The sequence below is a fragment of the Paraburkholderia sp. CI2 genome (genome assembly GCF_014201055.1).
Lineage (GTDB): Bacteria > Pseudomonadota > Gammaproteobacteria > Burkholderiales > Burkholderiaceae > Paraburkholderia > Paraburkholderia tuberum.
This window is the reverse complement of the sequence record NZ_JACHDL010000041.1, coordinates 1-48,407: the sequence shown is the minus strand read 5'-3', so window position 1 is coordinate 48,407 and position 48,407 is coordinate 1. Positions and strand designations below refer to the sequence as shown.

The window sequence follows — 48,407 nt, the reverse complement described above, 5'->3', positions numbered from 1 at the left end:
CGTCCTCGCCGGGCTCGGGCTCAAATGCCGTTGGAAACGCGGCGGCCTGACACCGGTTTATTGTTGCCCAGGCTCACGAGCCAGTGGACAGCGCTCATCGTGAATATTTGTCAAAAAGTCTCAATCTCAAATTAAAGCGGTTGACCGTGACTGCTTTGAATGGTTAATTCGTCGGGTGTGTTCTGGAAAATCAGCAGAGGTGAAATGGAACAACAGAATCAGAAAAGTGCCATGGACGAGGAAGAGTGCCAAGTTTGCCGTATCACCTATTCAATCTACTCAAACTTCCCGCCAATGCCGTCTGCAATGGCGCTGAACGCCGAAACCGGCGAATGGTTTCCGTTCGATAGGTTGAAGTCGTATTCAAACGGTTACGACATGGCCGAAGCCCTCGGTTACGCATGGGCGTGCCATTGTCGCGGACGCTCACGGAATCGTTTCGATCAGCGGTTCACGCTAACCGATTCTGGAGGTAATGCACTCCCTAATACGTATTACACCGCCGAACTTCCATCGGGCGCACTTGTTCACGGCATTACCGATTTGCAGGGACGCACCAAGCGCTATCAGACACATGGTGCGCGATCCATTCACGTCTTTATTGGTCATAGGGAGGCGTAATGCCTGATGCACTGGGAGCAGCACTAACAGATACAAACCCGAATTCACTTGTAATTCTCCAGTCGGACAGGATCGGCAAGCCGTGGAATGTTTCCCAAGCTGGAGTTCAGTTCACTGCGCAGTGGGAGGCCTTACGGTCGCATTTGTACGATAAGGATGGAGGTGGCGGCGGCGGAAATGCCACGATCGGATACGGACATCTGGTCCATATCGGACCAATATCCGGTGCACCTTCCGAAGCGCTTTACGGAAATGGAATTACCGAACCGCAGGCGCTGAAACTGCTTCATCATGATCTACGCGAAGCCGAGCGAATTGTAAATAGCAGAATTTTTGTTCCGTTGTTTCAGTACGAGTACGATGCGGTTGTTGATTTCATCTTCAATCATAGAAGTGGAAATAACGAGTTTTTCGCGCTCGTTAATACCGGTCATTACGATCAAGTGCCGTCGAAATTTCTGCAATACACAGCGGCGCATGGCAAACACCCACTGGGGTTGGTCAGGCGCCGTCGTGCTGAGGGCCGACTGTTTGCTACGGGGAATTATGATGCGACTCACTAAGATAGCGGTTGCAGTGATCCTCTCATGCGGCACGTCGGCCGCCTTTGCAGACGCGACTTGCGAGGCATCCGCGAAAACACGCGATGACTATCTGGCGTGTACAAATGCAGACACGAAGGGCATGCTGAGTGACGCTGAAAAACTCTATCGAAATCTCCACGCCAACGCTAAGGGCGAAGCGCTCGCGGAACTCGCGAAAAATCACAAGCTGTGGGAAGAAAAATTGCAATCCGATTGCAAGTTATTTGGGATGGCATTCAACGACTGGAAAGGCGGTTATATGCCTGATACAGACTTCCAGGTGGCGGCCTGCAGGCAGGATGCAGCAAAACAGAGGCTCGAATTTTATGAATGGTTGTCTTGTCCGGACGATATGGAATCGTCGGAGCATCCGGAATGCTTAACGGTTAAAACGATTCTTGGACGCAAGAAATAAATCGAAATTGAGTTGAGTCCGATCTGTAACGAGAGGGAACTGCGCGTGGATGTGCGACAAGCTGTTGAACTGCGTACGCACGCTCGTTGAGGACCTGCCGCTTGCAGAAGGGAAAACCCGTTCATTTCCGGTGAAGGATCATCCGAATTTGATCGTCGTGGCTTCGCGTGCAGGGGATGGGCGATGAGTGATCCGATCAATAAGGATCTGCGATTGCTTTTCCAGTGCTGCCCACGGAAGCACGATTTTCTGGACGCTTAACCCCGACTATCTGAAAGCGACAGGCGCCAAAGCATACCGATGAGAATCACTACGATACTGGTGGCGGCTATGGCCGCCCTATCTGGCAGCGCACATGCGGCTCAGTCTTACGACAGCTACGAAGCCTTGTACGTTGCCCAAGCGGGGGCAGTGTTTGGCGACCCGATCAAACAAAACGGTGACCCGACCGATCAAAACGCCGGCGTGGTCTATTCCTACCCAGGCGAGCCAGGCACCTTTATGAAGCTGCAAGCCAAACTGGAACGGAAAACGCTAAACATTGAGCTCTGGAAGGATCGCCTGGCAGTCGACGGCAAATCCTATCGCTTTGCGCACGCTACGACATTCCCCGGAGAGCATGTGTCGGAAATCTTTCCGCAATCAGCCAACGTATTCATTGCAGCGCGAACCGATCCGCATCCGCCCTTACTCTGCGTGGAAGGGCACGGCAACGGTTCGGGCGAAGCCGGAAGTCGATACCGGCAGATCTCGCTGCTGGTCAACCCTCTAGCGCGCAAGCCGACGTTTCTTCATCTGCCGGGTTTACTTTCGTCATGTCGGGCCGTCGTGGCGACGAAGGAAGGGAAGCTTGCCTTTCCGAATAACAGTTACGTATTCGACGATGCACAGGCATCCCGCGTTGGCCTGTTAGTGTCGTACTACACGTTTAAGAATCAGCGATTTGTCCCGGTCCCGGCTTTAAAGCAACTCCGGCTCAAATTTACGCATCCAGAGATACCGTTTCAATTTTCCATTCAGGACGAGCACCAGGTATCGACGTTGCTATTCAACGAGATCAAATGATGATGAAGCACCCGAACGCGCGGGATTGATCCAATGTCAACGTTCTATCAGCGCCCTTTAGGCTTAAAACTCGCCGACCACTTCATCGCAGGCAACTCAACGAGCCGATAAAACACATAGGCGGCCGGCACCGCGACCAGCATATAGCCGAACGACGGCCAGATTGACATCTGCAGCGACGAACGAAACAGCCACGCCGACAGCAGTACGAAGATCGGCAGATGGATCAGATACAGCGAGAAGCTGAAGTCGCCGACGCGCGACAGCAGGCGCGACAGCGCGTGCGACCCTGCGCGAAGCAGCGCGAGCACGCCGCTCGCTTCGCGTTGCGGGTTTTTGCGCGCATCGAGTGTCTTGTACAGATAGCACGCGAAGCCGAGCGCCCATATCTGGAACGCGCCGTACTGGCCGAAGTGAAACGCGACGCAGCCTGCCGCGATCAAGGCCGCCGCGAGCACGTACAGCGATGCCGGCGCACGCGCCGCTCGCACGCTGCGCGCTTTGGCGTCGGCGATCCACGCACCGAGCATCCAGGAGAACCAGTACGACGTGAAGAACTGCAGATCGTGGCGCTCCAACCCGTACGCGGACGCAACGTTGATCGCGCCGACGAGCGCGAGCACGGCGTTCATGCCGATGCGTCTGCGCAGCGCGAACAGCAGCGGATAGATCGCATAGAACTGCACTTCGAGCGACAGCGTCCACAGCGCGCCGTTCGAGCCATACGTTTTACCCGCCATACCCTGCAGCGAAAACAGGTTGACCAGAAACGGATGCCAGCCGATGTCGCGAATCTTGTGACTGACGGGCGGCAATTGCAGGCTCAACGAATCGAGCGCGAAGGTCAGTACGAGCGCCGCGAGCAGCACTGGGTAGATGCGCGCGAAGCGCCGCAGCCAGAAGTTGCCTGCATCGAGCCGGTAAGCGGGATTGCTCGCGAGCCGCAGCGCGCCGCCGCGATGGATGCAGTAGCCGCTGATGACGAAGAACATCGGCACACCGGCCGAGCCCCATGCGATCGGAAACGTCAGATACGCGGCGAGACTACTGGGACTCAACGAATGTCCGACGCTCTGATGAAACGCCTGCATGCCGATCCACACGATCTGGCGGCAATGAAAGTAGGCGACCAGCAGCGCGGCGAAGCCTCGCATCGCGTCGATCGCGTGCTCCTTGCTTGCGCTATCGACACGCGCGTCGCTGCGCGCATGCGCCGTGGCCGGGTTTTTCTCCGGGCGCGGCAGCGGGGAGAGGGGCAGGGATGAGCCGGCGGCATCCAGTGCTGGGTCGCTCATAGGCGGTCCTTATCTGAAGCGGAAAAGAGAAAAAATTGACGCGGAACAGGCCTTCGAGCGGGCGTCTTGCGCACCCGCGACGCATCCATCCTAGAGCACCGCAATCCTGAAAAATGATTAAAAAATTCCATTTCGCATTGAATCCGACATCTATTTTGTGACGAATTGTAATTGCGCGTCGACGTATGGGGTATCGAATTATTTATCGCTTTTGTCGTGCTAATTTAAAGCAAGGATTTTCTGACCCCGAGGTGAAGTCATGAACCTGCATTTACTGGCCGGCGTGGCCGTCCTGCTGATCCTGGTGGCCGCCTCCGCCTACCGCGATGCCTTGCGCAACGAGCCGATCCGTAGCTACCGGATGAACCCAGGCAAGCTGCCACCGGTCGACGAACAGGAATGACGTGCTGCCGAAGCCGGTCATCGGGTCGCCAGGCGACCCGTGCCAGGGGTCGTCCGAAAGGTAAGACTTTCGGATTTGCTCGATCACCAACTGGCAATAGATACGTAATAATTTCCTCAATTTTTCACAATATCGCATTGCGATTAATGCGCGAATTATCCGAATTGAATCGGAGAAAAGCCGCCTCCGTGAACCTCGCAGTTTTTCTGCTAGTCTTGCGCCGGCATTGATTGGCCGCAAGGTCCGCGAACACACCAATTTCTAACCGATGTGGGAATGCCTACCATGCTGAAAGTCACCAAAGCCGTGTTTCCCGTAGCGGGCCTCGGGACACGATTCCTGCCGGCTACCAAAGCAAGTCCGAAGGAAATGCTGCCGATCGTCGACAAGCCGCTGATCCAGTACGCGGTCGAAGAAGCGATCGACGCCGGCATCACCGAGATGATCTTCGTGACGGGCCGCAGCAAGCGCGCGATCGAAGATCACTTCGATAAATCCTATGAGATCGAGTCCGAACTCGAAGCGCGCAACAAGCAGAAGCTGCTCGACCTCGTGCGCAGCATCAAGCCGGCCAACGTCGACTGCTTTTACGTGCGCCAGGCCGAAGCACTCGGTCTCGGCCATGCGGTGCTGTGCGCCGAAAAACTGGTGGGCGACAGCCCGTTCGCGGTGATTCTCGCCGACGACCTGCTGCATAGCGCGAAGCCCGTGATGAGCCAGCTCGTCGATACTTTCAACCACTATCACAGCTCGGTGATCGGCGTCGAAACGATCGCGCGCGAGGACAGCCGCTCGTACGGCGTCGTCGACGGCCGCGAGTGGGAAGACAACGTGATCAAGCTGTCGGGCATCGTCGAGAAGCCAGCGCCGGACGAGGCGCCGTCGAATCTCGGCGTGGTGGGCCGCTACGTGCTGATGCCGACGATCTTCAAGCATATCCGCGCGCTGAAGCCGGGCGCGGGCGGCGAGCTGCAACTGACCGACGCGGTGCAGTCGTTGCTGACCGAGGAGCAGGTGCTAGCGTATCGCTACTTCGGCACGCGCTTCGATTGCGGCAGCAAGCTCGGCTATCTGAAGGCGACCGTCGAATTCGCACTGCGCCATCCCGAGGTGAAGGTTGAATTCGAGGCATATCTGCAAGCCTATATGAAGAACGAAGCGTCAGGTGGCGAGGCGGCGCAATTGACGGCAGAAGCCGCGTGAAGTGACACGACCTGGAAGGAAAAACGGGCGCCGCATTGCACGGCGCCCGTCGTCGTTTCGGCCGGACGGCCTCAACCCTGCTTCTTCACCTCGAGCCGGAACTTGTGCAGCAACGGCTCGGTATATCCGCTCGGCTGCTGGCGCCCCTCGAAGACGAGCGCCTGCGCGGCCTTGAACGCGATCGTGTCGAAGCCCGGCGCCATCGGCTGGTAGAGCGGATCACCGGCGTTTTGCGCGTCCACCACCTTGGCCATGCGCTTGAACGTCTCCTCGACGAGCTCGCGCTTGATCACACCGTGATACAGCCAGTTGGCGATGTGCTGGCTCGAAATACGCAGCGTCGCGCGGTCTTCCATCAGGCCGACGTTGTGAATGTCCGGCACTTTCGAGCAGCCGACGCCCTGGTCGATCCAGCGCACCACATAGCCGAGAATGCCCTGCGCGTTGTTGTCGACCTCGGCGCGGATTTCGTCGTCGCTCCATTGCGCCTTTTCGACGACCGGAATCGTCAGCAGGCCGTCGAGCAGTTCGTCGCGCACCGTCGCATAGTCGGTGCGTTCGAGTTCCTGCTGGACCGCCTGCACGTCGACCTGGTGATAGTGCAGCGCGTGCAGCGTCGCCGCGGTCGGCGAGGGCACCCACGCGGTGTTCGCGCCGGCCTTCGGATGGCCGATCTTCTGCTCCAGCATTGCGTGCATCAGGTCGGGCATCGCCCACATGCCTTTGCCGATCTGCGAGCGGCCGCGCAAGCCGGCGCTCAAACCGACCAGCACGTTGCTGCGCTCGTACGACGTGATCCACTTGCTCGACTTCATGTCGCCCTTGCGCATCATCGGGCCCGCTTCCATCGCCGAGTGCATCTCGTCGCCGGTGCGATCGAGGAAGCCCGTGTTGATGAACGCGACGCGCGCCGACGCTTCGGCGATACAGGCGAGCAGATTCACGCTGGTGCGGCGCTCCTCGTCCATGATGCCCATCTTGATCGTGTTGCGCGGCAGCTTCAGCAGGTCTTCGACGCGCGCGAACAGTTCGCTCGCGAACGCGACTTCGGCCGGTCCGTGCATCTTCGGCTTCACGATATAGATCGAGCCGGCGCGCGAGTTCAGCTTGTTGTGGCGGTCGCGCAGCGCGCACAGCGTGGTGATCACCGCATCGAGAATGCCTTCCGGAATCTCGTGGCCGTCTTTCGTCAATATGGCCGGGTTCGTCATCAGATGGCCGACGTTGCGGATGAACAGCAGCGAGCGGCCATGCAGCTTGACCTGCGACTTGCCGTCGGCGCCGATGTATTCGCGATCGGCATTGAGCCGGCGCGTGAAGGTCTTGCCGTTCTTCGTGACCTGTTCGGTCAGGTCGCCGTTCATGAGGCCGAGCCAGTTGCGATAGAGCTGCACCTTGTCGTCGGCGTCGACGGCTGCGACCGAGTCTTCGCAATCGATGATCGTCGTGACGGCCGCTTCGACGACGACGTCCTTGACATGGGCCGCATCGGTCTTGCCGATCGAATCGTTCGCATCGATCTGGATCTCGACGTGCAGGCCGTTGTGCTTGAGCAGCACCGCCGACGGCGTGTTCGCGTCGCCCTGATAGCCGACGAACTGCGCAGGTGTCTCCAGCGCCGTGGTGCCGCTCTTCAGCGCGACGACCAGCCGGCCGTTCTCGACGCTATAGCACGTTGCGTCCGCGTGCGAGCCGTTCGCGAGCGGCGCAGCCTGATCGAGGAACTTGCGCGCGTACGCGATCACGGCTGCGCCGCGCACCGGGTTGAAGCCCTTCTGCTTTTCCGCGCCGTCCGTTTCGGGGATCGCGTCGGTGCCGTACAGCGCGTCGTACAGGCTACCCCAGCGCGCGTTTGCGGCGTTCAGCGCGTAGCGCTGGTTCGACAGCGGCACGACGAGCTGCGGGCCGGCCTGTCCGGAGATCTCGCTGTCCACGTGGTCGGTCGTGGCCTGGACGCTGGTCGGCACGGGCACGATGTAGCCGATGCCTTCGAGAAACGCACGATACGCGCGCAGATCCCGCACCGGGCCGGGATTGGCCCGATGCCAGTTGTCGAGTTCGCTTTGCAGGCGGTCGCGCTCGGCGAGCAACGCCCGATTTTTGGGCGCCAGCTCGTGCACGAGGGCGTCGAATCCCGACCAGAAGGCGGCGCTGTCGATTCCGGTGCCGGGCAGGGCTTCGGATTCAACGAACTGGTCGAGGTTGGCGGCGACCTGCAGTCCGCCGCGCGGATTCATCTGAGTCATCGACTGCTCCATCTGTTATGGGACCGACGAGGGGGCATCGGTCCGCGTTGTGTCTCGGGATTGCTTTGGCGCTCGGCGCTTTACACGCCGAGCGCCTGAATGCCGGCTTTCGCGATCTGCGCATCCTGCTCCGACTTGACGCCCGACACGCCGACCGCGCCGACCACGTGGCCGTCGACGATCACCGGCACCCCGCCTTCGAGCGTGCCCTGCAGCGGTGCGCTGAGGAACGCGGTGCGGCCGTTGTTGATCATGTCTTCATAGACCTTGGTTTCGCGCCGGCCGAGCGCCGCGGTGCGCGCTTTTTCGGTCGCGATATACGAGGTGGAGGGCGCCGCGCCGTCGAGACGCAGCACCGCGAGCGGATGGCCGCCGTCGTCCGCGACGACGATCGCGACAGGCCATTTGTTTTTCTCGGCTTCCGCACGGGCGGCATCGACAATGCGGGTCGTCTCGGCGACGGTCAACATGGGTTTGGTCAACATAATGAATTTCCTGTCTCGGTGATGGGAAGGTGGCTTCTACAGCTTCTTTCGGTAACCGGCGATGCGGCGCTTCAGGAGATCCTCGGGGCTCCGTTGCAAGCTTCTCGCGGCTCTCCGGCGCGCGGCTGATCCGACGATTTTACTTCCGCGCGACGCAGCGCGAAACGGCGGCCTCGCCAGGCGGCTCTGCCCGTGCGCTCGACAGTGCCGCCGCAACGCCACGCGCCGGGCGGTCCACAAGCGCGGCCTGGTTCAGAAATAACGAGGTAGACCAGCAGATGAGCTGGTTTTCGAAGCCTTCATTGCGGCCAGACAATGGTCGCGCCGCGAGCCGTAGCGGGGGCGACGGCTTCGGTTCATCGTTGGATGACAGCGGCCAAACGAACGAGGCCCGGTTCACGCTTTCACGAGTGATCCAGACCCGCGCATGGGCGACGCGAACACCGCTTAGCCGCCCACGAACCAGTCGAAACCAGTGGAAGGCAGCCGAAACTGGCTGATACGCCCGAAGAAACGTTCGATCTGCGTTCGACCTGTTCAGGTCGGTTTCCCGCACTCGCCGACAATGAGGCCAACCGGGGCAGCAGCATTGACTATGATCGCGCTGTCAGTCCGGACCACACGATGACGGCTCGGCGGTGCGACCCAGTCGGCGATCGGGGGGCGTTGATGAATGGCGATCGCGGAGAAATCCTTGCACCCAGTTTTCGGGGCGACGTCCGAGGTCGGGTGCGCGATGGCAAGGTGGGCGAAGCCCAAACATATTCCAGCGCATAGTGCAGGCAGCGTACGCATGGTGTGTCCTCCTTGTGCGAGAGAACCAGTAGAGTGCCAGTCAACTGTCTGTCAGCTTCGATCAGTGGGACATTGCAGCGATCAACCTTGCTCCGCGTCGGCAGTGGCGGATCGATCGTTGGCTCGTTGAAGGCACGACAGGCCTGGTACGCTTTCAATCTATGCAGTGGCGATTAAAGCAGGCTTAAAGGCTTTCCCCGTGTCGGCACGATGATGATCGCCCGTTCTCTCCACCATGCGGGGACGCCTTGTGGCAGGTGCCTGACCGTTCGCCCGACGCAACCCCCGACCCGCGCGAGTGGGTGATCGTCTATCGCACCGAGCGCGGGTTCTGCTGCATGTACCGGGGCGAGCCGGTCGAATTCGACGAGATGCTGGACGTGCAGATATGGTCGGAGGAAGAGGACGTGCGGCTCTGGTACTTCGGGCTTTGAACTGGTCCGCGCGTCGTGCGCTGCGCAATTGCAGGCCTTCGTCTGAATGAATTGGTGTCGAACTGCCCCGATTGACGTTTTATCGAAGAATACAGGATTCACTTGAATTTATGTCACGACATGCCTATCCTGGCGGCGAGTGGTGCGGAACACGGTACGGCGATATTGCTGGTTGTTGCATAGGGTCCGAGAGAACGTCCACTCGTCTTCAGGCGACAGAAGGCGATCCCCTCCGCCCAGCTTAACGGCTGGGCTTTTTTTTTAAATTGACCCATACGTGATGGTGAATCCGTTCGCCACTTTCTTTCGATTCCTTGACAGAAGAACGCTACAACATGCTCGGCGGCTGTCGTTCCGCTATGGGATTTTCTGGCTGGGCGCGGTGGCCACGGGTCTCGTCGCAGTTCTTTACGCGCACCTTATTGACGCAGGTCATGACATATTTCGTCGCATTACCGCCGTCCGCTGGCGGCTGCCTTTCCTGCTCACGCCGGCTATCGGCACGGCCAGCGTATGGATCACGAGGCGGTTCATTCCCGGCGCGAAAGGCAGCGGCATTCCTCAGGTCATCGCCACGCTGCATGATCGCGGCGGACTTGCGCCGCGGCTTTTGAGCATCAGGATCCTGATCGGCAAGATCGTGGTGTCTTTTCTGTCGATCGTCGGCGGCTTCACCATCGGCCGCGAAGGCCCGACCATCCACGTCGGCGCAGCGCTGATGTTTAATCTGCGGCACTTCTATCCAGCGCGCTTTTGGGCAATCCGCGGGTTCGATCTCGAACGCAGGCTCGCCCTCGCCGGTGCCGCCGCAGGCCTGTCGGCGGCGTTCATTTGCGGTAGCGTGAATGCAACGGTGGGCGATCGGATTGCTGAGGACTTGATGCCGCCGGATTCATCGGGTCCCTGGGCCGGGATCAGGTTGTCGAGCGGCTCGTGCGCGGCGGCCGTTGCGTGTCCCATGGCGCGATGGTATGCGGACCGCGCCGAGCCACCCTCGGGCTCTTCTTCGGCGAACCTGTCGAGCGAGGCGAACGGCGAAAGCCTGACGGCCGCCGAGGAGCACTTTAAGTCGCGCACTTCTTTCGGCGCAGGCAGTTTCGCGCTCAGCGCCTTGGGTTTCGCGGCTTCGCGCATCAATTGGTGATCTCGATCTCGGTAGGTGATAGGCGACCGGCGCGACATCGCGCGCTCGACCGGCCGCCACGGATCGATGTAGCGGTAGCGAGGCGGGCTGGTATTGCGTGACCGTAGCAGGAACTTCCCGCGTCCTCGACCGTATGCCGCGGCTATGCCTCCTCGCCTTTTTCATCCTGTCCGATAGCGATGCTCGTCGACGATGCAAACATGTAACGCGGCACATCCAGATTCTGGGGCGCGGGTTTGTCTTTGAACACTCGACCGGCCAAGTCGTAAGTCGAGCCGTGACAAGGGCACAGAAAGCCCCCGGGCCAATCGTCGGGCAGACTGGGTTGCGGCCCGGGCTGGAAGCGGGGCAGCGGGGTGCAGCCGAGATGGGTGCACACGCCGATCACAACGAGTATGTTGCGATGATCCGGGCGCGACCGGTATTCGTTGTTGCAGTAGGCCGGCAGCGGTATCGAGAACGGATGCGCGGTATGCGGGTCGGCGACCATCGGGTTGGCCTTGAGCACGGCCGCCAGCATCTCGTTGGTTCTGTTGACGATGAAAATCGGCTTGCCGCGCCACGCCACGGTCATCATGCTGCCAGGTTCGAGTCTGCTGATGTCGGCGCTGACTGGCGCCCCGGCTGCCCTCGCACTCGCTGGCGGCGCAAACGAGTCGACAAAAGGAACGACGACCGCCACGCCTCCTATGGCGCCGACGGCCGATGTGGCGATGAGCCATCTGCGGCGGGTTTCGTCGAGAGGCTCGCTGGAACCGTTTTTCATGGCAAGCTCCGAGTCGGTTCGGTTGCCCATCGCGACTTTTCACGAGTACCGGTTACCGAATGCACCGCCGCGGTCGTCGCGAGCCGGAAAGCCGGCGAATCGGATCGCGTGCGGGCAGAAACGCGAAACGCCGGTCTACATCGGCCACAAGAACAGTTCATGCACATGCGACGAAGGGGCGATATTCACGTCCCTGTGCTCCATCTTGCCGTTATATGTGGCGCTCACGCTATATCGGCCGTGAGGCAGCGACGCCAACAGGAAAGGACCCTTTGCGGTGGTCTGCAATATCGTATCGCCGTGCATGTCGGATAGCGTCACCGGGATATTCGCAAGGTATTCGTTGCCGCTAGCCGCCTTGCCCGCAAACTCGAGCGTGAGTGGATACCTTGGCATGACCTCCTTGATAGCGGTGGATTGGCCAAGGCCGATCCCGCCGCTCAGGAACGTAACCTCACCCTCGTGCTGTACCGCGGGTAAAGGCTGAGTTGCCGCGAACGCGTATTGGACGCTTGCGCCCAGTGCGAGTGCCGTCAAGCCAACTTTGACGATTGTGTGCCGGTTCATTTCGAACTCCTCGTAAAGTGTGGCGATGAGGTACGCGCCGCCACTGCGCTGCCAGGGTCTATTTACATATATAAACAGACCCTAGCCCATGTCGATGGTGACGAACATGCGCTGTCCGTCGCGTTGGACCAATAGCGCGACCGCGTTACCGCTGTTCGCCGCTTTCCGCCGGAACTGGGCGGGACTTGATACATGAGTGCTGTCGACCATCAGGATGATGTCTCCCGGTTCGATGCCGGCGAGCGCGCCGGCCCTTGTGCTTTTTTCGACCAGGACACCACCTTCGACACCTGCGTCGTGTCGCTCCTGTGCGGTCAAACCACGCACGGTCAACCCATCGGGAGCTGTGACCTGCGCAATGGCCGGGGTCTCGGCAGGAGTGGCATTCAGACTGCCAAGCGCGACTGTCGTATCGTGCGTGGCGTTATCGCGCCAGTACACGAGATGGACGGATGTGCCCGGTTTGAGATCGGCTACTGTGACGGGCAACTGGGTCGAATCTGGAATATCAACGCCATTGATCTTCATGATGACGTCGCCTGGTCTGAGACCGGACCTGGCAGCCGGTCCTCGCGGGTCGACCGAGCTGACGAGCGCCCCTTGCGGCCTGTTCAGACCGAAAGATTGCGCAAGCGGCCAGCTGACATCCTGAATCGTGATGCCGAGGCGTCCGTGTTCCGCCTCGTGGTGCAGTTGCAACTGTCGGGCAACTTTCATCGCTTCATTGATCGGCAGCACGAACGCGGCTCCTTCAACGTCGCCGATCTCTTTCGTGATAGGCATTTCGATCCCAATGACGTTGCCGTTCAGACTGAACACCGGGCTGCCTGCATCGCCCGCATTTTCGGTCACGTCAGTCTGGATAAGCGGTACATACGACTCGCCTGGCAAAGGTCGCGACATGTTGCTGATGATGCCTGCCGTCACCGTGTCGTTCAGTCCATAAGGGGAGCCGATCGAGACGACCCACTGACCGGCCTTGTTCGCGGACGGTGAGCCAATTTTGACTGTCGGCAGTTTGGTGGCGGGAATCTTGAGCAGCGCGATACCGCTCGCTGGGTCGTCGCCGACCACCGTGGCCTTAAACCTGCGACCGTCCTTTAGCGTCACGCTGATTCGGGTTGCTTTGGTTATCAGGCTGGAGTCGGTGAGAATGTAACCATCGGCGGCGATGATGAATCCAGAGCCGCTGCGTTGCGAAGCCAGGCCTGTCGCGCCAGGAGGGGCGTAGGCGAACTGCTGGAACTGCCGGGTAAAAGGATCGTCTTCGCTGCCGGCCGGCGGCCAGAGGGGAGTGAAGGTGGCGACGGGTTGAGCCGCTGTCACGCTGATATTGACGACTGCTTTGCCTTCTTCGCTGACGAGGCGCGAGAAGTCCGTCACTATTGCGGGCGCCGTGTCGTGGCCTGGAAGCCTGGCAGCCGGCACATCCGCTCCAGAGCTTACGTTGTTCGGAGGGGATTGCGCCATGCAGCCCGCGGACACCGCCGCGGTCAGACATTCCACGATCAGGAAGTACTTGAGGTTGTCGCGTTGCATCACATGCCCCCGACACGAGCAGCTGAGTCGGTTGAGTCGGAGTAACGCGTCTGTCCGATGCGTCCTCCATGCTGCTGTGATTCGACTCTAGGTCGCCACTTTTAAAACAAGCTTAAAGAAGCCCGATGAGAGGGTCCGGCTCGCACGTCCACGTCAACGCTGATTTCGGTACTATACGGATCTACTTTCAGTCCCCGATCTTCGCCGGGACTGCGCTCCCGACGCGCGTGCAACCATGCCTACCATCAACGAACTATTCGTCTATCCGATCAAATCCTGCGCGGGCATCGCGCTCACCGAGGCGCGGCTGTTGGCGACGGGCCTCGAATACGACCGCAACTGGATGATCGTCGATCCCGAAGGCGCGATGTTCACGCAGCGCGCGTATCCGCGCATGGCGCTGATCAAGGTCGAACTCGGCGCAGAGGAGCTGATCGTCAGCGCGCCGGGCATGCGTGAGCTGCGCACGCCGCTCGATGCCGCGCGGCTCGCCGCGGCACCCAGGGTCGCTACCGCGGTGTGGCGCGACGCGGCCTACGGGCTCGACACCGGCGAAGAAACGGCGGCCTGGTTCACGGAGTTCCTCGGTCTGCCCGCGCGCTTGCTGCGCTTCGATCCCGAGCGGGAACGCGTCGTCGATCCGGACTATACGGACAGCACGGGGGGCGCCACGACCTTTTTTGCCGATGGCTTTCCGCTGCTGGTGGTCGGCCAGGCCTCGCTCGACGATCTGAACGCGCGCCTGAACGGCAAAGGCGCACCGTCGATCAGAATCGATCGCTTCAGGCCCAATATCGTGCTCAGCGGCCTCGATGCCTATGAAGAGGACTATGTCGAGACACTCGCCGTCGGCGCGAATGCGGACTCGAGCGCGCGCGTCGAGTTACGGCTCGTCAAGCTGTGCTCGCGCTGTCCGATGCCGACCATCGATCAGGCGCGCGGCGCGCCCGATCCCGACTGGCCGAACGAGCCGACCGACACGATGCTCGGTTACCGAGTCAGCGAACGCTTCGACGGCGCGGTCACGTTCGGCAACAACGCGCTGGTCGCGAGCGGGGCGGGGGCCTGGCTGCGCGTCGGGCAGCAGATCGACGCGGAGCTGGGGTTCGGCGATTGATGGGATGAAAGGCGGGCGAGGCCCGCTTCGAGCGCCGATCAGGCTGCCCGCGCCATGGCCGACGCGGCTAGTGTTTGCCCATCTCGATTGCCGCGAGCTTCGCGTTCCCAGCAAGGCGCTTCGGCGCTCTCGCCAACCGCATTGCCCACCAGAATCACCGCCGGACTGCCGAAGCCCGCGCCGAGTGCATCGGCGGCGAGCCGATCGAGCCGCGTCAACAGGCGCCGCTCGCCGCCGCCGCCGGCCCACTGCACGACCGCGGCCGGCGTTTCGGCCGGCAGGTGCGCGAGCAACGCGGCGGCGATGCCGTCGATGCGCCGCATGCCCATATAGATCGCGAGCGTCGTGCGCGTCGCGGCGAGCGCGGCCCAGTCCGGCTCGCCGTGATCTTCGGTGTGCGCGGTGACGAAGCTCACGCCGTGGCAATGCCGCCGATGCGTGAGCGACATGCCGAGACCCGCGGCGGCCGCGAAGCCCGACGAGATGCCGTTGACGATCTCGACCGCGAGGCCCGCATCGCGCAGCACCGCGAGTTCCTCGCCCGCGCGACCGAACAGCAGCGCTTCGCCGCCTTTGACGCGCACCACGTGCAGACCCTTCAGCGCATAACGCCGCATCAGCCGCTCGATGAACGCCTGCGGCGTCGAGCGGCAGCCGCCGCGTTTGCCGACGCGAATCACGCGCGCCTGCGGCGCGAGCGTCACGATGTCGGGATTCGCGAGGTCGTCGAGCAGCACGACGTCGGCGGCCGCGAGCGCCTTGACGGCCTTCAGCGTCAGCAAGTCGAGGTCGCCCGGGCCCGCACTCAGCAGCGTGACCTTGCCGGTGTGGGTGTTCATGTTGGTGTCCTTATGCCGTTGGTTTCCGTTGGCCCGAAACGAAAACGGCGCCCGCCCGTGAAGATCACGAGGGGACGCCGTTGTCCATTGCATTGCCTGTCGACGGTTGAGTCTGCGCGTCGCGACGACGTTGCCGCGATGACGTTGCGCAAGAGCAATGCAAGGACCACGCCATCGATCCGATCAAGGCGCGCAAGCCGTTGCCACACATTGCGATTCACGCGGAAAACATGACGGCGATCGCACGCCCGTGCGCCTTCGTTTCGCACGTCGACAGTGCTGCGTCGCACCATCCCTGTGCTTGGCCGCCTCAAAACGCGTCGCGCGCGGGATCCGGTCCGAAGCCGCGCGAGTTGCCGCAAATCCCGGCCACACCGCGCTTTCGGGCGCATTCATCGAAATTGGCACAGCCCTTGCAATAAGCGTTGCCATCGGACCAACGTGGGTTCGTCGCGCTTGCAGCACAACTGCACGCGCCCCGCAGCACCCAACAGGACAACGGCGTCCCCCGAATTCGGCCCCTCGGCTGGATTCGCGGGACGCCGTTTTTATTTCCGCAATCGCTTTCGCCAGACACCAGAGGACAGCGCGCTCATGAAAATCATCGTTATCGGTCACGGGATGGTCGGCCACAAACTGGTCGAATGCCTGGCGCAACGGGCCGCGCACGATCTCGACATCACGGTGCTGGGCGAAGAATCGCGACCGGCCTACGATCGCGTGCATCTGTCCGAGTTCTTCTCGGGCAAGACCGCCGATGACCTGTCGCTCGTCGAGCCGGGCTTCTTCGAGCGCCACGGCGTGCAAATGAAGCTGAACGCGCGGGCGGTCGCGGTCGATCGCGACGCGCGCACGGTGACGGTCGCGACCGGCGAAACGCTGCCGTACGACCGCCTCGTGTTCGCGACCGGCTCCTATCCGTTCGTGCCGCCGGTGCCGGGCCGCGAGCGCGGCGACTGCTTCGTCTATCGAACGATCGACGATCTCGAAGCGATGCGCGAATGCGGCGCGCGCTCGAAAACGGGCACGGTCGTGGGCGGGGGCCTGCTCGGTCTCGAATGCGCGAAGGCGCTGCGCGACATGGGTCTGCAAACGCACGTGGTCGAATTCGCATCCCGCCTGATGGCGGTGCAGGTCGACGACGGCGGCGGCCGCGTATTGCGCGGCCGGATCGAAGAGCTTGGCGTCACGGTGCACACGCAGAAGAACACGACGGCGATCGTCGACGGCGAAGCGGGCACGCACCGCATGCAGTTCGCCGACGGCAGCCATCTCGACACCGACATGATCGTGTTCTCCGCCGGCATCCGTCCGCGCGACGATCTCGCGCGCGCATGCGGCCTCGAACTCGGCGCGCGCGGCGGCATCGCCATCGACGACGCGTGCCGCACCAGCGATCCGCACATCTATGCGGTCGGCGAATGCGCGCTGTGGCACGGCCAGCTGTTCGGGCTCGTCGCGCCCGGCTACGAGATGGCGCGCGTGGTCGCGAAGCAGTTGCTCGGCGACCCGGCCGAATTCGCCGGCGCCGACATGAGCACGAAGCTCAAGCTGATGGGCGTCGACGTCGCCAGCATCGGCGACGCGCACGGCAATACGCCGGGCAGCCGCACCTACCAGTTCAGCGACGAACGCAAGCAGATCTACAAGAAGCTCGTCGTGTCCGATTGCGGCAAGCATCTGCTCGGCGGCGTGATGGTCGGCGACGCGAGCGAATACGGCACGCTGCTGCAGATGATGCTGAACCGCATCGAGCTGCCAGCGTCCCCCGAATTCCTGATCCTGCCGCAAGCGGACGGCAGCGCGAAGCCGGCGCTCGGCGTCGAGGCGTTGCCCGCGGCCGCACAGATCTGCTCGTGCAACAACGTGTCGAAGGGCGAGCTGTGCGCAGCCGTGTGCGCGGGCGCGACCGACATCGGCGCGTTGAAGAGCGCGACCGGCGCGGGCACCTCGTGCAGCGGCTGCGTGCCGCTCGTCACGCAGGTGATGAAGGCCGAGATGAAGAAGCAGGGCCTCGCGGTGAACAACCACGTCTGCGAGCACTTCCCGTATTCGCGCCAGGAGCTGTATCACCTCGTGCGCGTCGAGGGAGTGCGCCGTTTCGGCGCGCTGCTCGCGAAGCATGGCCGCGGGCTCGGTTGCGACATCTGCAAACCGGCGGTCGCGAGCATTCTCGCGTCGTGCTGGAACGAATTCGTGCTGAAGAAGGAGCACGCGTCGCTGCAGGACACCAACGACTACTACCTCGCGAACATCCAGCGCGACGGCACCTATTCGGTCGTGCCGCGCATGCCGGGCGGCGAAGTGACGCCCGACGGCCTGATCGCGGTCGCGCAGGTCGCGAAGAAATATGGCCTCTACACGAAGATCACCGGTGGCCAGCGCGTCGATCTGTTCGGCGCGCGCGTCGAGCAATTGCCGTCGATCTGGGAAGAGCTGATCGCGGCCGGCTTCGAATCGGGTCACGCGTACGGCAAATCGCTGCGTACGGTGAAGTCGTGCGTCGGCTCGACGTGGTGCCGCTATGGCGTCGGCGATTCGGTCGGTCTCGCGGTCGAACTCGAGAATCGCTACAAGGGCCTGCGCACGCCGCACAAGATCAAGTTCGGCGTGTCGGGCTGTACCCGCGAATGCGCGGAAGCGCAGGGCAAGGACGTCGGCGTGATCGCGACCGAGAAGGGCTGGAATCTGTACGTGTGCGGCAACGGCGGCATGAAGCCGCGTCACGCGGAACTGCTCGCCGCGGACCTCGATAAGGCGACGCTCGTGCGCTATATCGACCGCTTCCTGATGTTCTACGTGCGCACCGCCGACCGACTGCAACGCACCAGCGTGTGGCGCGACAACCTCGAAGGCGGGCTCGACTATCTGATCGACGTGATCGTCGACGATCGCCTTGGCGTCGCCACCGAGCTCGAAGTGGAAATGCAGCAGGTGGTCGACACGTACGAGTGCGAATGGAAAAAGGCCGTCACCGATCCCGAAACGCGCAAGCGCTTCCGCCATTTCGTCAACAGCGTCGAGTCCGACAGCAACGTCGCGTTCGTCGAGGAGCGCGGACAGATCCGGCCGGCAACGCCCGCTGAGCGGCAGGTGCAGCGCATCGGGATTCCCGTTGTCGTCGAGACGGTTTGACCGCATCCGATTCCCGCTTAACTCAAAAGGAGCCCAGTCATGAAGAACGAACGCTTGCCCCGCGCCTGGACCGCGGTCTGCGCGCTCGACGACATCGTGCCGAACACCGGCGTTTGCGCGCTCGTCAATGGCGAACAGGTGGCCGTGTTTCACGTCGATGGCGGCCAGGTCGAGTCGCCGGCCGAGCCCACGGTCTACGCGATCGAAAACTTCGATCCGGGTTCGCAAGCGGCGGTGCTGTCGCGCGGACTCGTCGGCAGCCTCGGCGAGCGCATCGTGGTCGCGTCGCCGATCTACAAGCATCACTTCGATCTGCGCACCGGCGAATGCCTCGAAACGCCGTCGTATTCGGTCAGCGCATTTGCCACGCGCATCGAAAACGGCCAGGTGTGGGTCGCGGTTTGAGGTAGCGGCCTTTGTCCATCGTTCTGATGTTTCAACCCGATCATTCGCGCATGTCTGCTACCAGCGTAAAGAGCGTGTGTCCGTATTGCGGCGTCGGCTGCGGCATGGTGCTGCACGTCGAGGACGGCCAGGTCGTGAAGATCGCTGGCGACAAGGAGCATCCGGCCAACCTGGGCCGGCTCTGCACCAAAGGGCAGTCGGCCCACGTCGCGCTGCGCAAGTCGGGTCGTCTCGAAGGCGCGTTCGTGCGTCGTGCGCGCGACGAAGACCCGGTGCCGCTGCCGATGGCGCAGGCGTTGAGCGATACCGCCGCGCGTCTGCGGCGCGTGCTCGACGAGCATGGCCCCGATGCGCTGTCGTTTTACGTGTCGGGGCAGATGTCGCTCGAAGCGCAGTATCTGGTCAACAAGCTCGCGAAGGGCTTTATCGGCACGAACAATATCGAAGCGAATTCGCGCCTGTGCATGTCGAGCGCGGCGAGCGGCTACAAGCTGTCGCTCGGCGCGGACGGTCCGCCCGGCTCGTACGAAGACTTCGATCACGCGGATCTGTTTTTCGTCAGCGGCGCGAATATGGCCGACTGCCACCCGATCCTGTTCCTGCGCTTGATGGATCGCGTGAAGGCTGGCGCGAAGCTGATCGTCGTCGATCCGCGCCGCAACACGACCGCCGTGAAAGCCGATCTGTTCCTGCAGATCAAACCCGGCACCGACCTCGCGCTGCTGAACGGTCTGCTGCATCTGCTGCACGAAAACGGCGCAACGGACGCGGCTTTTATCGCCGAACACACCGAAGGCTGGGACGCGATGCCCGCGTTTCTGGCCGGGTACACGCCGGAGAACGTCGCCCGCATCACGGGCCTCGCCGCCGACGACATCCGTCGCGCCGCGCAGATGATCGGGTCGGCCAAAGACTGGATGAGTTGCTGGACGATGGGCCTGAACCAGAGCACGCACGGCACGTGGCACACCAACGCGCTGTGCAATCTGCATCTGGCGACGGGCCGCATCTGCCGGCGCGGCAGTGGACCGTTCTCGCTGACGGGCCAACCGAACGCGATGGGCGGCCGCGAAATGGGCTATATGGGCCCTGCTCTGCCGGGGCAGCGTTCGGCGCTGGTCGCCGCAGATCGCGCGTTCGTCGAAGCACTGTGGGGCATCGCACCGGGCACGCTCAAAGCGGACGCGGGCAACGGCACGATCGACATGTTCGCGCGCATGGCCGTGGGCGACATCAAGGCGTGCTGGATCATCTGCACGAATCCGGTCGCGACCGTCGCGAACCGGCAGACCGCGATCGCCGGTTTGCGCGCGGCCGAACTCGTGATCGCTCAGGACGCGTTCCTCGATACCGAAACGAACCGCTACGCCGACGTGCTGCTGCCGGGCGCATTGTGGGCCGAAGCCGAAGGCGTGATGGTCAACTCGGAGCGCAATCTGACGCTGATGCAGCAGGCCATCGAACCGCCCGGCGCGGCGCTGCCCGACTGGCAGATCATCGCGCGCATCGCGTGTGAAATGGGCTTTGCCGATGCGTTCAGCTATGCGAGCGCCGACCAAGTGTTCGCCGAACTCACGCGCGCGGCGAATCCGGCGACCGGCTACGACCTGCGCGGCGCGAGCCATCGCCGCTTGAAGGACTCGCCACTGCAGTGGCCGATCGCGTCGGCCGATTCGTCCGAGCGCAATCCGCTTCGCTATCTGAATGACGGCGTGAGCCAGACGCTCGGGGAGTCTGAAGATGGCGGCCACCCGCGCATTGCTTTTCCGACCGCGAGCGGCAGGGCGAAGTTTTTCGCGCGTGCGTATCAGCCCGCGGCCGAGTTGCCCGATCGCGAGTTTCCGATCGTGTTGAACACGGGCCGTCTGCAGCATCAGTGGCACACGATGACCAAGACCGGCAAGGTCGCGATGCTGAACAAGCTGAACCCGGGACCCTTCGTCGAAATTCATCCGGACGACGCGGCCGAACTCGGGATTCGCGCGAAGGACGCGGTCGAGATCCGTTCGCGGCGCGGCCGCGCGGTCCTGCCCGCCGTCGTCACCGACCGTGTGAGCGCGGGTCAGTGCTTCGCGCCGATGCACTGGAACGACGTGTTCGGCGACGAACTGTGCATCAATGCGGTGACCAACGACGCGGTCGATCCGGTTTCTCTGCAGCCCGAACTGAAAGTCTGTGCGGTCGCGCTGAGTCCGGTGACGGCGGATCGCGACGCGAGCGCTTGCAATGACGAGGATGCGCTCTCTACGCCCGCCGACGCAGCGGTTTTAGCGCCCAGCGCCAAGGATCAACCCATGCCTCGTATCGAAGCCCTCACCACTTTGCTGCAACTGCCGCCCGAGCCCGCGCCCATGCCGTCGCTCAGCGATGCGGAGCGCGCGTATCTGGCGGGTTTCGTCAGTGGCCTGCGTTCGGCCGAAGCGCAAGGTCTCGCCAACGTGCCGGTGCTGCCGCACAGCGCACCGTTCGATGCGGTGAAGCGGCTCTATGTCGATGGTCTGCTTGCGGGACTGTATAGCCGCAGCGCGACGACAGCCCAGACGTCGACCGCTGCCTTGCGGCCGAATCTCGCACAGGAAGAGCCACGCGAATCGGGCGTGCGCATCGTGCGCGCGCGGCCGAAGGTCACGCTGTTGTGGGCCTCGCAAACCGGCAACACCGAATCGCTGACCGAGCGTTACGCGACGCGTCTGATGGAATCGGGCTTCGAAATCCGCACCGCGTGCATGGCCGACTATTCGTTCGCGACGCTCGCGAAGGCGCAATACGTGCTGCTGATGACGAGCACGTTCGGCGACGGCGATGCGCCCGACAACGCGCAGGACTTCTGGACGCAACTGAACGCCGCCACGGCGCCGCGCCTCGACGGCGTGCGTTTCGCGGTGCTCGCGCTCGGCGATCGCAACTACGATCAGTTCTGCGGTCACGGCCGCCGTCTGGACGAGCGGCTCGCCGCGCAGGGTGCGCTGCGTCTGACCGAGCGCGTCGATTGCGATATTGAATATCCGCAAAGCGCCGATGCATGGCTCGAACGCGTGATCGTCTGCATCAAGCAGGCGGATGCCGCGCTGTACGCGGTGCCGCCGGGCGGCATGATCAACGCGGTGGTGGGCGCGGTGCCGACCAAGGCGCGGCCGGCCGCGTCGCGCGTCGTCGGCAATCTGCGCCTGAACCGGCAGGGCGCCGCGAAGGATACGCGCTACGTGTCGCTGCAAACGGGCGAGACGAACCTCGAATACGAAGCGGGCGATGCGCTTGGCGTGTGGCCGAGCAACTGCCCCGAACTCGTCGACGAACTGATCACGCTGAGCGGTTTGCACGCGGAGGCATCGGTGCACGTCGCGGGTATCGGCGACATGCGGCTCGCCGATGCGCTCGGCAAGCACTACGAGATCGCGCGGCCGAGCGCCGAAGCGCTGGCGTTCGTCGCCGCGCGCAGCGGCAACGGCGCGCTGGGCGATCTGCTCGCGCCCGAACGCAAGGCGGATCTGAAGCAATGGCTATGGGGACAGCAGCTCGCCGACGTATTGCACGAGTTTCCGGTGAGCCTCTCGGCCGCCGAGCTGACCGGCATGCTGAAACGCCTGCAGCCGCGTCTGTATTCGATCGCATCGAGCCCGAAGGCGCATCCGGGCGAAGTGCATCTGACGGTATCGGCGGTGCGTTACAGCAACGGACGGCGGCACCGCAAGGGCGTGTCGTCGACGTTTCTCGCGGATCGCGCAAGCGACACCGATGTGCCCGTGTTCGTGCAGAAGTCCGCGCATTTTCGTCCTCCTCATCAATCGGACACGCCGATGATCATGGTCGGGCCGGGCACCGGCATCGCACCGTTTCGCGGCTTTCTGCACGAACGGCAGGCACGCGGCGAGCGTGGACGCAACTGGCTGTTCTTCGGCGAACAGCATGCCGCGACCGACTTCTACTATCGCGACGAACTCGAAGCGATGCGCGCGAGCGGTCTGCTGACCCGGCTCGACGTCGCGTTCTCGCGTGACCAGGCCGACAAGATCTATGTGCAGGACCGCATGCGCGAACACGGTGCGCAACTGTGGGCATGGCTCGAAGACGGTGCGCATTTCTATGTATGCGGCGACGCGAACCGGATGGCGCGCGATGTCGATGCGGCGCTGAAGGACGTCATCACGACTCACGGTGGCATGAGCGAAGAGAAAGCACTCGAATACGTGAGCCGTCTGACGCGCGAAAAGCGTTATGCACGCGACGTGTATTGAGCCGCCGATGCGTTTCAGAAGATGCCTTTAAAAAGGCCTCGCAACAGACAGCACGATGGTATGACGCTCGCATGTCGAGTCCGAGTGAAAACTCTGGGCGATATGCCGGCGCAAAACAGAAGTAACGCAGCAACTGGACTACTACCCGGAATTTTATTTACCGAGGATCTCTGATGAAAAACGTGATGCACTCCCTGCGAAGCGGTGATTGGCGCGCACTTGTCGCCTGCTTTCTGTATTTCGACACGGGCTTCACCGTCTGGGTGCTGTATGGGCCGCTCGCGCCGTTCATCAGCAAGAGCATCGCGATGACACCCGCGCAGCAGGGTCTACTCGTCGCGGTGCCGGTGTTGTCCGCGGCGATTCTGCGCGTGACGCTCGGCAATCTGTATCAGTCCGCGCACGGCAAACGCATTGCGTTGATGGGCGTGCTGCTGTCGGCGGTGCCGACGATCGTGCTGCCGTTGCTGCAATCGGTGCCGTCGTACGAAATGCTGCTGGTGCTCGGCGTGTTCCTTGGCGTCGGCGGCGCCAGCTTCGCGGTCGCGCTGCCGATGGCCGGCAGCAACTATCCGCCGAAAGTGCAGGGCCTCGTCTTGGGGCTGGCCGCGGCCGGCAACATCGGCGCGGTGCTCGACGGCTTCCTGTTCCCGCAACTGGCGACGCGCTACGGTTGGCAGCTCGCCGCGGGCGGCGCCTTGCCGCTGCTCGCGATCGCCGCGATTACGCTGTACTTCTGGGCCAACGACGCGGGTGTCAAAACCGGCAGCGTGCTGCGCGCCTTCGGCAGTTTCGCGACGACGCTGGTCGGCCTGATCGCGCTCGTGCTGCTCGTCGAAGCAGGGCTATTCGGCGCGGGCAAGGCCGGCGTGCTGCTGCTGCCGGTGATCGGTGCGCTGCTGGCGATCGCGGTGCTGCCGCAACGCTACCGCTCGGTGCTCGCCGAGCGCGATACGTGGGTCATCATGTTCGTCTATAGCATCACGTTCGGCGGTTTCGTCGGCATGTCCTCGTATGTGTCGCTGCTGCTGACCAACCTGTATCAACTGTCGAAAATCGACGCGGGCCTGTTCATGGCGCTGCTCGCCGCGACCGGCGCGATGGTGCGCCCGCTCGGCGGCCTGATTGCCGACCGCGTGTCGGGCGTGCGCGCGCTGACCGTGCTGCTCGCGATCATCGCGGTTTGCGATTTCCTGTTCGCGGCGGCGATGCCGTCGCTTGCGGGCGGCATTGCGTTGCTGCTGTGCCTCTATGTCGCGTTCGGGCTCGGCAATGGCGCGACGTTCCAGCTCGTGCCGCATCGCTGGGCCGGCCGTACCGGGCTGATGTCCGGCATCGTCGGGGCGGCGGGCGGCATCGGCGGCTTCTATCTGCCGGTCGTGATGGGCATCGCGAAGGAAAGCACCGGCAGCTATCAAATGGGCTTCGCGACGTTCGGCACGCTGTCGGCCTGCGCGTTCCTTGCGATCGTCGCGCTGCGCCGGCCGTGGATGGCGTGGTCGATGCAAACCGGCGTCATGCACGCGCATGCGACGGAGTAAGGCGCGGCGCGCGGCGTCCGGTCGTGCCGGCGCCGCACGCATCATGCTCTGAACAAAGCGCAGTCGAATGCTTGCATATCGGAGGCGGTGCTTCTAATATGCAGTCAGGAGGCTGCATATGAACTCATCGACCGATCGCATCGAAAAGCAGGTTCTGTTGAAGGCGCCGCGCTCGCGCGTCTGGCGTGCGCTGTCCAACGCCGAGGAATTCGGCAAATGGTTCGGCGTGAATCTCACCGGCAAGCAGTTCGTCGCGGGACAATCCACGCAGGGGCACATCACCTATCCAGGCTATGAGCATCTGCTGATGAACGTGCTGGTCGAGCGTGTCGAGCCCGAGCATCATCTGTCGTGGCGCTGGCATCCGGCCGCGATCGACATCACGATCGACTACACGCCTGAGCCGACCACGCTCGTGGAATTCGATCTGAGCGACGTCGAGTCGGGCACGCTGCTGCGCGTCGTCGAATCGGGCTTCGACCAGTTGCCGATCGGGCGCCGCGCGCAAGCGTTCCGGCTGAACGACGGCGGCTGGGAGCAGCAGATGGTCAACGTCGAGAGATATGTCGGCGCGAGCTAGGGCGGCCCCCGCGAGGGCGGGCCTCAAGGCGGCGACACTGCGCAGTTCGGCGGCGGTGTTCGCGGCGCTCGGTGACGAGACGCGTCTGCGGCTTGTCGCGGCGTTATGCGCGGGCAGTGCGATGTCGATCGCGCAGCTGACGGCCGGCACCGACATCACGCGGCAGTCGGTCACGCAGCATCTGCAGGTGCTGGCCGACGCGGGCCTCGTGCACGACGTGAAGGTCGGACGCGAGCGCCTGTGGGCGTTCGAGCCCGCGCATCTCGACGCGGCACGCCGCGCGCTCGACGCGATTTCGCGGCAGTGGGATCAGGCGCTGCTGAAGCTGAAGACGATGGTCGAAGAATGAAGGGCGGGCGGTGATTGCACGAACCGAGCCGGCACGCGGATTGGCCGCCTGCCGGTAGGCTGTACGCGACGGCGGGTGCCGCATTTTTTACCGACTGCGAGCGGCACATCGTGCACGGAAGCGCGGAATAACGCAAAAAAGGGGCCAAAAAATTGGCCCCCAATCCGCTGTAAAAAAGGAAGAAAAACGAGCCCGCGACTAATCGGCGATCCGCTTGTCGGCCAGCGCGTTCTGGCAGTCGGCCAGAACCTGCCGGACGAGCCGGGCTTGCGGGTCGAGTTCGTCGGTATCGAGAATTTCCTCAACCGCGTCGCGCGCCCAGTCGGTATCGACGAAGCGCGCGTGGCGCCGCGCGATTTCGACCGCGGTGGCCGACAGCTTCGCGACGCACAGCCAGTCGGCTTCGCGCGCGCGGCGGTCGAGCCACTTGTGCGCGGACTGCACGTGAAACGCCGCGTCGGGCCAGTCTTCGTTCAGATAATAAGCGCCGAGGCTTCCGCATGTGAGCCAGCACAACAGCTCCAGGCGGTCACGGGGACTCAGATGTTGGCGTACATCACTCATGGCGACGCTCGCTGCAGTAAATGGCTTCCCGGTGAGGCCGGCGGGCGCCGTCCTCCGCTTTTTACACACGCTTTTTACAAACATTAGCATGCGGAATTCCCGGGCGGCAATTCCTGACCACCCTTAGCGTGCGGCGCCGCCACAGGTGGGGTTTTCGGGCGGTGCGTCAGCGTGGTGCGCCGGCGATCTGATCGCCCCGGGACGACCCGCCGCAGCCGAAGCGCCGGCATTTACCGGCTCGCAGCGGTTCCCGGCGCGGCTTCAACGTTCGCCGCGCGTCGCGACGATGAAAAGCCGCGGAAACGGCAGCAGCACCGTGCCATCGGCGAGCGCCGGGTAGGCTTTGACGATTTCGTCGCGATAGCGTTGCACAAACGCGCCGCGTTCGGCGTCGTCGAGCGCGGCGAGAAACGGCCGCAGCGCGCTGCCCTTGAACCATTCGACCACCGCGTCGGCGCCCGCGAGCGGGTGGTGATAGACCGTGCGCCACACGTCGACGCGTGCGCACAGCGGCTTGAGCAGCGCGTAGTACCAGTTTGCGTCGTAGCGCATGGTGCGCTCGACACCCTTCAGCTTCGTCGCCCAAGGCCCGTCGATGGCGATTTCGCGGAGCAGCCGGTGCGCCGGTTCGTCGAGATTGTCGGGCATCTGCACGGCGAGGCTGCCGCCCCTGGCAAGTTTTGCCACCAGCGCGGGGAACAGCCGCTCGTGGTCCGGCACCCATTGCAGCACCGCGTTCGCGAGGATCACGTCGTAGGGGCCGTGCGCGTCCCACGTCGAAACGTCGCTGATGTCGAAACGGAATTGCGGCAGCCGCCGACGGGCCGCCGCGATCATCTCGGCGGAGCTGTCGATGCCGCTGACCGACGCGCCCGGCACCCGCTCGGCCAGCACCTCGGTCGAGTTGCCCGGGCCGCAGCCGATGTCGACCGCGAGCCGCGCGCCGTTCAAGGGCACCGCCGCGAGCAGATCGCGGACCGGCCGCGTGCGCTCGTTCTCGAACAGCATGTACTGCTTCGCGTGCCAATCGCTGTGCTCGTTCGTGGTTTTGTCGGTCATCTTTTGCTCCTTCGCGGGGTTCGTTGCGGCCATTCTCGGCCGCTGACAGCCCGGAGTAAAATGAATTTATGATCCCGATTACTTCATTTTTCTAATGAAAATCGACACGCTCGGCGTGCAGGCTTTCGTCGCGATTGCCGATCGCGGCAGCTTCCAGAGCGCGGCGGATTCGCTGCACGTGACGCAAACCGCGATCACGCAGCGGCTGCGCAAGCTCGAAAGCTATCTCGGCGTCACGCTGATCGAGCGCACCACGCGTTCGATGGCGCTCACCGAAATCGGTCGCAATTTTCTGCCGCAGGCGCGTCGGCTGCTCGGCGAGCTGGCGGACGCGCTCGTCGAGATCCGCGAAACGGGCATCGCGCGACGCGGCGACGTGTCGATCGCGTGCGTGCCGACCGTCGGCGTGCAGTATCTGCCGCGCATCCTGCAGGCGTATTCGGCACGCTATCCGCACAATCGCATCAAGATTCTCGACCACGCGTCGTCGGCGGTGGAGGAGGCCGTGTTGCGCAGAGAGGTCGAGTTCGGCATCAACATCGCGCGCGAGCATCATCCCGATCTCGCCACCGTGGCGCTCACCGAAGACCGCTACGTGCTGATCTGCCACGAGGACCATCCGCTCGCGAAGCGGCGGCGCATCGCATGGCGGCAGTTGCAGCCGTTCCCGCTGATTTTCGCCGGCGAGGTCAGCGGCAATCGCGCGCTGCTCGACGTCGCGCTGGAATCGAGCGAGCTCGCGCTGCGTTCGTTCTACGAGGTGCAGCGCAGTTCGACCGCCGTCGGACTCGTCGCGCAACGCGTCGGCGCGGCCGTGGTGCCCGCGCTCGCGCTGCAGAGCGGCGCGTATCCGAGCGTGCGCACCGTCGAGCTCACGCAGCCCACCGTGTCGCGCACGCTGGTGCTCGTCGCGCGCAAGACCGCGCAGTTGTCACCGGCCGCGCAGGCGCTGTACGACATGATCCGCGAACAGGCGACGCTGAAAACCGGATGACGGCGCGCCGCGCGCAACGCAAACTGGCTGGCTTCCGAGTTTCATTCCTTCAACCCGTTCAATCCACGCGGCACCCAACGACTCATGCTGCAGATACTCGGCAAGACCACCTCGATCAACGTGCGCAAGGTGTTGTGGACCTGCGCGGAACTTGGGCTTGCGTTCGAACAGGAAGACTGGGGCTCGGGCTTTCGCTCGACCGAGGTCGCCGAATTCCGCGCGCTGAACCCGAACGCGATGGTCCCCGTGATCCGCGACGGCGACTTCGTGTTGTGGGAATCGAACTCGATCATCCGTTACCTCGCGAACCGTTATCGCGGTGACGGGCTGTATCCGGCCGATCCGGTCGAGCGCGCGCGCTGTGATCAATGGATCGACTGGCAGGCGAGCGAATTGAACCGCTCGTGGAGCTACGCGTTTCTCGCGCTCGTGCGGTACTCGCCCGAGCATCTGGACCCGCGCCAGATCGCCGCGTCGTGCGCGAACTGGTCGAAGCATATGGCGATCGTCGAGCAGCAACTTGCGCGCACCGGTGCGTATATCGCGGGCGACGCGTTTTCGCTCGCCGATATTCCGATCGCGCTGTCCGCGCACCGCTGGCTCGAAACGCCGCAGCAGCACGACGATTTGCCGGCGCTGGCCGCTTATATGGCGCGCCTGGCCGGGCGCGACGGGTATCGCAAGCATTGCCGAAACGGCACGCCGTAATCGTTGATTCGCGCGCTTCTGCAATCTGTCGATGCTTACAGAATCCGCCTTCAATGCTTACGCTCTGCTTGTGAATTTCCGCGCTCGACGGCTTCTGCGCGGTGCACCCCGCGTCGCCTACAATGGCGGCCATCTAGCGACATTGAAGGTTCAACGATGCGGTTAACGAAATTCGCGCTGGCTTTGCTGGCGGCGTGCTTCACTCTGAACGCGAGCGCCGAAATGACGGCCGCGCAATACAAGCGCTGGGCACACGCCGACAACAACTCGATCTATGCGGCGTACATCACCGGCACGATCAACGCGTTCGGTTGGGCGAACGGCGATCTGGTCGCGAGGAAACAGCCGCAGTTGTTCTGTCCGCCACCAACGCTCGCGATCGGCAACCAGACGGTCTATCCGTTGCTCGATGCGTTCTTCGCGAACCATCCGGGCATTTCCGAGGATTTTCCAATCGGGCTCGCGATTCTGCGCGCGTTGCAGGGCGCGTATCCGTGCTGACGTGCTGACGTGCTGACGTGTTGAAGGAGTGAGGGGAGGGAGGCGAGGAGGGGCAACATCAGGGGCGAACTCGCGAAGCGGGCCCGCCCCCCCGGTGGATCAAACCTGCACGAGATTCGCAATCTGCACGTCCGGATTGACGTCCGCGTCGTAATCGACGCCCTTCATTTCAAAGCCGAACAGGCGCAGGAAATCGGTCTTGTAGCCCGCGAAATCGGTGAGTTCGTAGATGTTGTCGTTGCTCACCTGGTTCCACAGCTCCTGCACGCGGCCTTGCACCTGCGGATCGAGTTCCTTGTAGTCGGCGCGCAGACGGCCTTCGTCGTCCAGATGCGGCTGGCTGCCATAGAGGCTGTCCTTGTACAGGCCGTAGACCTGCTCGATACAGCCTTCGTGCGTGCCTTTTTCCTTCATCACCTTGAAGAGCAGCGACAGATAGAGCGGCATCATCGGAATGGCCGAGCTTGCCTGCGTGACGACTGCCTTCAGCACCGCGACGCGCGCATCGCCGCCCTTGGCCGCGAGCGTTGAGCGGATGCCGAGCACTTTCTGGTCGAGATCTTTCTTGGCCGCGCCGATCGAGCCGTTCCAGTAGATGTCGTGGGTGATCTTCTCGCCGAGGTAGGTGAACGCGGTGGTCCTGGCGCCGTCGGCGAGCACGCCGGCAACGCCCAACGCGTCCATCCACATCTGCCAGTCCTCGCCGCCCATCACCGCGACCGTGTGCGCGATTTCTTCCGGCGTCGCCGGTTCGAGCACGGTTTCCTTGATCACTTCCTTGTCGGTGTCGATGCCGCGCAGATTGACAGCCTTGCCGATCGGCTTGAGCACCGAGCTGAACACTTCACCGGTCTTCGGGTGCTGGCGCTTCGGCGCCGCGAGGCTGTAGACGACCAGATCGACCTGGCCGAGATCGCGCTTGATCACTTCGATCGTGCGCGCCTTCACTTCGTCGGAGAACGCGTCGCCGTTGATGCTGGTCGCGTACAGGCCTTCGGCGCTGGCGAACTTCTCGAACGCCGCGGTGTTGTACCAGCCGGCCGTGCCAGCCTTGGTTTCGCTGCCGGCGCGCTCGAAGAACACGCCGAGGGTCGACGCGCCCGAGCCGAACGCTGCGCTAATGCGGGCGGCGAGGCCATAGCCGGTCGACGCGCCGATCACGAGCACCTTCTTCGGGCCGTTGGCGATGGGGCCGCGTGCCTTCACATACTCGATCTGTTCCTTGACGTTGGCTTCGCAGCCGGTCGGATGGGTCGATACACAGATGAAGCCACGCACACGCGGTTTGATGATCATGAAGCACCTCTTGTCGGAATTGGCGACATTATAGTGGCCCCGCCGGAGCCGCACTCCACGCCGCGAACGAAGCAAAAACCGGCGCGCCCCCCACATCTTGGTACGATTGCGCCTTTCCCAGCCGACGACAGCAAGTGAAGCGCCTCTTTTCCTCCTTTCTGGCGGCCCTCGACAAAGGGCTGACGCTCGCGAACCCGCTGTTCGCGAAGGCCGCATGGCATCTGCGCCATCCGACCCGCCGCACGTTCGCGTGGGGGCTCGCCGCGCTGCCGGTGCTATTCGTACTGTACGTGCTGCTGCTGATTCCGTTCACGCCGAGCATCGGCGACATCCGCAAGGCCAAGATCGAGCAGCCCGCGCAGATCCTGTCGGCGGACGGCAAGCTGCTCGCCGAGTTCAAGCCGTCGAACCGCGAGTGGGTCAAGCTGAAGGACATCTCGCCGAACGTCGTGAACGCGCTGATCGCCACCGAGGATCACCGCTTCTATCAGCATTTCGGGCTCGACTGGCGGCGCACCGCTTCGGCCGCGCTGCACACGCTCTCCGGCGAGCGCCAGGGCGGCTCGACGATCACGCAGCAGCTCGCGCGCAATCTGTATCCCGACGAAATCGGCCGCGCGCCGACGTTGACGCGCAAGCTGAAGGAAGCGATCACCGCACTGAAGATCGAGGCGTTCTACACGAAGGACGAGATCCTCGAAACCTACCTGAATACGGTCCCGTTCCTGTACAACGCGTACGGCATCGAGATGGCTGCGCGCACCTATTTCGACAAGTCCGCATCCGACCTGAACGTGCTCGAAGCGGCGACGCTGACCGGCATGCTGAAGGGCAACGCGTACTACAACCCGGTGCTGAACCCCGAGCGCGCCTTGCAGCGGCGCAATACGGTGCTCGCGCAGCTGGTCAGGTACGGCAAGCTGACACCCGCCCAGTACGACACGCTTGCCCGCAAGCCGCTGCGTCTCGACTTCGAGCGCCAGATCGAGCCGCCCGGACCCGCGCCGCACTTCACGCAGCAACTGCGCAAATGGCTCGTCGCGTGGGCCGATCGCAACGACTACAACATCTATTCCGATGGACTCGTCGTGCGCACGACGATCGACTCGCGTCTGCAGACGATGGCGACCCAGGCGGTCACGCTGCAGGGCAACCAGTTGCAGAACATCGCGAACTCCGCGTGGGGCACGCGCGCGGGCTGCTCGGCGGACAAGGACCTGCTGCGCACGTTCCTGCGCGAAACGCCTGACTTCCGCGCGGCCAGAGACACGGGCCTCGCCGACGACGACGCGCTGAAACGCCTGCTCGCCGATCGCAAGCTCGTGCAGAGCGTGTGCGACACGAAGACGCGCGTGCAGGCCGACTTCCTCGCAATGGACCCACGTACCGGCGAGATCAAGGCGTGGGTCGGCAGCCGCGACTTCGGCGTTGATCCGTTCGATCACGTGCAGCAGGCGCGCCGTCAGCCGGGCTCGACCTTCAAGCCGTTCGTCTACGCGGCGGCCTTCGAGGCCGGCGCGAAGCCGGACGACAAACTGCCGGACAATCCGGTTCAGATCGAACTCGCCGGCGGCGAAATCTGGAAGCCGAACGACGAGGACGAGCCGAGCGGCCGCATGATCAGCCTGCGCGACGCGCTCGCCTATTCGCGCAACCGCATCACCGCGCAGGTGATGGAGTCGGTGGGTCCGAACAGGGTCGCCAAGCTCGCGCGCGCGATGGGTGTGCGCGACAGCCAGCTCGACCCGGTGCCGTCGCTCGCGCTCGGCACGAGCCCGGTCACGCTTAAGGAAATGGTGTCGGCGTACGGCACGATCGCGAACCTCGGCGGCTACGTCGAGCCGCTGATGGTCACGCGCATCGAGGACCGCAACGGCAACCTGCTCGCCGAGTTCAAGCCGGCCACGCCGAGTCGCGAGCTGCCCGCCGACACGGCGCGCACGCTCGTCGACGTGATGCGCGACGTGGTCAGCCGCGGCACCGGCGCGAGCATCCGCACGCGCTTCGGCGTGCGCGGCGATGTCGCGGGCAAGACCGGCACGACCCAGGGCAACGCGGATGGCTGGTTCATCCTGATGCAGCCGCAACTGGTGGCGGGGGCGTGGGTCGGCTTCAACGACAGCCGCGTGACGCTGCGCAGCGATTACTGGGGGCAGGGTGCGCATAGCGCGCTGCCGATCGTCGGCGATTTCTTCCAGCGCGCGCAGCGCTCGCGGCTCGTCGACAGTCACATGAAGTTCGATACCGCGCAGCAGCCGGGCTGGTTCGCCGAGCGCGCCGAACGCTTGCGCGACTGGATCGGGCACCTGTTCACGCGCACGCCGGCGCAGCCGGACAAGCAGGTCGTGGCGCGTGCTCCGGCGCGGCGCGCGCCGGTGGCGTCGGTGCAGCCGCCGACGTCTGCCGTGGCGGCACCGGCGGCGGCGTCAGAGGCAGCGGGCGCGTCCCCGGTGCAGGGCGAAGCGCGCGCGTTGCCGCCGTTGCTGCCGGCGCCGGGGTCGGGGTCGGCTCCCGCGCCGGCGCCGGGTAATACCGTCGACGGTGAAGCGCACGGCGGCGGTGCCGCAGCGCTCGCGCCAACCCCGACGCCGGACGACATCGTGCCGCCCGATGCGGGCGGTCAGGGCACAGAAGGGTCGAATAACGGCAGCGGGGCGAATTGAAGGCGACCCGGGCAGGCTGCCCGGGTGCGTATTGAACGGCGCGTGGGACTAGCGCTAAGACCCCGCGACCCCCGCTTCACCCGGCGGTCGCGCATGCGGATTGCCATGCGTCGTCTCGAGCGACGTGTCGTGATGCAGCAGCAACACCGCCGCCATGCCGATGAGTCCCGCGCCCGACAGGCATAGCAGCCCGGCGCCGAAGCCGCCGGTGCTGTCCTTGATCCAGCCCATCGCGAACGGGCCGAAGAAGCCCGCCAGATTGCCGAGCGAATTGATCGCGGCGATGCCGCCCGCGGCCGCCGCGCCCGACAGGAACGCGGCCGGCAAGGTCCAGATGACCGGCAGGCAACCGAAGATGCCGAAGCCGGCAATCGATAACGCGATCATCTTCTGCACCGGATTGTCGAGGCCGGCCGCGGCCGCGATGCCGGCCGCCGCGACGAACAGCGCAATCGCGACGTGCCAGCGGCGTTCGAGGTGGCGATCCGAATGCCGTCCCCACAAAATCATGCTGACGAGGCCGACCACGTACGGCAGCGACGTCACGAAACCCGTCTGCAGATTAGTGAGGCCGAACGACTTCACGATCTGCGGCAGGAAGAAGCTCAGGCCGTAGTTGGTCGCGTTCGCCCCGAAATAGATCAGCGCGATGGCGAGCACGCGCGGATTGATCAGCGCCTCCTTCACGCTGAAGTGGCGCACCGCCTCGCGATGCTCGCGCTCCTGCTTCTGCCGCGCGATCAGCCAGTCGCGCTCCTCGGTGCTGAGCCAGGTGGCGTCGGCGGGCTTGTCGGTCAGATACAACAGCACCGCGACCGACAGCAATACCGCCGGCACCGCCTCGATCAGATACAGCCACTGCCAGCCGCCGAGTCCGCCGCGGCCGTCGAGCGACAGCAGCGCGCCGGAGATCGGGCCGCCGATCACCGTCGACAGCGGAATCGCCGCCATGAAGTAGCCGACCACGCGCCCGCGATACGCAGCGGGAAACCACAAGGTCAGCAGAAAGATGATGCCCGGGAAAAAGCCGGCCTCGGCGACGCCAAGCAGAATGCGCAGGCCGAAAAACACGTGCGCGGGCGAGAGCCCGGTGAAGCGCGCGATGTCCGGGATAAACGCCATCGCGCCCGCGAGAATACCCCACGTAAACATGATCCGCGCGATCCAGCGGCGCGCGCCGAATCGTTCGAGCAGCAGGTTCGACGGCACTTCGAAAAAGAAGTACGCGATAAAGAACACGCCCGCGCCGAAGCCGAACGCGCTCGCGGACAGATCGAGCGCCTTGTTCATCTGCAAGGCCGCGAAGCCGACGTTGACGCGATCGAGATAGGCGATGAAATAGCACAGTATCAGGAACGGCACGAGCCGAACCGTGACGCGATGAAGGGTACGTGCCTCGAGATCCATATATGTCTCCTCCGGTTCGGCGACCGGTGTATGCCGCTATGTGGTGGGGTCCGTCTGCGGTTCGAAATGCCGGTCCGTCGAACAGGCATCGTTACAGACTAGACGCTCAAAAGGGATTCCGGAAGGTCTTTTGTGAACCATGTGGTCCGCTCATTGCCGAGGCCGTCGCGGCGTGGCGCTCGCGTCCATTGTTAGGACTCGCGCAACAGTGTTTTCGGTTGTATCGGCTGATCTTGGTCGAACGATTCCGGATAATTGCTGCCTGACTAATCAGTTAAAAATGCAGGTGATCCACGATGTCGAATCAGGGTTCGGACATGCTCGCTGAGGCGCGCAAAACGGTGCGGGTACGCGAAGTCGCGTCCGTCGCGCGAGCGGAAAGCACGGAAAGGAAGAGGGCGCCGCTGCCCACGCGCATGCGCGGGGTGGCGGCGGTGGCGCTCGCGTGCGCGAGTCTCGTCGGGTGCGCGTCGAGCACGGACGTGGTCGCGAGCGGCAAGCCCGGCAGCTACACGGTCGCCGCCAGCGCGACCGGAGGACGCATGGCCTGGGCGCGCGCGCACGAACTCGCGATGAACGAGGCGCGCGACTACTGCGATCGTCGCGGTATGCAAAGCAGCGTGAATACGGAGACGGTCAGCGGCGTCAGCGCGATGACCGAGCACGGGTCGTCGGTCAGTTTCGAGTGTCATCCGCGGTTCTGACGCAGCGTTGCGCGCGGGCGGCGGGTGCCGCCGCCCCATGACGATCACTTTTTATCGAACCTCACCAGGTGTAACCACTTATCGCGACTCGCGTGGTGACATGCCGCCGGGACGCCGGCAGTCCTCAGTCTTCGCGTGGTTTGGCGTTGGTCGAACGTTTGACGAACGGTGCGCCCGAGAAGCCCACCATCGCGCGGCCCTGCACGGGTGATGTTTCGCGGGCGCGGCGGGCAGGGCGCGCGGCCGTTTTTTCTGTTCGCGCCGTCTCGATCTGCCGCGAGAGCGTGTCGATACGCTCGCGCAACAGGTCGGTCGCCGCCACCCGTTCAGCCAGCAACGCATCCTTTTCCGCGAGCTGCCCGCGGGTCGCGGCATGCCGCGCAGCGGAGGCAGCCAGTTCTGCCTTTGATGCGGCCAACTCGTCCCGAATCGCGTCCCGCTCGGCCCGCGATTCGGCTTCGAGCGTCGCCGCCCGCTCGTGACTCGCCTGGAGCTCCTTGCGCAGACGTTGCGCCGCCGCTCGTTCACCGTCGATTTCGAGCAAGGCGCGCTTTTCCGCCGCGGCGAGCCGCTGCTCGTTCTGCTCGTGCGAGCGGCGCAGCTTCGCGAGTTCGTCGGCGAAATCGCGGCGGGCATCGGCGAGCGCGGCGGCTCCTGCCGCGATTTCTTCCTTCGATGTCGCCAGTTGCGCCGTCAGCATGTCGTTGGCCGTCTGCAGCTCGACGATGCGCGCGTCGAGTCCGGCAATCCGCGCGCGCAGGGTCGCGACATCGTTGGCCGCCTGTTCGGCTTTGTCGACGGCGTCCTGACGCTGCCTGTCAGTGATTCCGCGCAAACTCCTGCCGGCGGATTCTCAGTTAAGTTGTTGAAAATTAAAAGATCGCGAGATATTTCAAGAAGCTTTCGTATCACATTGCCGTGGACCCAAGTACGCGCAAACTCATGTCAAAATATTCGTTCCCACTGAAAATGCATCTCAATGGTTCTGTGCCGGTTTCGTAAATCTTTTTGTGAGTTTGCGATACTGCCTCGCAGCTGTTCGCTAACGACAATCTATTGCTGATCTGAGGACGCCTTTATTTCGTTCAGAGTGTGAGTAATGTTGTCAATTCCGATGATGAAACCGATACGCCACGCGGGTTCCGAGTTGACGACATTAATTTCTTCCACGGGTGCCCATCATCTTTCTCACCGGTCATGGCTCCATTCCGATGTCGGTGCGTGCGATCAAAGCTGGCGCGCATGAACTCCTCGCCAAGCCGATTGACGATGAACCACTGCTTGAGGCCGTCAGGCGCGCGCTCGCACAGGATGAATCCAACCTCGCCGAACACGCATTCAATGCGGGAGTGGTGCGGCGCGCCGCCTTGCTTACGCCGCGTGAAATGGACGTCTTTGAGCATGCCGTGCAAGGCAAGATGATAGAGCAGATCGCCCATGAATTGGGCGCGCAGGAGGTAACAGTGAAGTCCATAAGCGGTGCGTGCCGGACAAGATGCAGGCCAAGACGCTGATCGAACTGGCGAAGATGTGGGAGTTGATTCGCCGGGCGCGATGAGGCTTCAGACGCGGTGAATATCGCGCCGGATATCTGACCCCCGTAAAGTCGCCGGCGCATTGGAGTGATGGCAGCTATGAGTTTCGTGTGCATCGTTGACGATGACGCCTGCGGAGCGCTCATAGACATGCACGTCGTGCCCCGTGCATGTCAGCGTCAAAGCGCATGCGAGCCCTGCGATTGAACCACCTGCGATTGCAATTTTCATGTTGCCAGCAACGCCATGTCTATACGTCTATTTGCCGGCGCAAGCTATCACCGCCCAAAGGCATGTCGCGCAGCCGCTTTCCGGTTGCATCGAACAACGCATTGCCGAGCGCGCCGGCGGTCGGTCCCATCGAAGCTTCGGCAGCGCCGAGAAACGGCGCACCATGACGATTGATGAGATGGACGTTCAAACTGCGCGGAACGGCGGAGAAGCGGAGGATCGGGTAACTGCTCCAGTCGAAGCTTCTGATTTTCCCGGTATCGAACTTCAACTCTTCGTAAAGCGTCCAACTGGCCGATTGAATCACTCCGCCCTCGATCTGATTACGGATACCATCGGGGTTGACGATCTGCCCGGAGTCGACCGCGACCTCGGCGTGTTCGAGAATCACCTGACCCGTCTCGGGCACGACGGAAATCTCAACGGCCATGGCCACATAAGCCATCAGGTTTTTGTATTTACCGAAGGCGAAGCCGACGCCGTGGTTCGGTTTGCGCGGCGCGCGCGGCCAGCCGAATTTTGCAGCCGCGAGCTGAATGACCTCGCGTGCGCGCGGGTCCTGCATATGCTTGAGCCGGAACGCGACCGGATCGGCGCCGACCGCGGCGCTCAGCTCATCCATGAACGTCTCGATCGTGAAGACGTTCATGTGCGCGCCGAGTGAGCGCATCGCCGACGTATGCAACGGCATGCTCGGCGAGAAGTTGTTCATTACGTGCAGGTTCGGGAACGTGTACAGCGGAATCGCGTTGCGATCGCCGCCGCCCTCGGGCTGCACCATCGGCACTGACGGCGCCGATATGAACGGTTTCTCCAGCATGGTCGCCGGAACGAGCCGGCCCGCGTTCACGATCCGCTCGTTATGCGAACTGCTCCACAGCGCATAGTTCCAGCCTACGATGCTCCCGCTCGCGTCGAGCGAAGCAGTCACTTCGGTGACCATGGCGGGCGTGAAGTGGTCCCACGTGTGTTCCTGTTCGCGCATCCATTGCACACGAACCGGCCGGCCGGCCATTTCGCGGGCGATCAACGCGGCGTGCGCGGCTACGTCGTCCGCGCCGTTGTGGCCGTAGCATCCCGATCCCTCTACGTGAATGCAGCGTACGTTCTCCTTGGGCAGCGACAGCATTTCCGCAAGGCCATCGCGCAGCGGATAGACGCCTTGCGAGTGAGTCCAGACGGTCATGTTGCCGTCCTTGAATTGTGCGACCGAGCAGGAAGGGCCGATCGAACCGTGCAACATATAGCGCTTGGTGCACTTTGCGCTCAGCGTTCTCACAGCCGTTCCGGCCGCGCTGCGGGTGTTCGCGATCTCGATGTGTTCGGTGGCGATCTGCTTCAGATCGCGGTGCACAGTGGCTGGGTCGGGCAGAGCGCGCCCTGCGCTCCACTCGCTTCCCGCTGCCAATGCACGTTGTGCCTGCACGGCCTGCCATTCGCCTTTAGCGACTACCGCGAGCATGCTGCCGTTTCTGATGACGTTGACCACGCCCGGCATCTTCAGAATGTCGGGTGAGTTGGTACGCAGCAGCTTCGCGTCGTAAACCGGCGGCAACACTACACGCGCATGCAGCATGTCCGGCATGAACATGTCCTGAACATAACTCGGTCCGCCGGTCACCTTGACCGGGATGTCCAGCCGCGGCAATGACCTACCGACCACTGCGAACGTTGCGGGGTCTTTCAACGGCGATAGGGGCGACGCCATGCGATGCAGACCGGCGGCGCCGACCGCTTCGCCATACGTCATCGTCCGGCCGTCTGGCGCCGTGATGACCGCGTTGTGGGCTTTCAGCACGCTGCTGCTGACGCCGAAGCGTTTGGCTGCTGCGTCGACGAGCAGCCCCCGCACCTGCGCCGACGCGTTTAACAACGCGCTGCCGCTGTCGGCAATGGTGTGACTTCCCGCCGTGAGTCCTTCGTCCGGTGAGGCGCCCGTGTCGGCGGTCAGAAACGTGATCAGCGACGGCGCCATGTCGAGCTCTTCCGCCGCGATCTGCAGCAGCGCGGTGCGCACGCCGGTGCCGAGTTCAACCTTGCCGGTGTAGACGGTCACTTTGCCCGCTGCGTCGATCTTGATCCACGCGTCGAGAAACGGGTTGGTCTTCAGGCTGCCCGCGAGCGCCTCGGTCGCTTTGGCCACGTGCACGGCGGCGCCTTCGTCCGCGATCACTTCTTGTGCCATGACCTTGACGCCGGGGAGCAGACTGAAGCTCACCATGAGCGCACCGGACATCATGAAGTGGCGGCGCCCCTCGTTGAAATCGTCGTCCTTGATGCTCATTGCGTGCCTCCGTTGCTCGCCGCGCTGCGGGGCTTGCCGGATGCCGTGTCGCCGGGCGGAAGGTGCGCGACTTCGCGGATCGCAGCGAGGATACGCATATGGGTGCCGCAACGGCACAAGTTCGGCTCCATATGCTCGCGCAGTTCGCGCTCGCTTGGCCGCGGATTGCGATCGAGCAGCGCCTGCGCGCGCATGATCATGCCGGCGATGCAATAACCGCACTGTGCGGCCTGATGTTCGATGAAGGACTTCTGCAGCGCACCGGGATGGTCGGCCGTGCCGAGGCCCTCTATCGTACGCACGGAACGGGCGCCGATCGACGACACCGGAACCAGACAGGAAAAGACGGCCTGGTCGCCGACGATCACCGTGCACGCGCCGCATTGTCCAAGCCCGCAGCCGAACTTTGCGCCGTGCAGATGCAGGTCATTGCGCAGCGCATAAAGCAGTGGCGTCGACGGATCGATATCCAGCGCGTGCTGCACGCCATTGACGGTAAGGTTGATCATCGCGCCTTGTTCTCCTCTCTGACTTTTGCCACGGTGGCTTCGACGTCGTTCCACGGGCCGCGCTGCGAATAGGTTGCGCGAATGTAGGACGCGACATCGGCGATTTGCTGATCGTTATAGACCTCGCTGAAGGCCGGCATGTAGTTCATGCTGTCCTCCCCATGCCAGCCGTTACCGCTAAGGATCATCTGAGCGGTGTTACGTGGCGTCGGAGCATTGACGGCAGTGCTGAACGCGAGCGTGGGGCGCTCGCCAATCGATTGCATCGGCGCGGCGGGGCCGTGGCATTGCGCGCACGACGCGGCGAACAGGAATGCGCCGCGTTGCGCCGCAGGCGATGGCTCGTCGTGTGCTGCAGCGTCAGCAAACGCGTTCGCAACGGCCGGCTGCACTTTCTGTATCGACAGGATGTACGCGGCCATCGCGTTCACATCTTCCTCAGGCACGGTGGCGAGATCGCGAGTGACGGGCAGCATGGGACCGGCCGCGGCGCCGTGTTCGCTTGCACGACCGCTGCGCAGATACATGACGAGCTGATCTTTGGTCCACGGTTTCGGCGCCGAGCCAAGTGCATTCAGTGGGGGGGCCTCCCAGCCGTCGACAATGCCGCCGTCGAATGCGTGTCCCGATTTTTCACCGCCAATCGCGTTGAGCGGCGAATGACACGAGGCGCAGTGTCCGAGGCCATCTACGAGTCGCTTTCCGCGATTCCACTGGGCATCTTCCGAGGCATCCGCGGCCTGCTCGCCGGGGTGAAGGAACAACACGTTCCAGAAGGCTAGCAAGGGACGGAAGTTCAGCGGGAAGATCAGTTCGTTCGCGGGCGTGCTCGCGTTGACCGGCTCACGTGTCATCAGATACGCGTAGGCCGCCGAGATGTCGCCATCGGACATGCGCGTAAAGTGAACATAAGGAAACGCGGGATAGAGCAGGTGACCATCACGGGAGACGCCATGACGCACCGCTCGCGTGAACGCTTCCAGCGACCAGCCACCGATGCCCGTCTCGACGTCGGGCGTGATATTGGTCGCGTAGATCGTCCCAAACGGCGTTGCAAGCGGCAAGCCGCCGGCGAACGGCTTGCCACCCCTGGCGGTATGACAGACGATGCAGTCGCCCAGCGCCACGACTCTCGCGCCGGCGAGCCTCGTCTGCGCATCGCACGACGAAGCCGGCGGAGGCTGTAGGGGAGCAATGGCGGGTTTCCACATCAGCAGCGTGGCGACGATCAGCGCGGCCAGGATGACTACGCCTCCCACCGCCAACAATTTAAGCTTTCGAGTCATTCACCCACCTGTCACAGAAGTCTTGAATCGAGTCTGCACACCGCGCTGTGCGCGCGGCCAACGGGATGCCTCCGTCATGCGTGAGCGCCGCTGCTATGGAACGGATAGTCGATATAACCGGAGTGGTCGCCGCCGTACCAGCCGACCGGCTTTGGTGTTGCGAGCGGTGCATGGGTAGCAATGCGCTCGACCAGATCGGGATTGGCGATATACGCGCGCGCAAACGCCACCAGATCGGCTTCGCCGTCACGGATCAATGCGTCTGCCTGATCGATGGAAATGCCGCCGTTGAGCATCAAGGTCCCTGAGAAGACCTTGCGCATGCGTTCAACGATGCGCGGCAAATCCGGGGCCCCGCTCCAGCCGTTCGTGTCAGCGGCGTGAAGGTAGGCGACGCCGAATTCGCTGAGCATCTTGCCGACGTAGTCATAGGTGCCGTCCGGATCCGCGTCGCGCACGTTGTTATAGTGCGCATACGGCGAAATGCGGACGCCGACGCGATCGAGGGGGACCACTGAGCCGATCTCCGTGAGCGTGTCGCGAAGGAAGTTCGCGCGGTTCGCCAACGAGCCGCCGTATCGGTCATCCCGCCTGTTGGTGGTCGAAGAGAGGAATTGATGCGGCAGATAGCCGTTTGCCGCATGCACTTCGACGCCATCGAACCCGGCTTCGATTGCGTTGGCCGCGCCTTGCTTGAACTCCGATATGGCGAGCTTCACTTCGTCGGTCGACATAGCGCGCGAAGGCGTGGCGTGGATCTTGGTGTACTGGCCGTTTTGCAACTGTGCCCACACCTGCAATTGCTCGAGATCGTCATTCAGGCCCGAGGGCGACAACGGCGCCTCGCCGCCGAGCAACGCGAAGGAGGCAACTCGTCCGCCGTGCCACAGTTGCATAAAGATACGGCCGCCGGCGTCGTGTACCCGGCCCGTGATCTTGCGCCAGCCGGCGATCTGCTCGGCCGTGATGATGCCCGGCGTGAGCTCGAAGGATGCCGACGCCGAACTGACATTGGTGGCCTCGGTGATGATCAGCCCCGCCGACGCGCGCTGTGCATAGTACTGCGCCATCATGTCCGTCGGACAGCCGCGCAGCGGTGCACGCGAGCGTGTCATGGGGGCCATCACGACGCGATTCGGTAAGCGCAGCTGATGCAGGTCGTGAGCGCTGAGAAGGGATGACATCGTTGTTCCTTTTTGCGAACGATTTAGCGTCGTTCAGATGCGTGACAGTACCGAGCAGCATATCGATGACACCACAAGAATTCCTGAAGCCACGCTGAATTTTTGTGAAACCGGAGGATGTCTGTCCGGCCTCCTAATAAAGACCTATCGCGTCAGGCCTGGCGGGCGGCGTGCGGACGGCCGATCGCCAGATAGTGAAAGAGCGCGACGAGCGGGAAGGCGGTGGCGACGCCGGCGACCAGCGGCCAGCCACCATGCTCATAGAGCGGACTGGCCAGCGCCGAGCCGAATGCGCCGCCTACAAAGATACTGGTCATATACAGCGCGTTCAGACGGTTTCGGCTCGCGGCATGCAACGCATAGATTTCGCGTTGTCCCAGTACCATGTTCATCTGCACGACGAAATCGAGGACGATGCCGGTCGCGACCAGCCCGATCACGCCCCACGCGGGATGGATCAACGCAGGCGTATAGGCGAGCGCGCCCACCACCAGCGCGATCAATGTCGCGCGCACCGTGAGGCCCGCGTCGGCGAGGCGGCCGGCGACCGGCGCCGAGGTCGCGCCGATCGCGCCAACCAGCGCGAAGATGCCGATCGCGGTCTGCGAGAGCCCGAACTGCCGGGTCAACTCGATCGGAATCGCGGTCCAGAAGAGGCTGAACGAAGCGAACATCAACGCCTGATACAACGAGCGATGGCGCAGCACCGGCATCGTGCGGAGCAGATGACCGAGCGAGCCGATCAGCTGAAAATACGTGGCTTGGTGATCCGGCTGGCGGCGCGGAATAGTGAGCGCGAGCACGCTGGTGACGATCGCCATCAGCACGGCCGCCGAGCCGAATACCGCGCGCCAGCCGAAGTGCCCGGCCACCACGCTGGATATCGGGCGCGCCAGCAGAATGCCGAGCAGCAGTCCGCTCATGATGGTGCCGACCACCTTGCCGCGCGACTCGTCCGGCGCGAGATGGGCGGCGAGCGGAATCAGGATCTGCACGGCCACGGAACTGAAGCCGATCAGCAGCGAAATCCCGAGCAACCAGCCTGGCTGGTGCGCGAACGCGGCGGCGCCCAGGCTCACGATCGACACCAGCGCGGTGGTGATCATCAGCTTGCGGTTTTCCAGCAGATCGCCGAGCGGCACGAGAAAGAACAGCCCCACCGCGTAGCCGATTTGCGTGAGCGAGACGATCAGGCTCGCCGTGCCGCCGGACATGTGAATGTCCGGCGCGATCAGTTCCGTGATCGGCTGCGCGTAGTAGAGATTCGCGACGATCGCGCCGCAGCAGAAGGCGAACAGCGCGACCAGGCCGCCTGTCAGTTTGGTCTGGCCTGGGCTTCCGGCGGTGATGGATGCGTCGGTTGACATGAGTAACTCCTGAAAATGAAAAAGTGGAAATGCGGAAAAGAAGCGGAAAAGCTTTGGAACTAACCGGCGATATTCATCAAACGGTCGCCGAGCGAAATGCCCAGATCGGTCATGCGCTTGCCGCGTTGCAATTGCTGGCTCTCCCAACGCTTGAGCAACGAATCGATGCTCGTGTCGGCCTGCCCGGCGCCCGACAGCGCAAGCGCGAGCGCATGTGCGTTGGCCGCCGCCTTGGCGGTGCTGCCGGCCGTATGCGGACGCGGCACCGATGCCGCGTCGCCGATCAGCACCACGCGTCCGAACACCATCTTCGGTGCGCGTAGGTCGACGATCGGCTGCATGAACGGGTCGTCGGTTGCATCGACCAGCGCGCGAAACGTCGGCCCGAGCAAGGCTTTCGCATCGAGCCGCAACTGCCCGACATCGGCGCGCTTGGTCGTGCCCGGCGGCAGCGAGAACGCACGCGCCGCGCCGTGACGGTCGACCAGCAGCGCGTTGAGCTGATCGCGGTTGTACTTGCGATACCAGACCCAATTCCAGCGACGCTCGCCGGGCACGGTCGAGTCGTTTTCGCCGGGAATCAGATAGGCGAGTGCCGAGTGTTCGTCGCCCTGCTGGAACGTGAAGCGCTCGCGCAACGTGTCCGCCGCGAAGAGCGGCAAATCGGGTTCCGCGACCAGTCCGCGCCATGCCACATAGCCCGCATAGGCCGGCACGATCTCGGGCAACAGGCGGCGCCTGAGCGTCGAGCGGATGCCGTCCGCGCCGATCAGCAGATCGGCGGGCTCGCTGCGGCCGCATGCGAAGCGAGCGACGACTTGCTCGCCGTCCATGCGAAAGTCGCTAAAGGTCTCGCCGGTATGCAGATGCTTCGCGGGCAGCGCGTTTCTCATGGCGCTGTACAGCAGGCTCCATGAAGTTTGCATTTGCGGCATGAACAGCTGCTCGACGCGCTTGTCCTCGCGATCGAGATAGAGGCGTTCGCCCGATGCCACGCCCGGCGGATCGGGCAGGGCGACGCCCGCGAACTGCAGCGCGTCCAGCACGTCCGGTTGCAGCACGATGCCACCGCCGCGGCTATCGAGCTGCTTCGGCGAGGTTTCGAACACGTCCACGTCCCACCCGGCCGCGCGTAGGGTGGTGGCTGAGAACAGTCCGCCGAGTGAACCGCCGATCACCACGGCGCGCGGTTTGCCGAGTGCGCTCATGCCGCGCTCCGTTGCGTCGCCGCCCGCAATGCGTGAGCGAATACGGCGGGCGGTTGCGCGCCGCTGATGATTTCGCCAGCAATGGCAATCGTCGGCACCGAATGAATGCCCCGGCGATCCGCTTCGTCGCGCGCCGCCTCGATTTGCCGAGCGCCGGAGGCGGAACGCAGATAAGCGCGGGTTTCGCCGGCATGGAAGGCGTGTTCGGCGGCGATATCGACCAGCGTGTCCAGCGAACCGATGTCGCGGCCTTCCGAAAAGTAGGCGGCATAGATGGCTTGATACAGCGCGGCGGCCTGCCGGGGCTGATTGCGCGCTTGCGCGAACTGCATCAGACGATGCGCAAGCCGCGTATTCGGCGTGCGCAGCACCTTGTCGTAATTGAACTGGGCGCCTGCCGCGAGACCGGCTGCGGTGACCTGCGCATCGAGGCCTTGCGAGCGCGCCCAACTGCCGAATTTGCGCGTGCGATAGCTGCGCCGCTCCATGCCTTCGACAGGCATCGCCGGATTCAATTCGAACGGCACGTAACGGATCGAAACAGCCGCATTGGCGCCGGATTCCGCGAGCGCCGCGGCGAGATTCCGTTGGCTGATCCAGCACCACGGACAAATGAAGTCGTAATGGACCTCGACCTGAATGGTTTGCATGTTGGACCCCTTCGCTAAGTAACGAGGACAGCTTATTCGTTGCGTGTCGTTCGCGGAATGTGGCTAAAATGCAATCCCGCGTTGCGTGTGGCGCAATCAACCTCCCGTTGAGACCGTACATGGACAAACTCCTCGCCTTGAACACATTGCTCGAAGTGGCCGACGCCGGCGGCTTTTCGAAGGCCGCGCAGCGCCTGGGCGTCGCCCCCTCGTCGGTCACGCGTCTGATGGACGCGCTCGAGGCTTCGCTCGGTACGGCGCTGCTGACCCGCACGCCGAGAAAGGTCAGCCTCACCGACGCAGGCATTGCGTATGTCGAGCAGGTCGGCAAGGTGCTCGACGATCTGGCCGAGGCGGACGAAAGCGTGTTCGACAGCGGCGCGTCGCCGGTCGGCGCGCTGCGCATCGCGGTGCCGTCCGCGTTCAGCCGTCTGCGGCTCGCGCCGCATCTCGCTGCCTTTCTCGCGGAGCATCCGCGCGTGTTTCTCGACGTGGTGGTTGCCGATCACTACGCCGATCTCGCACTCGACAGAATCGATATCGCGATTCGAATCGGCCCGCCCGATCGCGACGCGAACCTGGTCATCAGAAAGCTGGCGGACAATCCGCGCTATGTCGTCGCGAGTCACGACTACCTCGAACGCAGCGGCACACCGCCCACGCCGCAGGCGCTCGATGCCCACGAGTGTCTGCGGGTCGCGTATGGCGGCGGTTACCGCACGCGCCAGATCTGGAGCTTCCGTCGCGAGGGCGGGGAACAGCGGGTCGAAGTGCGCGGGCATCTGCTGTCGAACAGCATCGACATCCTGCTGGAAGCCGTTATCGCCGGACGCGGCATTGCGTTGCTGCCTGAATGGCTCGTTGTCGCGGAGATTCGCGCGGGACGCCTGATGCGGCTGTTCGAGCAGTTCGAGGCGACGCCGCACAATGGCGACGCAGTGGTCTATGCGGCGTATCTGCCCAATCGCCGCCATTCCAGCAAGGTGCGCGCGTTCCTGCGGTTTCTCGAGGCGCAGCTTCAATCCCCGCTGGAAGGCTGACGCGTTGCGCTCGCGTGGTTACGAATGGTTCTGTCGCGGTAAGGCGATTTTGGCGGACGATCGCGATATGATAAGGATTACTTACATCGCCAGCGAGTAGAATTGCCGAGCGGCCGTGCCAGCTTTACTTTTGTTCACAAACTGGTCTATAAACAAAATTCTTTTGAAAGAAAATCAAGAATGAATATCACCCTCGACGAATTGGCGACTTTCATGGCCGTGGTCGATACCGGCTCGATGACGGCAGCTGCCCAACATCGCGACCTGACAGTGTCGGCGGCCAGCCGGACGCTGGGGCGCCTCGAGGAAAAGTGAAAACGACTTTGATGCGCCGGACCACGCGCAGGATGGAGCTGACCGAGGAAGGGCGCGCGTTCCTTCAACACGCGCGCGCCAGCATCGATTCCGTGGAAAGCGCGGAGGAACAGATGGTCGCGCGGCGGGAAAACCCATCGGGGCTCCTGCGGATCAATGCAGTGTCGCCTTTCATGCTGCACGTGATCGCACCGCTTGTGCAAGGCTACCGCGTGCGCTATCCGCACGTTCACCTGGAGCTGAACACGAACGACGGCATCATCGATCTACTCGAGAGCCGCACCGATGTCGCTATTCGAATTGGCCGGCTCACGGATTCGACGCTGCATAGCCGGCTTGTTGGCAGTAGCCGCATGCGTGTTCTTGCGGGCCTATTGCGAAGGCCGCGCGCGATGCGATGGGCAAGACCAGACTGCGGGCAGTCGCCGATCGTGGCTATTACAGTGGGCCGCAGATCAAGGCGTGCGCGGATGCAGGGATTGCAGTCATGCTGCCGAAGCCCACGACGTCAGGCGCGAAATACCATGGCCGGTTCGACAGGGCCGATTTCATCTACATTGCGCGGGACGACGAATATCAATGTCCCGCCGGTGAACGCGCAATTTATCGCTCAACCCGGGAAGAACACGGTATGCAACTGCGTCGTTACTGGAGCAGTGCCTGTCCTCAGTGCCCCATGAAATCACAATGCACGCCAAGCACAGAACGCCGCATCACCCGATGGGAACATGAGTCGGTGCTGGACGCGGTCCAACGCCGGCTCGACAGGACGCCGGATGCGATGACCGTGCGCCGGCGAACCGTCGAACATGTCTTTGGAACGTTCACGCATTGGATGGGCTACACGCACTTCCTGACGCGCAGGCTGCCCAATGTAGGTACCGAGATGAGTTTGAACGTACTCGCCTACAATCTCACGCGAGTGCCGAGAATCCTGGGCTTTAAGAAAACGATGAAGGCGATGCGGCTGGTGGGTGCATGAGCACCCCGTGGGTCCTGAAACAAAGCCCTTAAACTCGCCTGGAACGCATCGGAGGGGTTCACTGTAGATTGTCAATTACGATGGCCGCCCGAGGGACAACTATCTTGGCCGGTCGGCGGGGTTAGTTGTCGCTGCTCAGTTCGTCATAGTTGTCGCT

General features: G+C 63.3%; 41 protein-coding genes and 3 pseudogenes. 24 read left to right on the top strand and 20 right to left on the bottom strand.

The window, feature by feature from the left end; translation table 11 throughout:
- The first annotated feature begins 204 nt into the window (after positions 1-204).
- The 4 genes from HDG32_RS34300 to HDG32_RS34285 all read left to right on the top strand — a co-directional run bounded on the left by HDG32_RS34300 (position 205) and on the right by HDG32_RS34285 (position 2,685).
- On the top strand, positions 205-621 hold the full coding sequence (locus HDG32_RS34300; protein ID WP_184074087.1) for a hypothetical protein: 417 nt from the start codon (positions 205-207) through the stop codon (positions 619-621).
- Positions 621-1,184, top strand: coding sequence for a lysozyme (locus HDG32_RS34295; RefSeq protein WP_184074085.1), 564 nt, complete (start codon positions 621-623; stop codon positions 1,182-1,184). Before HDG32_RS34300 ends, HDG32_RS34295 begins: the two co-directional genes overlap by 1 nt.
- On the top strand, positions 1,171-1,620 hold the full coding sequence (locus HDG32_RS34290) for a hypothetical protein (RefSeq protein ID WP_184074083.1): 450 nt from the start codon (positions 1,171-1,173) through the stop codon (positions 1,618-1,620). Before HDG32_RS34295 ends, HDG32_RS34290 begins: the two co-directional genes overlap by 14 nt.
- Before the next feature lie 330 nt (positions 1,621-1,950).
- Positions 1,951-2,685, top strand: coding sequence for a hypothetical protein (locus HDG32_RS34285; protein WP_260336699.1), 735 nt, complete (start codon positions 1,951-1,953; stop codon positions 2,683-2,685).
- Between the two features lie 47 nt (positions 2,686-2,732).
- Here the strand turns inward: HDG32_RS34285 and HDG32_RS34280 are convergent, their stop codons facing one another.
- Positions 2,733-3,980 (bottom strand): acyltransferase, encoded by a 1,248-nt coding sequence (locus tag HDG32_RS34280; RefSeq protein ID WP_184074080.1) that lies wholly within the window; start codon positions 3,978-3,980, stop codon positions 2,733-2,735.
- 259 nt (positions 3,981-4,239) lie between these two features.
- On the opposite strand from HDG32_RS34280, the gene HDG32_RS34275 reads away from it, so the two are divergent.
- Together HDG32_RS34275 and galU are read left to right on the top strand one after the other, a co-directional pair.
- Positions 4,240-4,383, top strand: a complete 144-nt coding sequence (locus HDG32_RS34275; protein ID WP_184074077.1) for a hypothetical protein — start codon at positions 4,240-4,242, stop codon at positions 4,381-4,383.
- A 285-nt stretch (positions 4,384-4,668) separates the two neighbouring features.
- On the top strand, positions 4,669-5,586 hold the full coding sequence (gene galU / locus HDG32_RS34270) for a UTP--glucose-1-phosphate uridylyltransferase GalU (protein ID WP_184074075.1): 918 nt from the start codon (positions 4,669-4,671) through the stop codon (positions 5,584-5,586).
- A 71-nt stretch (positions 5,587-5,657) separates the two neighbouring features.
- Here the strand turns inward: galU and HDG32_RS34265 are convergent, their stop codons facing one another.
- Positions 5,658-7,832, bottom strand: coding sequence for a malate synthase G (locus tag HDG32_RS34265; protein WP_184074073.1), 2,175 nt, complete (start codon positions 7,830-7,832; stop codon positions 5,658-5,660).
- A gap of 80 nt (positions 7,833-7,912) precedes the next feature.
- On the bottom strand, positions 7,913-8,317 hold the full coding sequence (locus HDG32_RS34260) for a heme-binding protein (RefSeq protein ID WP_184033654.1): 405 nt from the start codon (positions 8,315-8,317) through the stop codon (positions 7,913-7,915).
- Between the two features lie 1,052 nt (positions 8,318-9,369).
- Between HDG32_RS34260 and HDG32_RS34255 the strand changes: the two genes are divergently transcribed.
- Together HDG32_RS34255 and HDG32_RS36875 are read left to right on the top strand one after the other, a co-directional pair.
- The gene (locus HDG32_RS34255) at positions 9,370-9,546 is read left to right on the top strand and encodes a hypothetical protein (protein ID WP_260336698.1); all 177 of its coding nucleotides are present in this window, start codon (positions 9,370-9,372) and stop codon (positions 9,544-9,546) included.
- A gap of 280 nt (positions 9,547-9,826) precedes the next feature.
- A pseudogene (locus HDG32_RS36875) lies at positions 9,827-10,375 on the top strand (chloride channel protein); the annotation flags it as partial.
- 457 nt (positions 10,376-10,832) lie between these two features.
- On the opposite strand, the gene petA reads toward HDG32_RS36875, so the two are convergent.
- The 3 genes from petA to HDG32_RS34235 form a co-directional block, all read right to left on the bottom strand.
- Complete coding sequence (petA, locus tag HDG32_RS34245) at positions 10,833-11,456, bottom strand: ubiquinol-cytochrome c reductase iron-sulfur subunit (protein WP_184074067.1); 624 nt, start codon at positions 11,454-11,456, stop codon at positions 10,833-10,835.
- 135 nt (positions 11,457-11,591) lie between these two features.
- Positions 11,592-12,023, bottom strand: coding sequence for a carboxypeptidase regulatory-like domain-containing protein (locus tag HDG32_RS34240; protein ID WP_184074066.1), 432 nt, complete (start codon positions 12,021-12,023; stop codon positions 11,592-11,594).
- A gap of 81 nt (positions 12,024-12,104) precedes the next feature.
- Positions 12,105-13,562 carry a PDZ domain-containing protein gene (locus HDG32_RS34235; RefSeq protein ID WP_260336697.1) on the bottom strand — a complete coding sequence of 486 codons (1,458 nt, stop codon included), beginning with the start codon at positions 13,560-13,562 and terminating at the stop codon, positions 12,105-12,107.
- A 235-nt stretch (positions 13,563-13,797) separates the two neighbouring features.
- Here HDG32_RS34235 and HDG32_RS34230 point away from each other — a divergent pair, with 235 nt between their 5' ends.
- On the top strand, positions 13,798-14,679 hold the full coding sequence (locus tag HDG32_RS34230; protein ID WP_184074064.1) for an MOSC domain-containing protein: 882 nt from the start codon (positions 13,798-13,800) through the stop codon (positions 14,677-14,679).
- A 38-nt stretch (positions 14,680-14,717) separates the two neighbouring features.
- Here HDG32_RS34230 and cobA read toward each other — a convergent pair whose 3' ends face one another.
- Positions 14,718-15,518 (bottom strand): uroporphyrinogen-III C-methyltransferase, encoded by an 801-nt coding sequence (gene cobA / locus HDG32_RS34225; RefSeq protein ID WP_184074062.1) that lies wholly within the window; start codon positions 15,516-15,518, stop codon positions 14,718-14,720.
- A 594-nt stretch (positions 15,519-16,112) separates the two neighbouring features.
- Here cobA and nirB point away from each other — a divergent pair.
- The 6 genes from nirB (at position 16,113) to HDG32_RS34195 (ending at position 25,763) form a co-directional block, all read left to right on the top strand.
- Positions 16,113-18,653: a nitrite reductase large subunit NirB gene (gene nirB / locus HDG32_RS34220; RefSeq protein ID WP_184074060.1), complete on the top strand. Its 2,541-nt coding sequence runs from the start codon at positions 16,113-16,115 to the stop codon at positions 18,651-18,653.
- 39 nt (positions 18,654-18,692) lie between these two features.
- Positions 18,693-19,058 (top strand): nitrite reductase small subunit NirD, encoded by a 366-nt coding sequence (nirD, locus tag HDG32_RS34215; RefSeq protein WP_184074058.1) that lies wholly within the window; start codon positions 18,693-18,695, stop codon positions 19,056-19,058.
- 50 nt (positions 19,059-19,108) lie between these two features.
- Positions 19,109-23,293 carry a bifunctional nitrate reductase/sulfite reductase flavoprotein subunit alpha gene (locus HDG32_RS34210; RefSeq protein WP_184074056.1) on the top strand — a complete coding sequence of 1,395 codons (4,185 nt, stop codon included), beginning with the start codon at positions 19,109-19,111 and terminating at the stop codon, positions 23,291-23,293.
- Between the two features lie 173 nt (positions 23,294-23,466).
- Positions 23,467-24,834: an MFS transporter gene (locus HDG32_RS34205; RefSeq protein ID WP_184074054.1), complete on the top strand. Its 1,368-nt coding sequence runs from the start codon at positions 23,467-23,469 to the stop codon at positions 24,832-24,834.
- A gap of 118 nt (positions 24,835-24,952) precedes the next feature.
- Entirely contained in the window at positions 24,953-25,414 is a 462-nt protein-coding gene (locus HDG32_RS34200) for an SRPBCC family protein (RefSeq protein ID WP_184074052.1), read from the top strand.
- Positions 25,398-25,763, top strand: a complete 366-nt coding sequence (locus HDG32_RS34195) for a helix-turn-helix transcriptional regulator (RefSeq protein ID WP_184033686.1) — start codon at positions 25,398-25,400, stop codon at positions 25,761-25,763. The genes HDG32_RS34200 and HDG32_RS34195 overlap by 17 nt, the downstream gene beginning before the upstream one ends.
- A gap of 198 nt (positions 25,764-25,961) precedes the next feature.
- Here the strand turns inward: HDG32_RS34195 and HDG32_RS34190 are convergent, their stop codons facing one another.
- On the bottom strand, positions 25,962-26,327 hold the full coding sequence (locus HDG32_RS34190) for a hypothetical protein (protein WP_184074050.1): 366 nt from the start codon (positions 26,325-26,327) through the stop codon (positions 25,962-25,964).
- 261 nt (positions 26,328-26,588) lie between these two features.
- Entirely contained in the window at positions 26,589-27,386 is a 798-nt protein-coding gene (gene tam, locus HDG32_RS34185; RefSeq protein WP_184074048.1) for a trans-aconitate 2-methyltransferase, read from the bottom strand.
- A 94-nt stretch (positions 27,387-27,480) separates the two neighbouring features.
- Here tam and HDG32_RS34180 point away from each other — a divergent pair, with 94 nt between their 5' ends.
- The 3 genes from HDG32_RS34180 (at position 27,481) to HDG32_RS34170 (ending at position 29,589) form a co-directional block, all read left to right on the top strand.
- Positions 27,481-28,380, top strand: coding sequence for a LysR family transcriptional regulator (locus HDG32_RS34180; protein WP_184074046.1), 900 nt, complete (start codon positions 27,481-27,483; stop codon positions 28,378-28,380).
- 84 nt (positions 28,381-28,464) lie between these two features.
- Complete coding sequence (locus HDG32_RS34175; protein WP_184074045.1) at positions 28,465-29,088, top strand: glutathione S-transferase family protein; 624 nt, start codon at positions 28,465-28,467, stop codon at positions 29,086-29,088.
- A 156-nt stretch (positions 29,089-29,244) separates the two neighbouring features.
- On the top strand, positions 29,245-29,589 hold the full coding sequence (locus tag HDG32_RS34170) for a hypothetical protein (RefSeq protein ID WP_090804882.1): 345 nt from the start codon (positions 29,245-29,247) through the stop codon (positions 29,587-29,589).
- A 99-nt stretch (positions 29,590-29,688) separates the two neighbouring features.
- Here HDG32_RS34170 and fabV read toward each other — a convergent pair whose 3' ends face one another.
- On the bottom strand, positions 29,689-30,885 hold the full coding sequence (fabV, locus tag HDG32_RS34165) for an enoyl-ACP reductase FabV (RefSeq protein ID WP_184074044.1): 1,197 nt from the start codon (positions 30,883-30,885) through the stop codon (positions 29,689-29,691).
- A gap of 134 nt (positions 30,886-31,019) precedes the next feature.
- Between fabV and HDG32_RS34160 the strand changes: the two genes are divergently transcribed.
- Positions 31,020-33,548, top strand: a complete 2,529-nt coding sequence (locus tag HDG32_RS34160; protein WP_184074043.1) for a transglycosylase domain-containing protein — start codon at positions 31,020-31,022, stop codon at positions 33,546-33,548.
- 54 nt (positions 33,549-33,602) lie between these two features.
- Here the strand turns inward: HDG32_RS34160 and HDG32_RS34155 are convergent, their stop codons facing one another.
- Positions 33,603-34,955 (bottom strand): MFS transporter, encoded by a 1,353-nt coding sequence (locus HDG32_RS34155; RefSeq protein WP_184074042.1) that lies wholly within the window; start codon positions 34,953-34,955, stop codon positions 33,603-33,605.
- A 296-nt stretch (positions 34,956-35,251) separates the two neighbouring features.
- On the opposite strand from HDG32_RS34155, the gene HDG32_RS34150 reads away from it, so the two are divergent.
- Positions 35,252-35,659, top strand: a complete 408-nt coding sequence (locus HDG32_RS34150; RefSeq protein WP_184074041.1) for a hypothetical protein — start codon at positions 35,252-35,254, stop codon at positions 35,657-35,659.
- Positions 35,660-35,783: 124 nt separating this feature from the next.
- Here HDG32_RS34150 and HDG32_RS34145 read toward each other — a convergent pair whose 3' ends face one another.
- The gene (locus HDG32_RS34145) at positions 35,784-36,494 is read right to left on the bottom strand and encodes a hypothetical protein (RefSeq protein ID WP_260336696.1); all 711 of its coding nucleotides are present in this window, start codon (positions 36,492-36,494) and stop codon (positions 35,784-35,786) included.
- 376 nt (positions 36,495-36,870) lie between these two features.
- Here HDG32_RS34145 and HDG32_RS37360 point away from each other — a divergent pair, with 376 nt between their 5' ends.
- A complete protein-coding gene (locus HDG32_RS37360; protein ID WP_409340079.1) occupies positions 36,871-37,173 on the top strand; it encodes a response regulator transcription factor in 303 nt (100 codons plus the stop codon).
- A gap of 48 nt (positions 37,174-37,221) precedes the next feature.
- On the opposite strand, the gene HDG32_RS37355 is transcribed toward HDG32_RS37360, so the two are convergent.
- The 8 genes from HDG32_RS37355 to HDG32_RS34105 form a co-directional block, all read right to left on the bottom strand.
- Entirely contained in the window at positions 37,222-37,425 is a 204-nt protein-coding gene (locus HDG32_RS37355; RefSeq protein WP_409340078.1) for an NAD(P)-binding protein, read from the bottom strand.
- A 19-nt stretch (positions 37,426-37,444) separates the two neighbouring features.
- On the bottom strand, positions 37,445-39,709 hold the full coding sequence (locus HDG32_RS34135) for a molybdopterin cofactor-binding domain-containing protein (protein WP_184074039.1): 2,265 nt from the start codon (positions 39,707-39,709) through the stop codon (positions 37,445-37,447).
- Positions 39,706-40,218, bottom strand: a complete 513-nt coding sequence (locus tag HDG32_RS34130) for a (2Fe-2S)-binding protein (RefSeq protein ID WP_184074037.1) — start codon at positions 40,216-40,218, stop codon at positions 39,706-39,708. The genes HDG32_RS34135 and HDG32_RS34130 overlap by 4 nt, the downstream gene beginning before the upstream one ends.
- Positions 40,215-41,504, bottom strand: coding sequence for a c-type cytochrome (locus HDG32_RS34125; protein WP_184074035.1), 1,290 nt, complete (start codon positions 41,502-41,504; stop codon positions 40,215-40,217). The genes HDG32_RS34130 and HDG32_RS34125 overlap by 4 nt, the downstream gene beginning before the upstream one ends.
- Positions 41,505-41,578: 74 nt before the next feature.
- Positions 41,579-42,688, bottom strand: a complete 1,110-nt coding sequence (locus HDG32_RS34120) for an alkene reductase (RefSeq protein WP_184074033.1) — start codon at positions 42,686-42,688, stop codon at positions 41,579-41,581.
- A gap of 152 nt (positions 42,689-42,840) precedes the next feature.
- Positions 42,841-44,055 (bottom strand): MFS transporter, encoded by a 1,215-nt coding sequence (locus HDG32_RS34115; RefSeq protein ID WP_184074031.1) that lies wholly within the window; start codon positions 44,053-44,055, stop codon positions 42,841-42,843.
- Positions 44,056-44,114: 59 nt separating this feature from the next.
- The gene (locus HDG32_RS34110; protein WP_184074029.1) at positions 44,115-45,263 is read right to left on the bottom strand and encodes an FAD binding domain-containing protein; all 1,149 of its coding nucleotides are present in this window, start codon (positions 45,261-45,263) and stop codon (positions 44,115-44,117) included.
- Positions 45,260-45,913: a DsbA family oxidoreductase gene (locus tag HDG32_RS34105; RefSeq protein WP_184074027.1), complete on the bottom strand. Its 654-nt coding sequence runs from the start codon at positions 45,911-45,913 to the stop codon at positions 45,260-45,262. Before HDG32_RS34105 ends, HDG32_RS34110 begins: the two co-directional genes overlap by 4 nt.
- 119 nt (positions 45,914-46,032) lie before the next feature.
- Here HDG32_RS34105 and HDG32_RS34100 point away from each other — a divergent pair, with 119 nt between their 5' ends.
- The 3 genes and pseudogenes from HDG32_RS34100 to HDG32_RS34090 form a co-directional block, all read left to right on the top strand.
- A complete protein-coding gene (locus HDG32_RS34100; RefSeq protein WP_184074025.1) occupies positions 46,033-46,953 on the top strand; it encodes a LysR family transcriptional regulator in 921 nt (306 codons plus the stop codon).
- Between the two features lie 180 nt (positions 46,954-47,133).
- Positions 47,134-47,717 (top strand): annotated as a pseudogene (locus tag HDG32_RS34095) (LysR family transcriptional regulator); the annotation flags it as partial.
- A pseudogene (locus HDG32_RS34090) lies at positions 47,642-48,250 on the top strand (transposase); the annotation flags it as partial. The pseudogenes HDG32_RS34095 and HDG32_RS34090, both read left to right, overlap by 76 nt.
- Positions 48,251-48,407 lie beyond the last annotated feature (157 nt).

Bases quoted from the DNA above. Each gene is read 5' to 3' on its own strand.
- HDG32_RS34285 (WP_260336699.1), top strand. From the start codon at position 1,951: ATGGCCGCCCTATCTGGCAGCGCACATGCGGCTCAGTCTTACGACAGC.
- HDG32_RS34210 (WP_184074056.1), top strand. From the start codon at position 19,109: ATGTCTGCTACCAGCGTAAAGAGCGTGTGTCCGTATTGCGGCGTCGGC.
- HDG32_RS34200 (WP_184074052.1), top strand. From the start codon at position 24,953: ATGAACTCATCGACCGATCGCATCGAAAAGCAGGTTCTGTTGAAGGCG.
- HDG32_RS34280 (WP_184074080.1), bottom strand. From the start codon at position 3,980: ATGAGCGACCCAGCACTGGATGCCGCCGGCTCATCCCTGCCCCTCTCC.
- HDG32_RS34290 (WP_184074083.1), top strand. From the start codon at position 1,171: ATGCGACTCACTAAGATAGCGGTTGCAGTGATCCTCTCATGCGGCACG.
- HDG32_RS34125 (WP_184074035.1), bottom strand. From the start codon at position 41,504: ATGACTCGAAAGCTTAAATTGTTGGCGGTGGGAGGCGTAGTCATCCTG.
- HDG32_RS34105 (WP_184074027.1), bottom strand. From the start codon at position 45,913: ATGCAAACCATTCAGGTCGAGGTCCATTACGACTTCATTTGTCCGTGG.
- HDG32_RS34170 (WP_090804882.1), top strand. From the start codon at position 29,245: ATGCGGTTAACGAAATTCGCGCTGGCTTTGCTGGCGGCGTGCTTCACT.
- HDG32_RS34175 (WP_184074045.1), top strand. From the start codon at position 28,465: ATGCTGCAGATACTCGGCAAGACCACCTCGATCAACGTGCGCAAGGTG.
- petA (WP_184074067.1), bottom strand. From the start codon at position 11,456: ATGAAAAACGGTTCCAGCGAGCCTCTCGACGAAACCCGCCGCAGATGG.
- HDG32_RS37360 (WP_409340079.1), top strand. From the start codon at position 36,871: ATGTCGGTGCGTGCGATCAAAGCTGGCGCGCATGAACTCCTCGCCAAG.
- tam (WP_184074048.1), bottom strand. From the start codon at position 27,386: ATGACCGACAAAACCACGAACGAGCACAGCGATTGGCACGCGAAGCAG.
- HDG32_RS34275 (WP_184074077.1), top strand. From the start codon at position 4,240: ATGAACCTGCATTTACTGGCCGGCGTGGCCGTCCTGCTGATCCTGGTG.
- cobA (WP_184074062.1), bottom strand. From the start codon at position 15,518: ATGAACACCCACACCGGCAAGGTCACGCTGCTGAGTGCGGGCCCGGGC.
- HDG32_RS34130 (WP_184074037.1), bottom strand. From the start codon at position 40,218: ATGATCAACCTTACCGTCAATGGCGTGCAGCACGCGCTGGATATCGAT.
- HDG32_RS34190 (WP_184074050.1), bottom strand. From the start codon at position 26,327: ATGAGTGATGTACGCCAACATCTGAGTCCCCGTGACCGCCTGGAGCTG.
- fabV (WP_184074044.1), bottom strand. From the start codon at position 30,885: ATGATCATCAAACCGCGTGTGCGTGGCTTCATCTGTGTATCGACCCAT.
- HDG32_RS34135 (WP_184074039.1), bottom strand. From the start codon at position 39,709: ATGAGCATCAAGGACGACGATTTCAACGAGGGGCGCCGCCACTTCATG.
- HDG32_RS34115 (WP_184074031.1), bottom strand. From the start codon at position 44,055: ATGTCAACCGACGCATCCATCACCGCCGGAAGCCCAGGCCAGACCAAA.
- HDG32_RS34300 (WP_184074087.1), top strand. From the start codon at position 205: ATGGAACAACAGAATCAGAAAAGTGCCATGGACGAGGAAGAGTGCCAA.
- nirB (WP_184074060.1), top strand. From the start codon at position 16,113: ATGAAAATCATCGTTATCGGTCACGGGATGGTCGGCCACAAACTGGTC.
- HDG32_RS34260 (WP_184033654.1), bottom strand. From the start codon at position 8,317: ATGTTGACCAAACCCATGTTGACCGTCGCCGAGACGACCCGCATTGTC.
- HDG32_RS34110 (WP_184074029.1), bottom strand. From the start codon at position 45,263: ATGAGCGCACTCGGCAAACCGCGCGCCGTGGTGATCGGCGGTTCACTC.
- HDG32_RS34120 (WP_184074033.1), bottom strand. From the start codon at position 42,688: ATGTCATCCCTTCTCAGCGCTCACGACCTGCATCAGCTGCGCTTACCG.
- HDG32_RS34295 (WP_184074085.1), top strand. From the start codon at position 621: ATGCCTGATGCACTGGGAGCAGCACTAACAGATACAAACCCGAATTCA.
- HDG32_RS34150 (WP_184074041.1), top strand. From the start codon at position 35,252: ATGTCGAATCAGGGTTCGGACATGCTCGCTGAGGCGCGCAAAACGGTG.
- nirD (WP_184074058.1), top strand. From the start codon at position 18,693: ATGAAGAACGAACGCTTGCCCCGCGCCTGGACCGCGGTCTGCGCGCTC.
- HDG32_RS37355 (WP_409340078.1), bottom strand. From the start codon at position 37,425: ATGAAAATTGCAATCGCAGGTGGTTCAATCGCAGGGCTCGCATGCGCT.
- HDG32_RS34235 (WP_260336697.1), bottom strand. From the start codon at position 13,562: ATGCAACGCGACAACCTCAAGTACTTCCTGATCGTGGAATGTCTGACC.
- HDG32_RS34180 (WP_184074046.1), top strand. From the start codon at position 27,481: ATGAAAATCGACACGCTCGGCGTGCAGGCTTTCGTCGCGATTGCCGAT.
- HDG32_RS34100 (WP_184074025.1), top strand. From the start codon at position 46,033: ATGGACAAACTCCTCGCCTTGAACACATTGCTCGAAGTGGCCGACGCC.
- HDG32_RS34155 (WP_184074042.1), bottom strand. From the start codon at position 34,955: ATGGATCTCGAGGCACGTACCCTTCATCGCGTCACGGTTCGGCTCGTG.
- HDG32_RS34240 (WP_184074066.1), bottom strand. From the start codon at position 12,023: ATGAACCGGCACACAATCGTCAAAGTTGGCTTGACGGCACTCGCACTG.
- HDG32_RS34230 (WP_184074064.1), top strand. From the start codon at position 13,798: ATGCCTACCATCAACGAACTATTCGTCTATCCGATCAAATCCTGCGCG.
- HDG32_RS34265 (WP_184074073.1), bottom strand. From the start codon at position 7,832: ATGACTCAGATGAATCCGCGCGGCGGACTGCAGGTCGCCGCCAACCTC.
- HDG32_RS34205 (WP_184074054.1), top strand. From the start codon at position 23,467: ATGAAAAACGTGATGCACTCCCTGCGAAGCGGTGATTGGCGCGCACTT.
- HDG32_RS34195 (WP_184033686.1), top strand. From the start codon at position 25,398: ATGTCGGCGCGAGCTAGGGCGGCCCCCGCGAGGGCGGGCCTCAAGGCG.
- galU (WP_184074075.1), top strand. From the start codon at position 4,669: ATGCTGAAAGTCACCAAAGCCGTGTTTCCCGTAGCGGGCCTCGGGACA.